Origin of the sequence: Streptomyces sp. GbtcB7 (assembly GCF_019091445.1) — a bacterium.
Taxonomy (GTDB): domain Bacteria; phylum Actinomycetota; class Actinomycetes; order Streptomycetales; family Streptomycetaceae; genus Streptomyces; species Streptomyces mirabilis.
Genome location: NZ_JAGXJM010000028.1, coordinates 112,656 through 153,876, shown reverse-complemented (window position 1 = coordinate 153,876; position 41,221 = coordinate 112,656). Strand labels below are relative to the sequence as shown.

At 70.5% G+C, this 41,221-nt stretch carries 36 protein-coding genes, 1 pseudogene and 1 riboswitch (1 of these 38 running past the window's edge); of the genes and pseudogenes, 9 read left to right on the top strand and 28 right to left on the bottom strand.

Annotated features, from left to right (window positions below):
- Positions 1-127: 127 nt before the first annotated feature.
- Positions 128-1,360, bottom strand: a complete 1,233-nt coding sequence (locus KVT44_RS37740) for an MBL fold metallo-hydrolase (protein WP_217572026.1) — start codon at positions 1,358-1,360, stop codon at positions 128-130.
- Between the two features lie 460 nt (positions 1,361-1,820).
- On the opposite strand from KVT44_RS37740, the gene KVT44_RS37735 reads away from it, so the two are divergent.
- The 4 genes from KVT44_RS37735 (at position 1,821) to KVT44_RS37720 (ending at position 5,917) form a co-directional block, all read left to right on the top strand.
- Positions 1,821-3,482: a 5-guanidino-2-oxopentanoate decarboxylase gene (locus tag KVT44_RS37735; RefSeq protein ID WP_217572024.1), complete on the top strand. Its 1,662-nt coding sequence runs from the start codon at positions 1,821-1,823 to the stop codon at positions 3,480-3,482.
- Positions 3,479-4,705: a Glu/Leu/Phe/Val dehydrogenase dimerization domain-containing protein gene (locus tag KVT44_RS37730; RefSeq protein WP_217572022.1), complete on the top strand. Its 1,227-nt coding sequence runs from the start codon at positions 3,479-3,481 to the stop codon at positions 4,703-4,705. Before KVT44_RS37735 ends, KVT44_RS37730 begins: the two co-directional genes overlap by 4 nt.
- A 146-nt stretch (positions 4,706-4,851) precedes the next feature.
- Positions 4,852-5,271 carry a hypothetical protein gene (locus KVT44_RS37725; protein WP_217572020.1) on the top strand — a complete coding sequence of 140 codons (420 nt, stop codon included), beginning with the start codon at positions 4,852-4,854 and terminating at the stop codon, positions 5,269-5,271.
- A gap of 46 nt (positions 5,272-5,317) precedes the next feature.
- Positions 5,318-5,917, top strand: coding sequence for a TetR/AcrR family transcriptional regulator (locus KVT44_RS37720; RefSeq protein ID WP_217572018.1), 600 nt, complete (start codon positions 5,318-5,320; stop codon positions 5,915-5,917).
- Positions 5,918-6,291: 374 nt separating this feature from the next.
- Here the strand turns inward: KVT44_RS37720 and KVT44_RS37715 are convergent, their stop codons facing one another.
- The 5 genes from KVT44_RS37715 to KVT44_RS37695 form a co-directional block, all read right to left on the bottom strand.
- Entirely contained in the window at positions 6,292-7,077 is a 786-nt protein-coding gene (locus KVT44_RS37715; protein ID WP_190168514.1) for an SGNH/GDSL hydrolase family protein, read from the bottom strand.
- Between the two features lie 143 nt (positions 7,078-7,220).
- The gene (locus tag KVT44_RS37710) at positions 7,221-7,937 is read right to left on the bottom strand and encodes a DUF6250 domain-containing protein (protein ID WP_217572016.1); all 717 of its coding nucleotides are present in this window, start codon (positions 7,935-7,937) and stop codon (positions 7,221-7,223) included.
- Positions 7,934-9,820, bottom strand: a complete 1,887-nt coding sequence (locus KVT44_RS37705) for a hypothetical protein (protein ID WP_308314210.1) — start codon at positions 9,818-9,820, stop codon at positions 7,934-7,936. Before KVT44_RS37705 ends, KVT44_RS37710 begins: the two co-directional genes overlap by 4 nt.
- Positions 9,821-10,063: 243 nt before the next feature.
- Entirely contained in the window at positions 10,064-11,041 is a 978-nt protein-coding gene (locus KVT44_RS37700; protein WP_217572014.1) for a M23 family metallopeptidase, read from the bottom strand.
- A gap of 2 nt (positions 11,042-11,043) precedes the next feature.
- A riboswitch (cyclic di-AMP (ydaO/yuaA leader) is annotated at positions 11,044-11,202 on the bottom strand.
- A 301-nt stretch (positions 11,203-11,503) separates the two neighbouring features.
- Complete coding sequence (locus KVT44_RS37695) at positions 11,504-13,573, bottom strand: alpha-galactosidase (protein WP_217572012.1); 2,070 nt, start codon at positions 13,571-13,573, stop codon at positions 11,504-11,506.
- A 182-nt stretch (positions 13,574-13,755) separates the two neighbouring features.
- Here KVT44_RS37695 and KVT44_RS37690 point away from each other — a divergent pair, with 182 nt between their 5' ends.
- Complete coding sequence (locus tag KVT44_RS37690) at positions 13,756-14,553, top strand: tyrosine-protein phosphatase (RefSeq protein ID WP_217572010.1); 798 nt, start codon at positions 13,756-13,758, stop codon at positions 14,551-14,553.
- Positions 14,554-14,576: 23 nt separating this feature from the next.
- On the opposite strand, the gene KVT44_RS37685 is transcribed toward KVT44_RS37690, so the two are convergent.
- The 20 genes from KVT44_RS37685 to KVT44_RS37595 all read right to left on the bottom strand — a co-directional run bounded on the left by KVT44_RS37685 (position 14,577) and on the right by KVT44_RS37595 (position 35,844).
- Positions 14,577-14,693, bottom strand: coding sequence for a DUF6126 family protein (locus KVT44_RS37685; RefSeq protein ID WP_217572042.1), 117 nt, complete (start codon positions 14,691-14,693; stop codon positions 14,577-14,579).
- A 59-nt stretch (positions 14,694-14,752) separates the two neighbouring features.
- On the bottom strand, positions 14,753-15,406 hold the full coding sequence (locus KVT44_RS37680; protein WP_095851334.1) for a helix-turn-helix domain-containing protein: 654 nt from the start codon (positions 15,404-15,406) through the stop codon (positions 14,753-14,755).
- A 153-nt stretch (positions 15,407-15,559) separates the two neighbouring features.
- Positions 15,560-16,960 (bottom strand): aspartate aminotransferase family protein, encoded by a 1,401-nt coding sequence (locus KVT44_RS37675; protein WP_099919493.1) that lies wholly within the window; start codon positions 16,958-16,960, stop codon positions 15,560-15,562.
- The gene (gene dxs, locus KVT44_RS37670) at positions 16,957-18,885 is read right to left on the bottom strand and encodes a 1-deoxy-D-xylulose-5-phosphate synthase (protein WP_190168316.1); all 1,929 of its coding nucleotides are present in this window, start codon (positions 18,883-18,885) and stop codon (positions 16,957-16,959) included. The genes KVT44_RS37675 and dxs overlap by 4 nt, the downstream gene beginning before the upstream one ends.
- Positions 18,886-18,913: 28 nt before the next feature.
- The gene (gene ispG, locus KVT44_RS37665; protein ID WP_054232726.1) at positions 18,914-20,071 is read right to left on the bottom strand and encodes a flavodoxin-dependent (E)-4-hydroxy-3-methylbut-2-enyl-diphosphate synthase; all 1,158 of its coding nucleotides are present in this window, start codon (positions 20,069-20,071) and stop codon (positions 18,914-18,916) included.
- A gap of 4 nt (positions 20,072-20,075) precedes the next feature.
- Positions 20,076-21,098, bottom strand: coding sequence for an adenosyl-hopene transferase HpnH (gene hpnH / locus KVT44_RS37660; RefSeq protein WP_099919495.1), 1,023 nt, complete (start codon positions 21,096-21,098; stop codon positions 20,076-20,078).
- A gap of 5 nt (positions 21,099-21,103) precedes the next feature.
- Positions 21,104-21,745, bottom strand: coding sequence for a 1-hydroxy-2-methyl-2-butenyl 4-diphosphate reductase (locus tag KVT44_RS37655; protein WP_054232728.1), 642 nt, complete (start codon positions 21,743-21,745; stop codon positions 21,104-21,106).
- Positions 21,745-23,769, bottom strand: coding sequence for a squalene--hopene cyclase (gene shc, locus KVT44_RS37650; protein WP_217572008.1), 2,025 nt, complete (start codon positions 23,767-23,769; stop codon positions 21,745-21,747). Before shc ends, KVT44_RS37655 begins: the two co-directional genes overlap by 1 nt.
- 140 nt (positions 23,770-23,909) lie before the next feature.
- Positions 23,910-25,037: a polyprenyl synthetase family protein gene (locus KVT44_RS37645; RefSeq protein ID WP_075030353.1), complete on the bottom strand. Its 1,128-nt coding sequence runs from the start codon at positions 25,035-25,037 to the stop codon at positions 23,910-23,912.
- A complete protein-coding gene (hpnE, locus tag KVT44_RS37640) occupies positions 25,037-26,452 on the bottom strand; it encodes a hydroxysqualene dehydroxylase HpnE (protein ID WP_217572006.1) in 1,416 nt (471 codons plus the stop codon). The genes KVT44_RS37645 and hpnE overlap by 1 nt, the downstream gene beginning before the upstream one ends.
- On the bottom strand, positions 26,449-26,580 hold the full coding sequence (locus KVT44_RS61155; RefSeq protein WP_352047760.1) for a DUF6380 family protein: 132 nt from the start codon (positions 26,578-26,580) through the stop codon (positions 26,449-26,451). The genes hpnE and KVT44_RS61155 overlap by 4 nt, the downstream gene beginning before the upstream one ends.
- A gap of 8 nt (positions 26,581-26,588) precedes the next feature.
- Positions 26,589-27,539 (bottom strand): presqualene diphosphate synthase HpnD, encoded by a 951-nt coding sequence (hpnD, locus tag KVT44_RS37635; protein WP_054232732.1) that lies wholly within the window; start codon positions 27,537-27,539, stop codon positions 26,589-26,591.
- Positions 27,536-28,438 carry a squalene synthase HpnC gene (gene hpnC, locus KVT44_RS37630; protein WP_217572004.1) on the bottom strand — a complete coding sequence of 301 codons (903 nt, stop codon included), beginning with the start codon at positions 28,436-28,438 and terminating at the stop codon, positions 27,536-27,538. The genes hpnD and hpnC overlap by 4 nt, the downstream gene beginning before the upstream one ends.
- Before the next feature lie 358 nt (positions 28,439-28,796).
- A complete protein-coding gene (locus KVT44_RS37625; protein WP_099919499.1) occupies positions 28,797-29,570 on the bottom strand; it encodes an ABC transporter ATP-binding protein in 774 nt (257 codons plus the stop codon).
- Positions 29,563-30,492, bottom strand: a complete 930-nt coding sequence (locus KVT44_RS37620; RefSeq protein ID WP_099919500.1) for an ABC transporter permease — start codon at positions 30,490-30,492, stop codon at positions 29,563-29,565. The genes KVT44_RS37625 and KVT44_RS37620 overlap by 8 nt, the downstream gene beginning before the upstream one ends.
- Positions 30,493-30,614: 122 nt before the next feature.
- Complete coding sequence (locus tag KVT44_RS37615) at positions 30,615-31,499, bottom strand: glycosyltransferase family 2 protein (protein WP_190168310.1); 885 nt, start codon at positions 31,497-31,499, stop codon at positions 30,615-30,617.
- Positions 31,496-32,275, bottom strand: a complete 780-nt coding sequence (locus KVT44_RS37610) for a CDP-alcohol phosphatidyltransferase family protein (RefSeq protein WP_075030359.1) — start codon at positions 32,273-32,275, stop codon at positions 31,496-31,498. The genes KVT44_RS37615 and KVT44_RS37610 overlap by 4 nt, the downstream gene beginning before the upstream one ends.
- On the bottom strand, positions 32,253-33,314 hold the full coding sequence (locus tag KVT44_RS37605) for an iron-containing alcohol dehydrogenase family protein (RefSeq protein ID WP_217572002.1): 1,062 nt from the start codon (positions 33,312-33,314) through the stop codon (positions 32,253-32,255). The genes KVT44_RS37610 and KVT44_RS37605 overlap by 23 nt, the downstream gene beginning before the upstream one ends.
- Positions 33,302-34,054, bottom strand: coding sequence for a sugar phosphate nucleotidyltransferase (locus KVT44_RS37600; protein ID WP_190168309.1), 753 nt, complete (start codon positions 34,052-34,054; stop codon positions 33,302-33,304). Before KVT44_RS37600 ends, KVT44_RS37605 begins: the two co-directional genes overlap by 13 nt.
- Positions 34,051-35,844, bottom strand: coding sequence for a DUF5941 domain-containing protein (locus KVT44_RS37595; protein WP_217572040.1), 1,794 nt, complete (start codon positions 35,842-35,844; stop codon positions 34,051-34,053). The genes KVT44_RS37600 and KVT44_RS37595 overlap by 4 nt, the downstream gene beginning before the upstream one ends.
- A gap of 360 nt (positions 35,845-36,204) precedes the next feature.
- Here KVT44_RS37595 and galE point away from each other — a divergent pair, with 360 nt between their 5' ends.
- From galE to idi, 4 genes and pseudogenes are all read left to right on the top strand, one after another.
- Entirely contained in the window at positions 36,205-37,191 is a 987-nt protein-coding gene (gene galE / locus KVT44_RS37590) for a UDP-glucose 4-epimerase GalE (protein WP_099919504.1), read from the top strand.
- A 128-nt stretch (positions 37,192-37,319) separates the two neighbouring features.
- Positions 37,320-38,258, top strand: coding sequence for a cation diffusion facilitator family transporter (locus KVT44_RS37585; protein ID WP_099919505.1), 939 nt, complete (start codon positions 37,320-37,322; stop codon positions 38,256-38,258).
- 256 nt (positions 38,259-38,514) lie between these two features.
- A pseudogene (locus KVT44_RS37580) lies at positions 38,515-39,267 on the top strand (class I SAM-dependent methyltransferase); the annotation flags it as partial.
- A gap of 375 nt (positions 39,268-39,642) precedes the next feature.
- Positions 39,643-40,236 (top strand): isopentenyl-diphosphate Delta-isomerase, encoded by a 594-nt coding sequence (gene idi / locus KVT44_RS37575; RefSeq protein ID WP_054232743.1) that lies wholly within the window; start codon positions 39,643-39,645, stop codon positions 40,234-40,236.
- Positions 40,237-40,276: 40 nt separating this feature from the next.
- On the opposite strand, the gene KVT44_RS37570 is transcribed toward idi, so the two are convergent.
- Together KVT44_RS37570 and KVT44_RS37565 are read right to left on the bottom strand one after the other, a co-directional pair.
- On the bottom strand, positions 40,277-40,783 hold the full coding sequence (locus tag KVT44_RS37570) for an ATP-binding protein (RefSeq protein ID WP_190168511.1): 507 nt from the start codon (positions 40,781-40,783) through the stop codon (positions 40,277-40,279).
- A 221-nt stretch (positions 40,784-41,004) separates the two neighbouring features.
- Positions 41,005-41,221 carry the end of an HdeD family acid-resistance protein gene (locus KVT44_RS37565; protein ID WP_099919507.1) on the bottom strand. Its footprint extends 368 nt past the window's final position, so 217 of the gene's 585 nt are visible here — the last part of the coding sequence; its start codon lies beyond the right edge, outside the window; its stop codon occupies positions 41,005-41,007.

Sequence of the window (41,221 nt, the reverse complement as noted above, 5' to 3'; positions counted from 1 at the left end):
CCCGCCCCCCCTCCCCTGCCCCCCCCCGCCGGGAGGGGGCGGGGCCCGACCGGGCCGGAAACAGGGGGGGGGGGGGGGGGCCCTCCCCCCCCCCCCCCCCCCCCCGTCGATCGGACATTCAGGATATTCAGCCCGCGGGCACCGTCTCCGGCTCTCCAGTGCCTTCGGAAGCTTGACCCACGACATCACCCGGAGTGTTGGAAACGGAGACATCCGCTCCGGACTTCTCGACGGCGGGCCAGCCACCCCTCGGCGGCACGGCCACACCGCGCCACCAGGGCTCGGCCGGGACGGTCTCGGCGGTGGGCTCGAAGGGCTGGCCGGGGCGGGGCAGCGCGACACGGGCGCCCACCGCGTGCGCGGCCGCCATCGTGCCCTCGCCGGGCTCCACCCACGGGTGGGTCGCCAGGTTGAACGTGGCCCAGTGGATGGGCAGCATCACGCCGGTGGGGCGCCCGCCCTGGAGGTCCAGGTGGGTGCGCATGCCCTCCTCGGGCGTCATGTGGATGTCGGGCCAGAACTCGCTGTACGCCCCGATCTGGATCATCGTGATGTCGAACGGGCCGTGCTCGGCGCCGATGTCCTTGAAGCCCTCGAAGTAGCCGGTGTCCCCGCTGTGGTAGATCCGGTGCTCGTCACCCGTCACCACCCAGGAGGCCCAGAGCGTGTGCTGGGTGTTGCGCAGGCCACGGCCGCAGAAGTGCCGGGCGGGTGTCGCGGTCAGGGAGATGCCGCCGACCTTGGTGCTCTCGTTCCAGTCCAGCTCGCGCACGCGGTCGGGCGAGACGCCCCAGTGCTCCAGGTGGGCGCCGACGCCGAGCGGCACCGCGAAGACCGTGTCCGTGTCGGCCAGGGCCTTGATGGTGGGCAGGTCGAGGTGGTCGTAGTGGTCGTGCGAGATGACGACGACGTCGACCGGGCCGAGCGCGGCCAGCGGCAGGGGCACCGGGTGCAGCCGCTTGGGCCCGACGAAGTTGAAGGGGGAACAGCGCTCGCCCCATACGGGGTCGAACAGCACCCGGTACCCGTCTATCTCGGCGAGCACACTGGAGTGCCCCATCCAGGTGATCCGCAACCCGCTCGCCGCGGGCTTGGCGAGGTCGGCGAGCGTCGTGGGATACACCGGCACCGTGCCCGCCGGGGCGCGGTGGGCGCGCTCCTCCTTGCGGAAGAAGACCTTCGCGAACTCGAGCATGGAGCCGTCGGGGCGGGTGCGGGCACTCACCGGGTTCTGGAAGACACCGTCCGCGAAATTCGGCGATCTGCGGATGCGCTCCATGCGCTCACCGCCGGGGTCCGCGCCGAAGGCGGCGGGCTGCAACGCGCGGAGCCCGGAGCTCAACGTACGGAAACCGGTCACGGTACCTCCAAGTGGAGTCGGTCAGGCCTCCCATTATGGTCGGCCCCTCTGACAGCGCCGGGTCGACGGTGTCACAGCGCGATGTCCCCGGTACACACCGCGAGGTCCGGGCCCTGGTGCGACACGCCCAGGGGTGACACGCCAGGGGCCCCGGACACAGAGGTGGCCCCCATGGCCCGCGTCTCCCTAACCCCGCGGCGCACGGTCTTCTTCCGCCTCATGGAGTAATGCTGGAAGCGCGCCTACGGAAAGGTCCTCGCCCCCGGCCGGGCACTCGCCCACAATCCACGCGCCCTGCGGTCCGGTCCGGCCTTCGCCGGGCGGTGCGCCTCAGGCCCACTACTGATGATCCGTTCAGTAAATTGACAGATTTCGGGGTCACTCCCGATACTGAATGGCGATTCAGTAAAGACACCGGTGGGTCTTCGGTCGCGCCGCTCGTCCCGCACCTGGAGGCACCATGGAGGCCGACCTGCGCACCCACCTGCGCACCGACTCGCGCACCGGTGTGCTCACCGGTGGCGAGGCGCTCGTCCGGGCGCTCGCCGCGCATGACGTGACGCAGGCGTTCGGCATTCCCGGCACGCACAACCTGGAGATCTACCGGCACCTGGCGGCGTACGGCGTCCGGCACGCGACCCCGCGCCACGAACAGGGCGCCGGGTACGCCGCCGACGGGTACGCGCGCGTGACGGGCCGCCCTGGTGTCGTGATCACGACCACCGGTCCCGCGCTCCTCAACGTCACGGCCGCCGTCGGGCAGGCCTACTCGGACAGCGTGCCCCTGCTGGTCGTCTCCCCGGGTATGCCGTTGCGCCACCCCCGGCTGTCGACCGGGCTGCTGCACGAGATGCGCAGCCAGACCGAGGCGCTGCGGGGCGTCGCCGCGTTCAGCCACCGGGTCTCCTCGGTGGCCGAGATCGGCGCCGCCGTGGCACGCGCGTTCACCCTCTTCCGTACGCGGCGACCGCGGCCGGTACACATCGAGGTGCCACTGGACCTGCTGACGGCGGCCGAGACCGCCGGGCCGGTGCGGCTCGCCCCGGCCACCGCGCCGACACTGCCGGACGCCGAGGCCGTACGACGGGCCGCGCGCGCCCTGCGGGAGGCGCGGCGGCCCGCACTGGTGCTCGGCGGTGGCGCGCGCGGCGCCGCGACCGCCTGTCTCACTCTCGCGGAGGCGTGCGGCGCGCCCGTCGTGACGACCGCCAACGGCAAGGGCGTCGTACCCGAGCGGCATCCGCTCTCGCTCGGCGTCTCGCTGCACACTGAGTCGGTGCAGAAGTGGCTGGCGGGTCGCGATGTCGTCCTCGCCGTGGGCACGGAGCTGGCCGAGTCCGATTTCTGGTCGCCGCCGACCGCCCTCGGGGGCACGCTCGTGCGGGCCGACCTCGACCCGGACCAGATGCACTCCGGGCTGCCCACGGACATCGCGCTCGTCGGCGACGCGCGGGCCTCCCTGGAGGGGCTGTTGTCGGAAATGGGCCTCCACGCGCGCGTGCGACACGACATCCCCGACCCACGAGGCGGCGTCGACGTCGACGAGGTCGCCGCGGTGCGGGACGCGCGGTACGCCGGGAGTGCCGCGCGCGACGCACGCTGGATCCCGTACCTGCGGGCGATCCGCGCCGTCCTGGCCGACGACGCGGTCATCACCTCGGACAGCGCCCAGTGCTGCTACTACGGCGCGCTCCCGCACCTCCCGCTGGGCCCGGCGGGACGCTATCTTCACCCGACCGGCTTCGGCACGCTCGGCTACGCGCTGCCCGCGGCGCTCGGCGCCAAGGTGGCGTGCCCGGAGCGCCAGGTGGTGGCGCTGAGCGGGGACGGCGGCCTCCAGTTCACGGTGCAGGAGCTGGCGACCGCCGCTCAGCTGCGACTCCCGCTGCCCGTCGTGGTGTTCGACAACGGTGGCTACGGAGAGATCCGCGACGATATGGCCGCCCGTGGCGACCACCCGACCGCTGTGGACCTCGCTCCGGTCGATCTGCCCGCCCTGGCCCGCGCCTACGGAGGACAGGGCACACGCGTGTGCCACCCCGACGAGCTGGCCCTCGCCCTCACCGAGGCGCTGCGCACGCCTGGTCCCACCCTGATCGCCGTCCCCGAGGAGACCCCATGACCACGCCCATGACCACGCCCCCGACCGTACCGTCGGCCGCGCCGCTCACCCCGCCTCTGATCACGCTCACCTGGACCGACCACGTCACGGGCAGACCGGGCTATCTCGTGGTCGACCGGCTCGTCCGGGGCGTCTCCAGCGGCGGTCTGCGGATGCGCGCGGGCTGCACCCTGGACGAGGTCGCCGGGCTCGCCCGCGGGATGACGATGAAGGAGGCCCTGCACTACAACCCCGAGGGCCGCTACATCCCGCTGGGCGGCGCCAAGGGCGGCATCGACTGCGATCCCCAGGACCCGGCGGCGTACGGCCTGCTGGTGCGTTACCTGCGCGCCATGCGCCCCTACATCGAGAGCTTCTGGACCACGGGTGAGGACCTCGGGCTCACCCAGGACCTGGTCGACCGGGCCGCCGAGGAGGCGGGGCTCGTCTCGTCCATCCAGGCCGTGTACCCGCTGCTCGACGACGAGACGACGGCCCGTCGGCGGCTCGCGGACGCCTTCGCGGTCGACGTGGACGGGATCGGGCTCGACGAACTGGTCGGCGGCTGCGGTGTCGCCGAGTCGGTGCTCGCGGCCCTGGACCGGGCCGGGGTGGCGCACGCGGGGACGCGTGTGGCCGTGCAGGGCCTGGGCACCATGGGCGGAGCCACGGCCCGCTTCCTCTCCCGCGCGGGCCTCGGCATCGTCGCCGTCGCGGACGTCAAGGGCACGATCGCGAACCCGGACGGGCTGGACATCGACGCGCTGCTCGCGGCGCGGGACGCCTACGGCACGGTCGACCGCGGCGCGCTGCGCCCGTCCGACCAGGAACTCCCGGGCGACGCGTGGCTGTCCGTGGACGCGGAGGTGCTGGTTCCCGCGGCGGTCTCGTACGCCATCGACACCGAGAACCAGCGGCAGATCGGCGCCCGCTGGATCGTCGAGGCGGCCAACATGCCCGTACTGCCCGAGGCGGAGGAGCTGCTCGCCGCGCGCGGGGTCGTCGTGCTGCCGGACGTCGTGGTCAACTCCGGGACGAACGCCTGGTGGTGGTGGACGCTGTTCGGCGACATCGGCGCGGACGCGGACGAGGCGTTCGCGTACACCCGGCGCTCCATGCGCGACCTGATCGACCGAATGCTGGCCCGCGCGGAAGCCGACGGGACGACACCACGGGCCGCGGCGCACGCCATCGTCGCCGACCGGCTGCCGGTGATCGCGGAGCGGTTCGGCTGGTACCGCTGACGGGCACCCGTCTCGCGGCCCTCCCGTCATTCCTCCTGGGGAATTGAGGCGCGGGGCCGGTGACAGCAGAGTCGGTGGAGCGAGGGCGCGCGAGCGCGAGTGACCGCCCCTCCCCACACGAAGTCCGACTCGTACCGGGAGTATCCATGCCCACCATCGACCCGCAGGACCTGATCGAGCGCTACATCGGCGTCTGGAACGAGCCCGATCCCGAGATCCGCCGCAAGACCGTGGACGAACTCTGGGCTCAGGACGGTCTGCACGTCCTCCGGCCGCCCCAGGAGATGCGGGACACCGCGGTGGGCCTCGGCTTCACCACCGCCGTCCTGGAGGCCCGTGGCCACGACGAACTGCACACGCGCGTGACCCGCGCCCACGACGAATTCGTCGCCCCGGGGACCTACGTCTTCCGGATCCAGGAACCCGCACAACAGCTGCGGGACGTCATCACGTTCCGCAGGGAGTCCTTCCACATCGGAGAGGGACGGGCCACGGGCGGTGGCCGGGAGTTCCTGGTCCTCGACGAGGACGGCCGCATCCGGTTTGACTACCAGTTCGTCGACTGACCCCGTCGAGCATTAGGGTTACCGCGTGGCGAGGGTGCGGTTGAGCGTGGCGGAACGGCGCGAGGAGTTGCTGCGCGCCGCCATCGAGCAGATCGAGGCGCGGGGCGTGGCGGCGGTGCGGATCGCCGACGTGGCCTCGGTGCTCGGGGTGAGCAACGCGTTGGTGCTGTACCACTTCTCCACCAAGGAGAAGCTGGTCGCCGCCGCGTTCACCTACGCGGCCGAGGACGACCTCGCCCATCTGCGCAAGCTGCTCGGCCGTCGTACGTCGGCGCTGCGCAGGCTGCGCGCCGCCGTGCGCTGGTACGCGCCGACCGGCCAGGCCAAGGGCTGGCGACTGTGGATCGAGGGCTGGGCGGTTGCCCTGCGCGAGCCCGCGCTTCAGGAGGTCACGCGTGATCTCGACAAGCAGTGGAAGGCCGCGATCACCGAGGTGATCGCGGAGGGAGTGGCGGCCGGCGAGTTCACGTGCCCGGATCCCACGGGCGCCGCCCTGCGACTGACGGCGCTGCTCGACGGGCTCGCCGTGCAGATGACCGCCTACACGGGAGCGGTGTCGCGGGCGCGGGCCCAGGAGTGGGTGGACGAAGCGCTCGCCCGGGAACTGGGGCTCGCGCGAGAGGCGTTGACGGCGGCGGTGCGCTGAGGCGCACGCCGGGGCACGCGCCCGGACGGCTCGGCCGTCGCCGCCCCACCGCCGAGCCACCGGGGAGGCGTGTACGAGGCACGGCCGACCCGGCCCGACCCGGCGACAGCCGCCGCGCCACAAGGGCCGCAGGCGCGGCGGCGAGTTCGGCCCGGGCCCGCCTGGCGGGCACGCCGTCGAGGCGGGTCGGTGACGGGCGGCACGTCCCGCGCCCGGGCCGTCGACTGCCGACGCACCGATGACAAAACGGACACCGCCTCCCCGCGCACGCACGGCGAAGCCGACACCGACAACGGCCCCGCGCCCCGCGCACCACGTCTCCGGCGCCCCGCACCCACTCCGTCCAAGCCACCGACACGTCGGAGACCCGTCGTTCAGGCCACCGACTCGATCCGCATCTTGATGTCGTCCGGCGAGAGGCTGCCCTTGGCGGCCACGTGGTCGCCGGAGGACTCCCCGCGCAGTCGGCGCCCGATCCACGGGACGAGGTACTCGCGTGCCCAGTGGATGTCGTCGCGCCGGACCTCGAGCGTGCCGCGGGGCGGCAGTGGAGGCCAGGGCTGGTCGGGGTCCGCGGGCACTTCGAGGCCGAGGACCTGGCCGGCGCGCAGCGCGACCCGGGTGTGGCCCTCGGGCGAGAGGTGCAGGCGGTCGCCGTCCCAGGCGCGGCGGTCCTGGATCGTCTTCAGGGACCACAGGTCGAGGACCGGACAGCCGTACCGGTCCGCGATGGCCCGTACGTGCCCGTTGTACGTGGCGATCTTGCCGCGCAGATGCTTCAGCACGGGGACGGTACGGGTGTCGAAGCCGGTCGTCACCATGACGGTACCGACGGCGGAGGTGAGGTCGGCGACCGCGCGCTCGAAGCGCTCGGCGACCTCGTCGGGGTCGGTGCCGGGCCGGATGATGTCGTTGCCGCCCGCGCAGAAGGAGACCAGGTCGGGGGCGAGTTCCTTGGCGCCCCGGAGCTGGTCCTCGACGATCTGGTCGAGCAGCTTTCCGCGTACGGCGAGATTGGTGTAGGTGAAGGAGCCTTCGGGCCGCCGGTCGGCGAGGAGCACCGCGAACCGGTCGGCCCACCCGACGAAGGCCCCGTCGGGGCCGGGGTCGCCGACGCCTTCGGTGAAGCTGTCCCCCACCGCCACGTACGACCCGATCACTGATCTGTTGTCACTCTTCGAATCGTCTGCCACATCGGCCCATGATTCACCTTTCGATGTGAGCTACGCGACCGTAGGAAGGGGTTGACGGGTGGTGAGATAAGCCACTCGTAAAGTGTGACCGAACCCGGAATAAGGCTCTGTCAGGAGTGGTTGAACAGCCGCCACACCTGGAAGCCCTCGATCCGGAAATGGCTCCATGTGGTCCGGAACGCGAAGTGCCCGCTCGTGTACGGCTCCGGGTCGTCGTAGTCGAAAACGAGCCGTCCGTTGTTCCACCAACGGACCGTGGAGCCGTCCGAGACGATCCGGACACGGTTCGGCTCGTTGGCCGTGAGCAGCGGCTCCGTGTAGTCGTAGACGAGCGGGCGGACGCCCGGCTCCCCCACGTACCGGCGCAGCCGCGTGGTCGTGTCGGTGTTGGCGCCGTATCCGACGTAGTACGTCTTCAAGTAGTCGTATTCGGCCAGGGCGCCGCCCCGGGGCGTGGCGAAGAGGTCGTCCGGGGAGCGGACGTCGACGGCGTTCCAGAAGTTGTTGAGGTCGGAGACCCGGTCGTTGACGCCGCCCTCGGAGACCGGTGTGGCGGTGTACTCGATGACGTAGGGCCCTTCGAGCCGCTGCTTGAACCAGACCGTCGCACCGCTCGGTACGTCGATCTCCAGGACGCCGTGCGAGGCGGTGACCGTGCCGCCGTCCTGTAGTTCGGTGACCCACTGGCCGAGGCCTCGGCGGAAGCCGTCGTGGGCGATGAGCCGGCCGCGACGGTGGCGCGGCGAGGCGCTCGCGGTGGTGGCCGGGACGAGCGTCGACAGCGCGGCACCGGCGGCGAGGGTCGCGAAGGCTCTGCGGGTGGTCATGAGGTTCCTTCCGTGCGAGCGGCGGTGGTGATGGCGGGCTTCGGCACCCGCCGGGTCTCGGTGCCCAGGTAGTAGTCCGTGTACGTCGACTGGAGATAGCCCCGCACGGTCCAGCCGAGGCGATAGCCGGGGTTCTGGGCGAGCGTGTAGATACGGGTCTTCGTCGGTTCGGTGGTGGTGTACAGGCGCAGCGCGGTGTGGTCGCCGGTCTCGGCGAGGATCTCCTCGCGCCAGTCACCGAGGAGGTCGCCGTAGAACGGGGTCGCGTTGCGGGCGCCGGAGACGACACCGGCCGGGTCGAAGAGGCGCGTGCTGGTCTCGGCCTTCGGATCCCACTTGTCGACATGCGTGTAGTCGAGGAGTTCGGCGCCCTTGTCGCCGTCCCACCAGATACGGAAGTTGACGCTGGGCGTGGTCGTGGAGACCTTTCCGTCCTGGACGTTAAAGACGCCCGCGCCGGGGCGGGTGACGTCGGCGGTGGAGGTCCAGTACTCGTAGCCGGGGTGGCCGGGGTCGATGTCGGCGGCGCTGCCCCGGCCGACGTCGAGGTCGGATTCGCTCGTCGGGTCGGCCGGGTGCTCGCCGGTCACCAGGCGCTGACCGGTGTCGGCGTCGTAGTAGTACCAGGGGAAGTTCGATACGACGCCCAGTTCGGACTGCTGGATCGCGAAGCCCTCCAGGCCGGGCCGGTCGGGGTCGAGGTCAGCGATGTCGAAACGGTCGCCGTGTCCGGCACCGTCGACGACATAGCGCAGCGTGCCGTCGCTGCCCACGACGTAGTTGCCGTCGGCGATCTCGTCCTTGCCGTCCTGGTCGACGTCGACGGTCCGGATCTGGTGGAAGCTGGTGGCGCCACTGCCGGCCGGGACGACGTACTTCCAACGCCGGTTCAGATCCGTGCCGTTGAAGTCCCAGGTCTGGAAGAGGATCCGAAACGCTCCGCGTTTGGCTCCGACCCGGGTGACCAACTTCGTGACGAGGCTGGGGTGTACGCCGTCGAGGTACGCGATGCCGAAGTGCCCGCCGGAGGGACCGTCGGCGACAAGGTCGTCGGGCACGGGCTGCCGGGTGCGCTCGGTGCCCGTCTCCCCGTCGATCACCGAAATGAACTGGTCGGCGGGCGAGTTGGCGGTCACCTTCGCGCCGTCCGCGAAGCCGGTCCCGTCGGCCGTGTGCACCAGCACCTCGGCCTTGCCGTCGCCGTCGAGGTCGTACACGGTGACGTTGTCGTCGTTGCGGTAGCCGCCGATCGCCGTCGAGCCGCTGATCGCGGCGGGCGCGGGGTCGTTGGCGCCGTTCCCGCCGACCTGGGTGTACGAGCCCGGGCCGAGGTCGACGCGCCACAGCCGCGCGCCGGTGAGCGTGTACCCCTCCAGGAGGTCGGGCTTGTCGCGGGTCTGCGCGAGCCGGCTGACGACGAGTTCATAGCGTCCGTCGCCGTCGAGGTCGCCGGGCCAGGCGTGTTGCACGGTGTATCCGTCGGCGGCGGCCAGCGGAATCTCGGCGTAGCCCCGCGCGAGGTCGAGCGCCGCCGAACTCGGCTTCCGCTCATGGCCGTTGACGAGGGCACGCACGGTGTAGGTGCCGGTGCCCCGGCTGTCGTCCTGATACGTGGTCGACCGGGTGACCGGCGCCTGGTTGAGCCGCCGTCCGCCCTTGTACACGTTGAACGCGATCGCGTCCCCGTACCTCGCGTACTCCGTGCCGAGTAACCGCCAGCTCAGGAGGGTGCCCTTGCCCGAGGAGACGGCGACCAGGCCGCGGTCCAGGTTCTCCACGATCCGGCGCGGCGGCGGATGCTGTTCGGCGGCGTGCGAGGGCGCGGCGACCGGACCGGCCAGCAGCGCGGCGGCGGTGACGACGCCGAGTCTTCGAGGTCTCACGATGGCGTGCTCCTTGCGGTGGCGACGACGGCCGCGATGCCGCCGCCGAAGGCATGGAAAGCGCTTACGGAGATCACTGTGGAGTCACTCTCGCACCGTGTCGAGACCTCGTGCGCCGGTGCCACAAGACCGCAATGTGCCGATCATGAAAGGACCACGCCGGGACGCGTGGAGAAAAAACCGAGGGCCGGACCCCGCGATCGCGGGGTCCGGCCCTCGAAGACGTGAGAGGCGCGGCGGGCGTCAGCCGACGGCGACACCGTGCGAGCGCAGGTACGCGACCGGGTCCACGTCCGAGCCGTAGTTCGGGGTGGTGCGGATCTCGAAGTGCAGGTGCGGACCGGTGACGTTGCCGGTCGCGCCGGAGAGGCCGATCTGCTGGCCCTCGGTCACGGTCTGGCCCGCCGAGACGGACAGGGCGGACAGGTGGGCGTACTGCGAGTACCGGCCGTCGGCGTGCTGGATGACGACCTGGTTGCCGTACGCGCCGCCCCAGCCGGCCGATACGACGGTGCCGGCGGCTACGGCCTTGACGGTGGTGCCGGTCGGGACCACGAAGTCCACGCCGGTGTGGTAGCCGCTGGACCACATACTGCCGGCGACCTTGTAGCCGGTGCCGATGGTGGCGCCCTCTACCGGCAGGGTGTAACCGGTGTTGGTGGCGGCGGTGGCCCGGGGCGCGGCGGCCTGGGTCTTGGGCGCGTCCGCCGCGCCGGACGACTCGGTGGCCGACTGCGCCGACGACCGCGTGGACGTCTTGGCGGACGACTGCGTGGACGGCTTGGTCGACGGCTTGGCGTCGTCGGTCGACGCGGCCCTCTCGCCGATCGTGAGCTTCAGGCCGGGGTGGATCAGCGAGGGGTCGCTGCCGATGGCCTGGCGATTGTCGGAGTAGAGCTTCTGCCAGCCGCCGCTGAGGTGCTGCCGCTCGGCGATCTTGGCGAGCCAGTCGCCGACCTTCACCGAATAGGTCTTCGTCGAGGCCGTGGAGGTCGTCGCGGTCTTTTCCGAAACCGTCGCGGACTTTTGAGAAACCGTCGCGCCGGAAATAGTCGCGGTCTTTTCCGGAGTGGACGAAACCGCGGCCGTAGGCGTCACGGCATGGGCACCGGCGGCCCCCATCAGCGGCAGCGCGAGCGCGGCCCCACCGGTTCCGGCCACGGCGATCGAGCGGGAGAAACGCTGGGACTTGGGTCGGCGGTGCTTACCCTTCGCGGGCATGAAGAATTCCTCTCCGGCGCCTGCGAGGTGAGCTGTCGGGTGCGGGCTGGAGATGCCCGGCCACGCTGCTGCGCGGCTATACCCCTAGCCGTTCCGGAGACCGGAACAGGCGTGGTACCTGTGGGTCCCCCGCTCCTGCCGGTTACCGGTGGGTGTGCGGATACCGGGCGGCGGCAGGATTGGGCGTCCGTCCGGATTGAGGGCGAACGTAAGCGAGATGGGGGCGCATCGCCAACCATGTGGCTTTTCCGTGCGCGTGCCTTTCTTGATCCATGCCGGAATTCCGGTCACCCTCCGTGGACAATGATCTCCCCCGCCTCTCAATCCGCCCGGAAATTCGGGCGGATCGAGAAAGCGGGCCCGCAACGCATCGTCACGAATATGACGCTGCTCACGCACGTCACACCACGGTCCCTCATTCCAGGGCCAGTTGGAATTAAGGCATCAATAAGGACAGAACGCTCACATGCGACGCAGTCGGATAACTGTCGCATCGAAGTCCCCGCGCAGCCCCGTCCGCAGCCCGTGATGCAACAGCACCGCACCTCGGTGCACTTCGCCCGTTTCACGGCATTCGTACGCCGCGCTCGGATCGAGCCCGCGCAACCGGAGCGGGGCGACCGGCTCGCCGTGACGCTGCGCCTGGAGCAGGGCGAGGACGACGGTCTCGTCGCCGTGGACGTACTGCACGGCGCTCAGCGCGCCCTCCGGAGGTCGCAGCCGGTAGAGGTCGCCGCGCTGCACGACCGGCCTGATCTCCTTGTAGAGGTCCACCCACTCCCGCGCCTCGACGAGCTCCGCCTCGCTCCAGTCGGCCAGGTCACCGCCGACCCCGAGTACCCCGGCCATGGCGCTCACGAACCGGAAGCGCAGCGAGCTGATCCGACCGTTGAGCTGCGCGTTCGGACTGTCCGTGACCCAGGCGGCCATGATCCGGGCCGGGTGGATCTGGCTGAAGCCGTGTTGGATGGCGAGCCGGTCGAGCGGGTCGGTGTTGTCGGAGGTCCACACCTGGTCCGTACGCGCCATGACGCCGAGGTCGATCCGGCCGCCGCCGCCCGAGCAGGACTCGAAGGCGACCCCGGGGTGCTCGGCGCGCAGCCGGTCCAGGAGCCCGTACAGGGCCTCCACGTGCTCGACCCACAGCTTCTGCGGGTACGGCTCACCAGGCCAACCGGCGTCCGTGAAGCAGCGGTTGAAGTCCCACTTCACATAGTCGATCGGGGCGCTCGAGAGCAGAGTGTCGAGCTGCTCCCACAGGTACTCCTGGACATCCGGACGGGCGAGGTTGAGTACGAGCTGGTTGCGGAACTCCGTCCTGGTCCGCCCCGGCTGGAACTGCACCCAGTCGGGGTGCGCGCGGTACAGCTCGCTGTCCGGATTGACCATCTCCGGCTCGACCCAGATCCCGAACTGCATGCCGAGCGCGTGCACGTCGTCGGCGAGCGGCTTCAGCCCCTGCGGGAAGCGGTCCGGGTTGGGGGTCCAGTCGCCGAGCCCGGCGCGGTCGCTCGTCCGTGCGCCGAACCAGCCGTCGTCGACGACGAACAGCTCGACGCCCATCTCCGCGGCCCGCCGGGCCAGCTCCCGCTGCCGTTCCTCGGAGATGTCGAAGTGGGTGGCCTCCCAGGAGTTGAAGAGCACCGGCCGGTCCTGGTCCGCGTCCGGGATCACGAACGCCCGCTGGTACGCGTGCCATGTCCGGCTCGCCGCGCCGAAGCCGCCGTCGCTCCACAGCCCCGCGAAGACGGGGGTGGTGAACGACTCCCCCGGCTCCAGACGCAACAGTCCGGAGTCGTCGTACCCCGCGCCCCCGGAGATCTGCACGCGCGCGTCGGGGAGTTGGGCCACGCAGATGCGCCACGAGCCCGACCAGCCGAGCGCGCACCCGTAGACCTCGCCGCTCTCCTCACTCGCCCCGCTGTCCAGCGCGACCCACGGCAGGTGCTGGTGCCCGGTGTGCCCGCGGCGGCTGCCGATGACCTTCTCACCGTAGGTGAGGGGGGAGCGCGCGAGCCGGGACTCGGCCGCCCACCGCCCGTGCAGCTGGGAGAGGCGCCAACCGTCGCGCTCGGGCAGCGTCCAGGTCGCGGAGTCCGCGCGCAGCAACTCCAGGGAAGGTCCTTCGTTGGCCAGGGTCACCCAGCGCTCGACGACGTGGCCGCGCATCCGGTAGTGCAGGGTGATGCCGAGCCCGTCGTCCGCGAAGCGCAGCCGCAGTTCGTCACCGCCGGCCTCGTACGCCTCGAAACGCCATTCGGTGCCGCGCCGCTCCCGCGTCCGCACGGACAGCGCCGGGCGTACGAAGCGGGGGCCGCCCTCGACGGGGTACTCCTCGCGCCCGTCGAGCCGGGACTCGAAGGGCCGGTACGGCGGGCCGGGCAGGGCGGCCAGCGACTCGGCGTCGGCGAGGGTGATCCGTGGCCCCCAGTGGAGATGGAGCAGTTCGTCGAGGTCGGTCAGCCGTAGTGCGTAGCTGCTCGTGGGACCCGAAAGAAGCCACGTACGACCATCTTCGCCGATTTCGATCATCAAACCCTCACAGATTCGAACAGCCGCACTCAATCACCAACATCATCAACGGCGTCTCACCCGGGAGGCAACGGCTGTGGACAACTTCATTGCCTGAGGAACCCATGTCGTATCGTCGAAAGCGCGATTCCCGTCGGCGAGCGTCGCCGAGCAGCGCCGGCGGTCCAATGGGAGGAGCCCCCGTGACGCAGCAGGTCCCGTCGACCGAGCCGGAGCTGGCCGGAGTGCGCAACTTCCGAGACGTGGGCGGCCTGCCCACCGTGGACGGCCGGCGGGTGCGCTACGGACGGCTGTTCCGCAGTGGTCATCTCGCGCACGCCACGGAGGAGGACGCCGCGTTCCTCTCCTCTCTCGGGCTGCACACGATCTTCGACTTCCGCAATGCCGCGGACCAGAAGCTGGAGGGGCCGGACGTCGAGCTGCCGGGTGTACGGAACGTGAACCTTCCGCTCACCGACCCCGCCGACGGCGGCGAGTTCTGGAAGATGGTCCGCGACGGCGACGTCGAACAGCTGCGCGGGCACCTCGGCGACGGCAAGGCGGCGAACCGGATGATCGGTTCCTACCGCACGATCGTCAAGGAGCGCACGGCCGAGCACTCGCACGTGCTGCACGCCCTGGCGGAGGACAGCGTGCCCGCGCTGATGCACTGCGCGGCGGGCAAGGACCGCGCGGGCCTCTCCATAGCCGTGACGCTCCTCGCCCTCGACGTCGAGCGCGACGCGATCGTGGCCGACTACCTGGAGTCGAACGCGACCCACCGCCGCTACAAGGTGCGCCGCAACGGCTCCTCGGAGACGGCCCGCTCCCCCGAGGTCATGGAGCTGCTCAGCCCTCTGTTCGACGCCCGCGCCGAGTACCTGACCGCGGCCTTCGAGACGATCGAGGAGACCTGGGGCGGCATCGACGCCTACCTGGAGCGGGGGCTGGGGGTCACGCCCGAGCAGCGGGAGCGGCTGCGCGAGCGCCTGCTGGACTGAACCCTGTCGGCCTGAACCCTGGGCTACTGGTTCTGCCCGCCCAGCTCGAACAGCAGATAGATGAAGGCCGCGAAAATGTGGCCGACGGCGATGTAGATGAAGAGGCGTACCCACAGGGCGCGGGGGAACTTCTCGACCATGCGCCGCCGAGTGGCGGGGTCGGCGGATTCCGTGGGCTCCGGGGGTTGCGTGGATTCCGTCATGACAGCTCTCCCATGGTCGGGTGTCCTGCCGCCGGGCCGAGGCACAGCGCGGCGGTGGGGCTCTGCAGCAGGGTGTGTACGAAGAGGAGTTCGGCCCCCGACTGATCGGCGGCCGCGATGCGGTGCGGGGTCAGCGAGTCGAAGTGCGCGCTGTCCCCGGGCGCGAGCACCTGGGCGGTGTCCCCGAGGCGCAGCCGCAGCCGCCCCTGGAGGACGTAGAGCCACTCCTCGCCGGGGTGGACGCGCACGATGTCGCCCTGCGAGCCGTAGGGGACGTGCACCCGCAGGGCCTGCATTCCGCGGCCCGGGGCACCGGCCTGCCAGTAGGTCCAGCCGCCCGCCTTCGTCGGCTCCATGTCGGCGGCCCGGACGATCGCGTCCCGTTCGGCGACCGTCTCGCCCAGCAGCTCCGAGACCGTCGTACCGTAGATACGAGCGAGTGCGAGCAGCATCGGCAGCGAGGGCTGGCGCTGTCCCGTCTCCAGTCGGGAGAGGTGAGCAGCCGAAAGGCCGGCGGCGCGGGCCGCGGCCTCCAGGGTCAGCGAGGCCCGGCGGCGCAGCGCACGCAGCTGCGGTGCGACGGCGGGCAGCGCCTCGGCTGCTGCGGACTCGGGCGGCGTGGCGGCCGCCCCCGACTCGACAGGGCTCATGCCCTCCATTGAGCCGCATCCTTGCCTCTCGGGCAAATTTCTTGCCTCAGAGGCAAAACCACCAGCCCTGGTCGAGGCGGGCCCGTACTTCGAACCCGCCCCGATCCGGGCGGGCCCTGCTTCGAGCCCGCCCCGCCTCTTCGTGCCGCAGGGCTAGCGGTTGGCGACCGCCTGCTTGACCAGGGTCTTTCCGAAGTCCCACATCAGGCCGCCGCCGCTGTGCGCGTCGTCCATCACGGCGGTGAAGGCCTCCACGAACCGGTCCACGTCCCGTTCGCCGATGATCAGCGGCGGGATCAGCTTGATCACCTCCAGGTGGTCGCCGGAGACCTGGGTGAGGATGCGGTGCCGCTGGAGCAGCGGGACGACGACCATCTGCGCGAACAGGCCCTTGCGCGCGGCCTGCAGCATGGTCCAACGACTGCGCAGCTTGAGCGACTTGGGCCGACCGAACTCGATGCCGATCATCAGGCCCCGGCCGCGTACGTCGCTCAGCAGCTCGTACTTGTCGATGAGCGCCGCGAGCCGGGATCTGAGTTGTTCTCCCGTGGCCCGGGCGTTCGCGACGATCTGTTCGTTCTCCATCACGGAGAGCACGGCGAGGCCCGCCGCCATGGCCTGCGCGTTCGAGCCGAAGCTCGCCGAGTGCACGAGGACCCGGTCCATGGACGAGTAGACCTTCTTGAAGATCCAGTCCCTGCCGAGCGTCGCGCCGACCGGCACATAGCCGCCGGACAGCGCCTTCGCCACGCACACCAGGTCCGGTTCGACGCCCTCCTCGTGCTGGTAGGCGTAGAAGTCCCCGGTCCGCCCGAGGCCCGTCTGCACCTCGTCCGCGATGAGCAGCGCCTTGTGCCGGTGCAGCAGCTCCTGCGCGGCACGCAGATATCCGGGTGGGGCCTCGTGCACGCCCTTGCCCTGGATGGGCTCGACGATCAGCCCGGCGACATCCCCCTTCTTCAGCTCCCGGGCCAGAGCGTCCAGGTCACCGAGGGGAACGGCGGTGTCGGGCAGCAGCGGGGCGAAGCCGTCGCGGAAGCCGTCCTCGCCGTTGACGGACAGCGAGCCGGTGGTCAGCCCGTGGAAGGCGTGGGAGCAGTAGAGGATCCTCGGCCTCCCGGTGGCGTACCGGGCGAACTTGAGCGCGGTCTCCACCGCCTCCGTACCGCTGTTGCCGAAGAACACCCGGTCCAGGTGGGGACTGTGGGCGAGCAGCCTCTCGGCGAGGAGCCCGGGCAGCGGCTGGCAGTCGAAGCGGGTGAGGTCGGCGAGCGAGGCGTCCAGGACGTCGTGCAGCGCCTTGCGGACGACGGGGTGGTGGCGGCCCAGGCCCATCACCCCGAACCCGGCGAGCATGTCCAGGTAGTCGTTGCCGTCCGCGTCCCAGAAGTGCGCGCCCTCGGCCCGCTCGTACACCTTGTCGAAGCCGATGGTGTGCAGCATGCGCGGGAGCTGGTGGTTCAGGTACTTGGTGTGCAGCTCGTAGCGCTCGGCTCCGCGCTCGGCGAGGAGCGCGCCGAGGTCGAACTCCCCCTTCTCCGCAGGGTCGGTCATTCCTGTTTCTCCTTGGACAACTCATCCTCGAACGGCACGTCCTTCGACAGCGCGTCCTTGACGGCCAGACCGGCGCTGATCCGCCCGGCGATCTCGACGGGCGTGAGACCTATGTCGGCCAGCACCTCCCCGCGCTTGGCGTGCGCGAGGAACTGCTCCGGGATGCCGAAGCGCCGTACGGGCACGTCGACCTCGGCGTCCCCGAGCGCCAGCGCGACCGCCGCGCCGACGCCGGCCGCCCGGCTGTTGTCCTCGACGACCGCGACGAGCCGGTGCTCGGCGGCGAGGCCGGGCAGCGCCGGGTCGACGGGTTTGACCCAGCGCGGGTCGACGACCGTGCAGCCGACCCCACGGGCCTCCAGCAGGTCGGCCGCCTGGAGGCAGACCGGCGCCATCACGCCGACGGCGACCAGGAGGACCTGCGGGGTGTCGTCGGAGCGGTGCAGGACGTCGAGTCCGCCCAGGTGGTCGACCGCCGGGATCGCGGGGCCCACCGACTCCTTCGGGAAGCGGATCAGCGTCGGCGCGTCGTCGACGGCGACCGCCTCCCGCAGCTGCGCCCGCAGCTGGTCGGCGTCGCGCGGCGCGGCGATCCTCAGGCCGGGCACGACCTGAAGGATCGACATGTCCCACATGCCGTTGTGCGAGGCCCCGTCGACACCGGTGACCCCCGCCCGGTCCAGCACGAAGGTCACTCCGCAGCGGTGCAGCGCGACGTCCATGAGGAGTTGGTCGAAGGCCCGGTTGAGGAAGGTCGCGTAGACGGCGACGACCGGGTGGAGACCGCCGGTGGCGAGCCCGGCCGCCGACACCGTGGCGTGCTGTTCGGCGATCCCGACGTCCCACACCCGGTCGGGGAACCGCTCAGCGAACTTCCCGAGCCCCACCGGGTGCAGCATGGCCGCCGTGATCGCCACGACGTCGTCCCGCTCCTCGCCGATCCGGAGGATCTCGTCCCCGAACACCGAGGTCCAGGACGGCCCGCCCGAGGGCGCGAGCGGCTCGCACGTCAGCGGATCCATCACACCGACCGTGTGGAAGTGGTCCTCCTCGTGCGCGAGCGCGGGCTCGTAACCGCGCCCCTTCTCGGTCAGGCAGTGCACCAGCACCGGCCCGTGGAACCGTTTGGCGCGGCGCAGCGCGGACTCCACGGCCCCGACGTCGTGCCCGTCGATCGGCCCGACGTACTTGAGCCCCAGGTCCTCGAACATGCCCTGCGGCGCGAAGGCGTCCTTGAACCCCTTCTTCGCGCCGTGCAGCGACTCGTAGAGGGTGTGTCCGACGACGGGGGTGCGCAGCAGTACGTCCTTGCCCCAGGCGAGGACCTTCTCGTAACTGTCGGTCGTCCGCAGGGTCGCGAGGTGGTTGGCGAGGCCACCTATGGTCGGCGCGTACGAGCGTTCGTTGTCGTTGACGACGATGATCAGCGGGCGGTCCTTGGCGGCGGCGATGTTGTTCAGCGCCTCCCACGCCATGCCGCCGGTCAGCGCGCCGTCGCCGATGACCGCGACGACATGGCCCTTCTCGCCCTGCACCTGACGGGCCTTGGCGAGCCCGTCCGCCCAGCCGAGCGCCGTGGAGGCGTGGCTGTTCTCGATGATGTCGTGCTCGGACTCCTCACGCGAGGGATAGCCGGACAGGCCACCCTTTCCGCGCAGCTTGGAGAAGTCCTGGCGTCCCGTCAGCAGCTTGTGTACGTAGCTCTGGTGGCCGGTGTCCCACAGGATGCGGTCGACGGGTGACTCGAAGACCCGGTGGAGCGCGATGGAGAGTTCCACCACCCCCAGATTGGGTCCGAGGTGACCGCCGGTCCTGGCCACCGCGTGCACCAGGAACTCCCTGATCTCATCCGCCAGTTCACCGACGTCCGCCTCGGACAGCGCCTTCAGGTCGCGTGGTCCCCGGATGCTCTCCAGAATCGTCACGCTCGGGCCCCCTCTCGGTCCGTGCTGATCAGCTCACGGTGACGGCGGGTTCGCCGGAGGCGACGCCGTCCTTCTCCATCTGCTCGGCGATCTTCATCGCTTCCTCGATGAGGGTCTCGACGATCTTCGACTCGGGCACGGTCTTGATGACCTCGCCCTTGACGAAGATCTGCCCCTTGCCGTTGCCGGAGGCGACCCCCAGGTCCGCCTCCCGCGCCTCGCCGGGGCCGTTGACGACGCAGCCCATGACCGCGACGCGCAACGGGACCTCCATCCCCTCCAGACCGGCCGTGACCTCGTCGGCCAGCTTGTAGACGTCGACCTGGGCGCGCCCGCAGGACGGACACGAGACGATCTCCAGGCGGCGCTGCTTCAGGTTCAGCGACTCCAGGATCTGGAGGCCGACCTTGACCTCCTCGGCGGGCGGGGCGCTCAGGGAGACCCGGATGGTGTCCCCGATGCCCTCGCTGAGCAGCGCCCCGAAGGCGACGGCGGACTTGATCGTGCCCTGGAACGCCGGACCTGCCTCCGTCACACCGAGGTGCAGCGGGTAGTCGCACTGGGCGGCGAGCTGCCGGTACGCGTTGACCATCACCACCGGGTCGTTGTGCTTCACCGAGATCTTGATGTCCCGGAACCCGTGCTCCTCGAAGAGGGACGCCTCCCACAGCGCCGACTCGACCAGCGCCTCGGGGGTCGCCTTGCCGTACTTCTGCAGCAGCCTCCGGTCGAGCGACCCGGCGTTGACCCCGATCCGGATCGGGGTCCCGGCGTCCGAGGCGGCCCGTGCGATCTCGCGGACCTTGTCGTCGAACTGCTTGATGTTGCCCGGGTTCACCCGCACCGCCGCACAGCCCGCGTCGATGGCCGCGAACACGTACTTGGGCTGGAAGTGGATGTCCGCGATCACCGGGATCTGGGACTTGCGGGCGATGGTCGCGAGGGCGTCCGCGTCGTCCTGCGTGGGGCAGGCGACGCGAACGATCTGACAGCCGGACGCGGTGAGTTCCGCGATCTGCTGCAGGGTGGCACCGATGTCCGACGTACGCGTCGTCGTCATCGACTGCACCGAAACGGGTGCTCCGCCCCCGACCGCCACCGCTCCGACCTGGATCCGCCGCGACACTCGGCGTTCGGCGATCGGTCGGACCGGCACCTCGGGGAGGCCCAAGGAAACGGCGGTCATGTCGTCACCCGCGGCTTTCCGTGAAGGTCTCGCGGGCGGCGCGCAGCGACTCCTTGAGGGAGCCCATCGTGGCGAGGACTGCGGTCGGCTCGTAGCCGCAGTGCGCCATGCAGTTCGCGCACCGCTCGTCCTTGCCGCGCCCGTAGGAGTCCCAGTCGGTTTCCTCCAGGAGTTGCTTGTACGTCTGCACGTACCCGTCGCTCATCAGGTAGCAGGGCCGCTGCCAGCCGAAGAGCGAGTAGCTGGGGATCGCCCACGCGGTGCACGGGAAGTCGACCTTGCCTTCCAGGAAGTCCAGGAAGAGCGGGCTCTGGTTGAGCCGCCAGCGGCGCCGGTTGCCGCCCGAGAAGGCCTTCTTGAACAGCTCCCGGGTCTGCTGGACGCCGAGGAAGTGCTCCTGGTCGGGCGCCTTCTCGTAGGCGTAGGCGGGCGAGAGCATCATCTCGTCCACCTTCAGGTCGTCATTGAGGAAGTTGAGGACCTCGATGACGGTCTGCGGGGTGTCGGTGTTGAAGAAGGTCGAGTTGGTGGTCACCCGGAAGCCGCGCCGCTTGGCCTCCTTGATGGCCGCGACCGCCTCGTCGAAGGTGCCCTCCTTGGCCACCGACTCGTCGTGCCGCTCGCGCAGCCCGTCGATGTGCACGGCCCAGGCGAAATACGGCGAGGGCTTGAACTTGTCCATCTTCTTGCGCATCAACAGCGCGTTCGTGCACAGGAAGACGAATTTCTTCTTGGCCACCAACTGCCGCACGATTTCGTCGATCTGCGGGTGCATCAGCGGCTCGCCGCCGGCGATGGAGACCATCGGCGCGCCGGATTCGAGGACCGCTCCCACGGCTTGGGCAACGGGCATGCGCTGCTTGAGCACCCCGGCCGGGTGCTGGATCTTGCCGCAGCCCTCGCATTTGAGGTTGCAGGCGAAGAGGGGTTCCAACTCGACCAGCAGCGCGAACTTGTCCCGCTTCCTGAGCTTCTGTTCAAACAGGTACGCAGCGACCTTCATGGACTGCCGAAGCGGCATGGCCATCTGGCTCACCTCCGGGGGAGCAACAAAGAACGGTGCCATTCAAAGAAAGCGGGAAGGACGGCACGAAGAACACGGAAAGCTGATATTCCACCGCGTACTGTGCCGATTCGGACGAGTTCATGTTCTGGAGCGTCCACGACCACCCGTACGGCCGCAACCGGGCGCACGCCCGCCCGCACGGCGCTGTGGAGCGTGGCCGCGGATTCCATGTCGACCGCGATCGCGCCGGTCGCGAGCAGCTCCGACCGCTCGTGACCTCGGACGACGTGATCGGAGCCGGTGAGTGGCCCGGTGTGGACGGTGCGCCCGGGCACGGTGCGCACGAGTTCCTTGACGAGCAGTTCGGTGCCCACGCACGGGGTGCTGCCGCGTGGGTCCCGGGTCTCCTCTGCCACCACCAGGTCACCGGGGTGCATGCCCGGGGCGAGCCCCGCGCAGAAACCCGTGGCCAGGACGGCGGCCTCGCTCAGCGCCGGGTCGGCCAGGATCCGGGTGAGCGAGCGTTCGGCGGCCTTGGGCCCCATGCCGGTGCGCAGCACGGTGACGGGCCCGTCGGCCCCGGTGCGGTCACCGCTGCGCAGGGCGAGGTGCTCGATGCCGAGCGCGCAGGCGATCAGCAGCGGGGCCGGATCGGGCTTTGTGCTCATCAACCCCCCTTGACCTCGGCGAACGACTCGCCGTGGACGAAGCTCGGTTCGCCGTGGACATAGCGGCCGAGCGCGGTGAGCGGGAAGACCTGCCGGTAGAGGTGGTAGTTGATCGAGAAGTCCCACGGGAACCCGGTGCCGGTGAAGTACGGCTCGTCCCAGGAGCCGTCCGCCAGCTGGGTCTCCGCGAGCCAGGCGATCCCGCGTTCCACCGCCTTGGAGTCCCGCTCCCCCGCGGCCAGCAGGGCGAGCAGCGCCCAGCCGGTCTGGGAGGCGGTCGAGGCGCCCCGTCCGCTCCACTCGGCGACCTCGTGGTAGGAGCGCAGGTCCTCGCCCCAGCCGCCGTCGTCGTTCTGGACGGTTTCCAGCCAGGCGACGGCCCGGCGGATCGCCGGATGCGAGGCGGGCAGTCCGGCGGCCACGAGCGCCGGGAGCACCGACCCCGTTCCGTAGACGTAGTTGACGCCCCAGCGCCCGAACCACGAGCCGTCCGGTTCCTGGTGGGCGAGCAGCCACTCGATGCCCCGGCGGGTGCGCGGGTCGTGCGAGAGCCCCTCGACCGCGAGCATCTCCACCACGTGGGCGGTGACGTCGGCGGACGGCGGGTCGATGACCTCCCCGAAGTCGCAGAACGGGAGCCGGTTGGGGAAGGCGCTGGTGTTGTCGACGTCGAAGGCGCCCCAGCCGCCGTCCTTGGACTGCATACCGAGGTTCCAGCGCACCCCGCGCCCGATGGCGTGCTCGACGCGCTCCGGGTCGTGGTGGCGGACGCGGCGCAGCGCGAGGGCGACCTCCGCGGTGTCGTCGATGTCGGGGTAGTTGTCGTTGTGGAACTCGAAGGCCCAACCCCCGGGCGGAAGGTGGGGCCGCTTCACCGCCCAGTCCCCGGGCCGCACGATCTCCTCGCCGAGCATCCAGTCCGCGGCCTTCACCAGCTGCGGATGGTCGGCGGGCAGGCCCGCGTCGGCGAGCGCGATGGTGGCGAGGCAGGTGTCCCAGACCGGTGACTGACAGGCCTCGATCATCCGGGCGCCGTCCTCGCGCCAGACGGCGAACCGGTCCAGCGACGCCAACCCCTCACGCATCACGGGGTGTTGGAGGTCGTAGCCGAGCAGATGGAGCGCGATGACCGAGTACACCGCGGGTGGCTGGATGCCGCCCCAGCAGCCGTCGTTCTCCTGCCGTTCGATGATCCAGCGCGCCGCCGTGTTCATCGCGGCCCGGCGCAGCCTGCGCGGGACGACCTTGCGGTACTGGTGCAGGGCCTTGTCGAGACGCTGGAAGACCCCGTCCCAACTCGCCGCGGGAGCGAGGGGTTTGACCGGGTTGGGGTCGTGGGCGTCGGTGTGCAGCTCGTCGAGCGGGAACGGCGCGGGCCGCACCGGGCGCTTCGCCGAGACGATGGTCAGCGGCACGATCGTCTGCCGCGCCCAGCAGCCGAAGTCGTAGATGTTGAGCGGCATCCACTTCGGGAAGTAGATGAGTTCCGGCGGGAGTTCGGGCAGGTCGTCCCACTTCCACCAGCCGAACAGGGCGAGCCAGATCCGGGTGAAGACGCGGGCCGAGGCGATGCCGCCCCGCTCGCGGATCCAGGCGGCCGCCCTCGCCATGTGCGGCTCGTCCGGGCCGTCCCCGGCCAGCCGCAGGGCGACGTACGCCTCGATGGTGGTGGAGAGTTCGCCTGGGCCGCCGTAGAAGGTGGCCCAGGTGCCGTCCTCGCGCTGCTCGCCGCGGATGAACAGTCCGGCGGCGCGTGTGGTCGTCTCGTCGCGGATTCCCAAGAACTGACGGAGGAGCAGGTCCTCGGCGTCCATCGTGACGTTCGTCTCGAGGTCGCCCTTCCACCAGCCCTCCGCGTCCTGCCGTGAGAGCAGGAAATCGGTGGCGCGCTGTATGGCGTGCGTGGCGACGTCTCGGGTCTCGACTGTCCCGGCCGCCACGGGAGTCGTCTCTGGGTGGATTTCGCTGGCCGCGGCAGCGCGGGGCGGCAGTGCCCCGGTGCTTCCGTCGGTCGTCGCTGTCATGGCTTCCCCTTCGTGCAGTGGTACGACTCTGCTGGGTCCGCCGTCGGCCGGTGCGTCTGTGTCATGGGGGTCCCACCCTGTTGAGAGCTTGGGGGAGGCACCGGCCGGCGACTACGCGAGGTTTATTCGACCGATAGTGATCATCTCTTCCGTACGACGACGAAGTCGGCGAGCGCCACGAGCTGGGCCCGCACCTGGTCGGGCATCTCCACGGCGCCCAGGGCTTCGATGGCGATGGTGTGCTGGCGGCGTGCCTCCTGGGCGGTCCACTCGCGGCCGCCCGCCTCCTCGATGAGCGCGGCGCGCACGGCGAACTCCTCCTCGGAGAAGTTCTCGAAGTCGCTGGCCTTGGCGTCCTCGGCGAGCAGTTCGCCGAGCCGCTCCGAGGCGGGCCCGCCCGCGGCGAGCGCCGCCACGACCGGCAGGGACTTCTTGCGCTGGCGCAGATCGCTCCAGGTCTGCTTGCCGGTGGCCTCCGGGTCGCCCCAGATGCCGAGGAGGTCGTCGACGGCCTGGAAGGCCAGGCCGAGGTGGTAGCCGTACTTCTCCAGCGTGTCCGCGGTGCGGTCGTCCGCGCCGCCGAGGACCGCGCCGATGGAGCAGGCACAGGCGAGCAGGGCGCCCGTCTTGTTGCCCTCCATCTCCAGGCACTCCTCGACGCTGACGCGGTCGCGGTGCTCGTAGGAGATGTCCTGGGCCTGGCCGTCGATGAGGGCGCGGGTGGCGCTGGTCAGCCGGCGGGTGGCGCGGCCGGCCTCGACGGTGCCGAGTTCGAGGAGGATCTCGTTGGCCAGCGCGAACAGCGCGTCGCCGACGAGGATCGCCTGGGCGGGGCCGTGCACCTTCCAGACGGTGTCGCGATGGCGGCGCTGTTCGTCGCCGTCCATCAGGTCGTCGTGCAGCAGGGAGAAGTTGTGCACCAGCTCGACCGCGACCGCGCCGGGCACGCCGACCTCGGGGGCGGCACCGGCGGCCTGCGCGGACAGCACGGCCAGCGCGGGGCGTACGGCCTTGCCGCCGTCGCCGTCCGCGGGGTTGCCCTGGGCGTCGATCCAGCCGAAGTGGTAGGCGGCGACGGTGTCCATGGGCGACGCCAGGCGGTCGACAGCCGCCTTCAGCACCGGTGTGGCCAGGGTCCGGCCGCGCTCCAGGAGCGCGGTCACGTCCACCGCGTCGGCAGCCTTGTCGGCCGGGGGCACAGTGGGCACAGTCTCTCCTCTTGTTGCGGTACCGGGGGTGCGGGGGTCTGCCGCGCGCTCGTCGAGCATCAGGCCGCCTCCTCGAACGCGAGGAGGTGGTCGCGGGGCCGGCCCAGGGCGCTCAGCGCGGCTCCCGCCGCACCCACGCCGCTGCGGACCGCACTCTCCATGGTCGCGGGCCACCCTGTGGCGGTCCACGCGCCGGCCAGATACAGGCCGGGGGCTCTGGTGCGAGCGCCGGGCCGCAGCCGCCCGACGCCTGGGGTGGGGGCGAACGTCGCGGTGCGCTCCCTGGTCACGAAGAAGTCCTTGACCTCCGCGCCGCGCGCGGTGGGCAGCAGCCGCTCCAGCTCCGGCAGATAGCGCTCGCGCAGGACGGCGACGGGTTCGTCGATCTCGTCCTGGGCGGCCGACTGCGACAGGGCGAGGTACTGCCCTTCCCGCAGTCCGGACGCGTCCGTACGGTCGAAGACCCACTGCATCGGGGAGCCGAGGGCGGCGAAGAACGGTCGCGCGAGCACCTTCCGGTCGTAGACGACATGGACGTTGAGGATCGGCGCGGTGCCGATCTCCAGCAGCCGTTCGGGGGCTTCGAGCGCTCCCTCGGGCAGCAGATCGTGGGCCTCGCGCTGGGGTACGGCGAGGACGACGGTGTCCGCGTCGAGCGTCTCGCCGGGAACCTGAACGCTCCAACGCCCGTTCTCGTTAAGGGAGATGGAGGTGACGCGTGTACGGACTTCGGTACGCACGCCCGCGGAGTCGAGCGCCTTGCGGGCCAGGGTGTCGTGCAGTTCGCCCAGCGGGACGCGTGCCCAGCCGATGTCGGCCGCGCCCGGGTCGGACAGCAGACCGGTCTTGAACACCATCGCGGCGAGCCCGAGCGAGGAGTCGCCGGCCACCGCGTTGAGGGTGGCGACCCCCACCAGGTCCCACAGTGCCTCGACGGCACGCTCCGACTGACCGTGTTCGGCGAGCCATTGGCCGAAGTTCTGGTCGTCGAGGGCCGGATCGTCGAGATCGAGCGCTTTGAGCGCCAGTGCGGCACGGCCGACCTTGGCGCGCTCGGCGAGCGACAGATGCTGATAGGTCGCCAGGCTGCGCGCGAGATGCAGAGGTACGGGCAGCGCGCTGCGGCCGATTCTGCCGAGCCGCCGCCCGGGTTTCGCCTCGGCGTCGAGAACGGGCACGTCGAGACGATCCTGCAGGGGCGCGAGCGAGGCCCCGTCGATGCGGTCGAGGAACCAGCGGTAGGCGGTGCAGCAGCGCAGATACACATGCTGTCCGTTGTCCACGGTGAGTTCGCCGCGCTGGAAGGAGAAGGCGAGCCCGCCGAGCCGCGGCCGGCCTTCGAGCAGGGTGACACGCACCCCGGCGTCGGCCAGTGCGAGCGCGGCGGTGATTCCGGCCAGCCCGCCGCCGACCACTACGGCGGCAGCCCCTTCCGGGCGGCCCGAAGCCCCCGTGGGCTGCGTGTCCTCGCTCATCGTGCACCCTCCCCAGCGGCCGTGCCGCGGTGATTGAACGGTGCACGGCAGGCCATCGCAGTCAGGGACGCCACCCGGTGCCGGAGGGTTGCGTGCCGCTTTTCGCCGATGGAATCACCTTGGCCCATATTGTCCATCAGGTACGCCTCCTGACGGTACGCCGGGAGACATGCCGGGCGTCCAGACCGGAGAGGCCGCGCACGGCGACGTACGCCTTCTCACGCCCCGGCAGCGAGACGCGGCCGCGCAGCACGGCCTCCGGCTCGCGCTCGATGCGGTCGAGGAGCCGCCGGTAGATGCCGGCCATGGCCGCGACACAGGCGCCGCTGCGCCGGTCGAGCATGGGCAGCAGCCGGTAGCCCTCGGCGAAAAGGGTGCGGGCCCGTCGCACTTCGAAGTGGACGAGGCCCGCGAAGTCGGAGCCCTCGGGCGGGGTCGGGCCGTTGAACCCGGCCGAGCAGCCGAACTTCGCGAGGTCGTCGGCGGGCAGATAGGTACGCCCGCCCGCGGCGTCCTCCCGTACGTCCCGCAGGATGTTGGTGAGCTGGAGCGCGAGCCCGAGCGTGTCCGCATACTCCGGCGCGCGCTCGGCGCCGCGCGCCCCCGGTTCCGTACCGAACACGCCGAGCGAGAGCCGCCCGATCGCACCGGCCACGCACCGGCAGTACACCTTCAGGTCGTCCCAGGTCTCGTACGTCTCACCGCGTACGTCCATCAGGACGCCGTCGATGAGTTCGTCGAGGCCGCCCAGCGGCACCGGGAAGTACGCGGCGGTGTGGCTGAGGGCGACCGCGACCGGGTCGGTGTCGTCCTCGTCGACCCGGCCCTCGCGGATCCGGGCGAGTAGAGCCCGGGTGTCCTCGAGCCGCGCCGCCTTCACATCCGTTGCCAGCGCGCCGTCGCCGATGTCGTCGACACGCCGTGAGAACGCGTAGAGCGCCGACATCGCACGACGCTTGGGCGTCGGCAGAAGTCTGATGCCATAGGCGAAATTACGAGCCTGCTGACCGGTCACTGCCTCGCAGTAGCTGTAAGCGGCGAGTACCGGTGCGGACACGTGTTGTTCCGACTCCACGGTCCGGATCACCCCTCTCCTCGCAGAGTCACTCCCACCTCGCGCAGCAACTGGAGCTTGCCGGGCTTGGGCGGGCCGGGAAGTACGTCGTATTCGGCGGCGGCGATCGCGCGGATCGCCGCCCTTCCCCCTGCCACGAACCCCGCGAGCAGCAGCTTCAACCTGCCGTGGACGCTACCCACGAGGGGGGTGCCTTCATTCAGGAGGTGGAGCGCGCGTTCTGCTTCGTATGCAACCAGCGCGCGCACCGATGCGCCCGCTGTGGCCGTGGCGAGATCCGCCTCCTGGACATGGAAGCGCTTCATGTCCTCGGCCGGCAGGTAGATGCGGTCGCGGCCGAGGTCCTCGGCGACGTCCTGGAGGTGCTCGACGATCTGCAGCGCCGTGCACACCGCGTCCGAGCGGCGGATCCGCTCGGGCGTGGAGGTGCCGGTGACGGACAGCACCAGGCGGCCGACGGGGTTGGCGGACAGCTCGCAGTAGGCCACGAGGTCGTCATAGGTCTCGTAGCGCTTGATCAGCTGGTCCTGACGGTTGGCCGCGATCAGCCCGAGGAAGGGTTCGGGGGTGAGGTCCGCGCGGCGGACCGTGGGCTGCAGGCGGCGCAGCAGCGGGTGGTGCGGCGTCGAGTCGAACACGCGGTGCAGGTCGGCCTCGAAGGCGTCCAGGAGTACGAGACGGTCCTCGGCCTCTTCGGGCGACACGCCGAGCAGCCTGGCGTCCGCGCCGCCCGGGGCGAGGTCGCCGTCGCCGATGTCGTCGACGAGGCGGGCGAAGCCGTAGACAGCCATCAGGTCGTCGCGCCAGGCCTGGGGCAGGAAGAAGGGTGCCACGGGGAAGTTCTCGCCCGCGGCCTTGTCGAGCGTTCCGCGCTCCGTCTCACCAGTGCGCGCCGTACCGGCTTGGGTCACCGCTCGCCGCCCGGCGCGGGGACGGCACACGCGTCGCGGAGCTGGAGAGTTTCCGTAGCCATTGCCGTCACATCTCCCGTTCTACACTGCCGACCCAATAGTGCCCTTTTCGGACACGCCGCCCGGGACTCCGCGCGGCGCGCCGGTGCCGGGTGTCGCGCAGTATCGCCCCACTTGCCGCGATTCAGCACCGGTACAGCTTACGTTGTACAACGCGGCAAGGTTCGTCGGGGTGTCCTGCACATCACAACAACACACCGATTGGTGTCAAGATTCCTAAGGCCAGCAGGAGTTGGCGTTTCCTTTGCAGACGCAGGGCCCCGCCGAATCGTTGCGGCGGGGCCCTGGGCGTTACGGACTACTTGCCCGTGAACTTCTCGTACTCCTTGAGGACCTCTTCGGTCGGACCGTCCATCCGCAGCTCACCGCGCTCCAGCCAGAGCACGCGGTCGCAGGTGTCGCGGATCGACTTGTTGTTGTGGCTGACCAGAAACACCGTGCCCGCGCTCTTGCGCAGCTCGCGGATCCGCTGCTCGGAGCGCTTCTGGAAGGAGCGGTCTCCGGTGGCGAGGGCCTCGTCGATCATGAGGACGTCGTGGTCCTTGGCGGCCGCGATGGAGAACCGCAGCCGCGCCGCCATGCCGGAGGAGTAGGTGCGCATCGGCAGGGTGATGAAGTCGCCCTTCTCGTTGATGCCCGAGAAGTCGACGATCTCCTGGTAGCGCTCCCTGATCTGCTCGCGGGACATGCCCATCGCGAGCCCGCCCAATATGACGTTGCGTTCGCCCGTGAGGTCGTTCATCAGGGCGGCGTTCACGCCGAGCAGCGAGGGCTGGCCGTCGGTGTAGACCTTGCCCTTCTCGGCGGGCAGCAGACCGGCGATGGCACGCAGGAGCGTGGACTTGCCGGAGCCGTTGGAGCCGATCAGGCCGATGGCCTCGCCGCGGTAGGCCGTGAAGGAGACGCCCTTGACGGCGTGCACCTTGCGTACGCCCCGCTCCTCGCCGCGCTTGATGATGCGGCTGAGGGCGGCGGTGGCGCTGCCCTTGCCGGTCTTGGCGCCGTTCACGCGGTAGACGATGTGCAGCTCGTCCGCGATCACGGTCGGGATGTGGGAAGTCTGCTCAGCCACGGCCGTACCTCTCTTCCGCCTTCCAGAAGTACACGAACCCGCCGGCGGCGACGACCACGGCCCAGAAGGTGGCGATGACCCAGACATGGGGCGGCAGGTTCGAAGCGCCGTAGCCGTCGATGAGGGCGAAGCGCATCAGGTCCATGTAGATCGCGGCCGGGTTCACCTGGAGCGCGCGGATGAACCACTCGGGCCGTCCGACGAGCATGTTGCTGATGGAGAACATGACGCCCGAGGTGTACATCCAGGTGCGCAGGATGAACGGCATCAGCTGGGCGAGGTCCGGAGTCTTGGCGCCCATGCGCGCCACGATCAGCGCGAGGCCGGTGTTGAAGAGGAACTGCAGCACCAGCACCGGGACGATCAGCAGCCAGGACAGACCCGGCGCGCTGCCGAAACCGATCACCACGACGAACAGCACGATCATCGAGAACAGCAGCTGCTGGAGCTGCTGGAGCGCGAAGGAGATGGGCAGCGAGGCGCGCGGGAAGTGCAGCGCGCGCACCAGCCCCAGGTTGCCCGAGATCGCTCGGACGCCCGCCATGATCGAGCTCTGGGTGAACGTGAAGACGAACACACCGGTCACGAGGAACGGGATGTAGGTGTCGTGCGACATGCCCCGGCTGGCCTTGAGGATCACGCCGAAGATGAAGTAGTACACGGCCGCGTTCAGCAGCGGCGTCGCCACCTGCCACAGCTGGCCGAGCTTGGCCTGGCTGTACTGCGCGGTGAGTTTCGCCTGCGAGAAGGCGAGGATGAAGTGACGCCGCCCCCACAGCTGACGCACGTACTCGACGAGTCCGGGCCGGGCGCCGCTCACCGCGAGCCCGTACTTGGCGGCGATATCGGCCGCGGAGAGCCCGTCATCGGGGGACGGACGGTCGCTCACCGCGACAGCTCCGTCATGCGTTGTCTCACTCACAAATGGAAACTTTCGTCTTCATGATGCGCACGGCCTGGTCGGGCAGGGGCTGAGAGCACGGGACACCGGAGTACGGCGAACGTGCTCCCGGGAACGAGCTTGTCAGATGGCGTAGCCGCTTGTCAGATGACAGGAGGACGACCGAGGCGGGTCAGCCGCCACACCGTACGCCACTTCATGGGACGCCGGGGCCCGCAGGAACTGGTCCAGCCCTCCTTGAAACCGCCGAACCACGCCTTCAGGGCAGGTCCCGAGGGGCGGCGGGCCAGGGTCAGGAGCATCCAGACGCCGAGGTAGACGGGGACGAGCGGCGCGGGAAGGTTTCGGCGCGCGAGCCAGACGCGGTTGCGGGCCACCATGCGGTGGTAGACCGCGTGCCGCGAAGGGGCGGTCGTGGGGTGGTACAGCACCATGTCGGACCGGTAGTCGATCATCCAGCCCGCGTCGAGGGCCCGCCATGCCAGGTCGGTTTCCTCGTGGGCGTAGAAGAACTCGTCCGGAAGTCCGCCGACCTCGGCGAAGACCTTCGTACGGACCGCGTTGGCGCCGCCGAGGAAGGTGGTCACGCGCGAGGAGCGCATCGGGTCGGAGGCGCGCAGCCGCGGTACGTGGCGGCGCTGGGTCTCCTTGGTCTCGGGGTCCGCGATCCGGAAGCTGATGATGCCGAGCTCGCGGTCGGCGGCGAAGGCCCGGCGGCACAGCTCGGCGGTGTCGTGGGTGGCGAGGAGGCCGTCGTCGTCGAGGAAGAGCAGGATGTCGACGTCCGTGCCACCGGGGCCGAAGGCCTCGATGCCCACGTTGCGGCCGCCGGGTATGCCGAGGTTCTCGGGCAGCTCGACCGTGCGTACGCCGTCGGGGACGTCCGGGACGGGCGAGCCGTTGCCGACCACGACCACCTCGACCCGGTCGCCGTCCTGCTTGGCGACGGAGTCCAGCAGGGCTCGGAGTTCGTCGGGGCGGTTGCCCATGGTGATGATGACCGCGCCGACCTTCATCGCCGTACTCACTTCAGCCTGCTGGAGGCGAGGATGGACACGAGGTGCAGCACGGTCTGGAGGATGGCGATGCCGGCCAGGACCGCGACGCCGAGGCGGGTGAAGAACAGGTCTCCGCGCACCGAGTCCACGATGGCCAGCACCAGGATCAGCAGCGACGCCTCGATGCCGAGGACCAGCCGGTGGAACTTCAGCGCGGCGGCGGCCCTGCGGGCCAGCGCCATGCCGGACGAGCGCGGCTCGGACGCCGACTCCTTGACCGGTGGCAGGCCGCCCTGGTGGCGGGCGACGCCGACGAGGTCGGTCTCGGCCTTGATCAGGATCGCGCCGAGGGCCGCCAGGGTGCCGAGGAAGGCCCAGAGCCAGTCGATCCGCCCGGAACCCCAGGGATCGGCGGCGCGCAGGCCGAAGCCCACGAGCACCGCGGCGTCGGTCAGATAGGCACCGACCCGGTCCAGGTAGACCCCGCCGAGCGAGAACTGCTTCTTCCAGCGCGCTATCTCACCGTCGACACAGTCGAGCAGCAGATAGAGCTGGACCATGAGCACGCCGAGCACGGCGCCGGGGATCCCCGGCACCAGCAGGGCCGGGGCGGCGAGCACGCCGAAGACAGTCATCAGGTACGTGAGCTGGTTGGGCGTGATCCTGGTGTTCACCAGGTAGCGGTCGCAGCGCAGCGAGATCTCTCGCATGTACAGGCGTCCCGCCCAATGCTCACCGCTGCGCCGGTCCTTCACCCCTGCGGGATGAACGACGGGGCGGAGTTCAGCTACTGATGGCCTTGGCATAGTCGGAGTAGATGTCCTTGATCTGGTTGGGTTTCAGGTCGAGGTGTTCGAGGATCGTGTACCGGCCCGGCCGGGTCTGCGGAGCGAACTCCACGACCTGTACGAACTCGTCCACGGTGAACCCGATCTCCTCGGGCAGCACCGGCAGCCCGTGCCGGCGCAGCACCTCGGCCGTGTACGCCGACTCCTCGTGCGCCCCCCGCAGGTACATCGCGAAGGCCGCGCCCAGGCCGCACTGCTCGCCGTGGCTGGCCGCGCGCTTGGGGAAGAGGAGGTCGAAGGCGTGGTTGATCTCGTGGCAGGAGCCCGAGGCGGGCCGTGAGTCGCCCGAGATCGACATCGCGATGCCGGTGAGGACCAGCGCCTCGGCCAGCACCTGGAGGAAGCCGTTGTCCCCGATGCCGCCCGGGTGCCGGAGCACCGCCTCGCCGGCCTGGCGGGCCATCGCGGAGGCGAGGCCGTCGATCTTCTCGCCGTTGACGCGGTTGGAGAGTTCCCAGTCCGCGATCGAGTTGATGTTGGAGATCGCGTCGCCGATGCCGGCCCGCACGAAGCGCGCCGGTGCCTCGCGGATCACATCGAGGTCGATGACGACCGCGATCGGGTTCGGCACACCGTAGGAGCCGCGGCCCGCGTCGTTGTCGAGGGTCGCGACGGGCGAGCACAGGCCGTCGTGCGCGAGGTTGGTGGGCACGGCGACCAGCGGGAGGCCGACGCGCGCCGCGGCGAACTTCGCGCAGTCGATGATCTTGCCGCCGCCCAGGCCCACGACCGCGTCGTAGTGGCCGGCCTTGATGGCACCGGCCAGCCGGATCGCGTCGTCGAGGGTGCCGCCGCCGACCTCGTACCAGGTGGCGCCGGGCAGGGCCGGGGCGATCCGCTCGCGCAGCTTCGCGCCGGAGCCGTTGCTCACGGCGACGGCCAGCTTCCCGGAGTGCGAGATCCGCTGGTCGGAGAGCACGCTCGCCAGGTCGTCCAGGGCACCCGGGCGGATGTCGACGACGACCGGGGAGGGGATGAGCCTCGTCAGTACTGGCACGCGATCTCCCGTCCCTTGGCGAGGTCGTCGTGGTTGTCGATCTCGACCCACTTGACGTCACCGATCGGTGCCACGTCGATCTTGAAGCCGCGGTTGACGAGCTCCTGGTAGCCGTGCTCGTAGAACTGCTGCGGGTCCGTCTCCCACACCGTCTTCAGGGCGTCGGTCAGGTCGGCGGCGGCGTCGCCCTCGATGAGGGTGACGCCGATGTACTCGCCGGTGGCCTCGGCGGGCTCCATCAGCTTGGTGATCTTCCGGACGCCCTTGTCGGGGTCGACGACGACCTTCATCTCCTCGTCGGCGAGCTTCTTCACCGTGTCGAGGGCGAGGATGATCCGCTTGCCGTCGCCGCGGGCGGCCAGCAGCGTCTTCTCGACGGAGACCGGGTGCACGGTGTCGCCGTTGGCGAGGATCACACCGTCCTTGAGGGCGTCACGGCCGCACCACAGGGAGTAGGCGTTGTTCCACTCCTCGGCCTTGTCGTTGTCGATGAGGGTGATCTTGAGGCCGTACTTGGCCTCCAGGGCGTCCTTGCGGTCGTACACGGCTTCCTTGCGGTAGCCGACGATGATCCCGACCTCGGTCAGACCGATCTCGGCGAAGTTGCCGAGGGTCAGGTCCAGGACCGTGATGCTGTCCTCTATGCCCGCGGGGCCCACCGGCACGAGAGCCTTTGGGAGGCTGTCGGTGTAGGGACGCAGACGCCGTCCGGCGCCGGCCGCCAGCACGAGGCCGATCATGCGGGTTCTCCTTCATCGTGTACGGCGGGGGCCCCGGAGGACACCCAGAAGCGGATGCTCTCCACGAGCACCAGCAGCGCCACGGCCACGGCGAGCGCCGTGAGCGCGACCTTGAACTGTGCGGCGGTGAGCAGCGCGGCCAGGACGGTGACCAGCAGCGTCCTGCCTTCGTGCCCGCCGATCGCCCGCACCAGCCAGTGCGGGGGGGCTCCGGCGTTGCCGCGGATGCGGTACACCGTGTCGTAGTGATGGTAGGCGACGGCGGCCACCAGGCCGAAAGCCGCGGGTAGTGCTCCGTTCACATCGGCTTTGGCCGCCAGTACCAGAACGGTGAGGTATTCGGCGGCGCGGAAGAAGGGGGGCACCAGCCAGTCGAGGGCGCCCTTGAGGGGGCGGACGACGGCGAGGGCGGACAGGAGCACATAGCCGACGGCGCACAGGACGCTCTGCCACCCCGCGCCCCAGAGCAGGGCCGAGGCCACCACGAGGACGCCGCCGAGGGCGGCACTGACGGGCGCCGCGACACGGACCGTGCCGCGCGCGAGGCGCGCCAGCAGTTCGACGAGCGGTCCGCTGTCCGCGAGGTCCGCCAGCGCCTGCGCCGCCCGGTCCGTGCGCCGGGCCTTGCGGGTGAGCGAGCGCAGTACGCGGCCCGCGGTGGTGTACGTCGCGGCGAACGCGCAGCCGACGAGCAGCGCGTAGAAGGTGATGCGGGGGGTCGTCAGCGCCGTGAGGACGGCGATCATCGCCCATCGTTCGCCGATGGGCAGGACTATCATCCGGCGCACCCAGACCGTCCAGCCGACGCTGTCGAGCTTGTCCGAGAGGGCGGCGGTGGGGCTGGTGTTGGCGGTGGCGTCGTGGTTCGCCTCGTTGAAGGAGAAGTCCACGACGTGCCGACAGGTCTGGAGGATCATCGCGCCGAGCGCCAGGGCCCATACGTCGTCGCCGCCGCGGGCGGCTCCGAGGGCGAGGCCCGCGTAGTAGGCGTACTCCTTGGCGCGGTCGAAGGTCGCGTCCAGCCAGGCGCCGAGCGTCGAGTACTGGAGCGAGTAGCGGGCGAGCTGCCCGTCCGTGCAGTCCAGGACGAAGGAGAACAGGAGCAGCAGCCCGGCCGCGACGAATCCGGCGCGGGTGCCGGTGGCGGCGCAGCCCGCGGCGATCAGCGCGGTGAGCAGGGAGGCGGTGGTGACCTGGTTCGGGGTCAGGCCGCGACGGGCGCACCAGCGGGCGATGTAGCGCGAGTACGGGCTGATGCAGTACGTGGTGAAGAAGCCGTCGCGGGCCTTGACCGCGCTGCGCAGGCGTACGGCCTCGTCGTCCACGGCGGACACGGCCTGCCGGGCCTCGTTGCGCTCCTGCGGGTCGGTGGGGACCGCGGCGACGAGCGTGCCGAGTTCGGGGCGGAACACGGCGACGCCGTCCGCGTCGAGGGCCGCGGTGAGCCGCTCGGCGAGGTTGTCGGTGGCGACGGCGAGGCCGCCGGAGGCGGAGCTCTCACGGGCCACGGCACGGATCAGGGCCCGGCGGGCCTCGGGCTGTACCGATACGGCGCCGGGCAGCGCGGAGGCCGCGAACCGTGGGTCCGTGAGGCCGAGGCGCAGTGCGTGCAGGTGCCCCACGAAGCGGGCGTCGACGACGGCGACCCGCTGGTCCGCCGGTACGGCGGCCAGCAGTGTCTCGGCGTCACCGGCTTCGTCGGCGAGCCGCACGTCGAAGCCGAGCGACCGCAGATCGCTCTCGAGCGACGATCCGGGGACCGGCTGGCCGGTGAGGATGGCGGTCGACAGCGAACTCACTCCCTGGGTGCCGACGCGGCCTCGCGCCGGGCGTGTACGTGGTGGGAAGGCCCCGGCCCCAGGCCCGAGGGGGCTCAGGCCGCTGGGCGGCATGTCGGCAGAGGCTATCGGATGATGAGAAGCGGGCGTTCACCGCCCGTTCACTGCGCGATCAAGCACATCTGCGTACCGCCTCCGCCGCGATCATCATCCGTGATCCGGGGGCCCTGCCACAAACCCGCACTCGCAGAACGCATGATTCACGTCATTGATCACGACATCCCTCCAGACCTTCCCGTAGCGGGGCAGGGCGGTCGGATCGGCGGCCGGCAGCGGCGCCACCTGCGGCGGACCGACATAGGGTGGTCGTCCATGACATGGCTGATCACTGGCGGGGCCGGATACATCGGGGCACACGTGGCGCGGGCGATGGCGGAGGCCGGGGAGCGCGTCGTCGCCCTCGACGACCTCTCGGCCGGGGTTCCGAACCGGCTCCCGGAGAGCATTCCACTGGTGCAGGGCTCGTCGCTGGACGGGGACCTGCTCAAGCGGGTCCTCGCGGAGCACGCGGTGACGGGTGTGGTGCATCTCGCCGCGCGCAAGCAGGTCGGCGAGTCCGTGGCCCAGCCGACGCGCTACTACCAGGAGAACGTGGGCGGGCTCGCGACGCTCCTGGAGGCGGTCGCCGGGGCCGGCGTCGAGCGCTTCGTCTTCTCCTCGTCCGCCGCCGTCTACGGCAACCCGGATGTGGACCTCATCACGGAGGACACCCCCTGCGCGCCGATGAGCCCGTACGGCGAGACGAAGCTCGCCGGGGAGTGGCTGGTCCGCGCGGCGGGCCGGGCCCACGGCATCGCGACCGTGTGCCTGCGCTACTTCAACGTGGCGGGTGCGGCCACGCCCGAGCTGGCCGACACCGGCGTGTTCAACGTGATCCCGATGGTCTTCGACCGCCTCACCCGCGACGAGGCCCCGCGGATCTTCGGCGACGACTACCCGACGCCGGACGGGACCTGCGTCCGTGACTACATCCACGTCGCCGACCTCGCCGAGGCGCACCTCGCGGCGGCCCGGCGGCTGGCCGGTGGCGCGACGGGCGACCTCACGGCGAACATCGGCCGCGGCGAAGGGGTCTCGGTACGAGAACTGCTCACGCTGATCGGCGAGGTCAGCGGGGACACCCGGCGACCGGTCGTCGAGCCGCGCCGACCAGGGGACGCGCCGCGCGCGGTCGCCTCGGCCGACCTGGCCGCGCGGGAACTCGACTGGAACGCGCGGCGCGGGGTCCGGGAGATGGTGGAGTCGGCGTGGCAGGGGTGGGTGCTGCACCACCCCGGGGCACTGGATCAACGATCTTGACCATGCTCTGACCTGCGGATCGTTTCCGCAGGTCAGAGCATATGACAACGGTGTTCAGTGCCGCGTTGCCCGATACCCCCCACCCGTAGTTCACTGTGATCCCGGGCAGAGCACAGGAGGCGGCTTCCATGGGGGCTGGACACGATCACGGGCACGCCCACGGCGCGCCCACCACCGGCACGGCGGCAGCCGCGTACCGCGGGAGACTGCGGGTCGCGCTGTCGATCACGCTCACCGTGATGGTGGTCGAGCTCGTCGGCGGACTCATGGCCGATTCCCTCGCGCTCGTCGCCGACGCGGCGCACATGGCGACGGACGCGGTGGGGCTGGGCATGGCGCTCCTCGCGATCCACTTCGCCAACCGGCCGCCCAGCGGCAACCGCACGTTCGGCTACGCGCGGGCCGAGATCCTCGCCGCGCTCGCCAACTGTCTGCTGCTGCTCGGTGTCGGCGGCTACGTCCTGTACGAGGCGATCCACCGCTTCGTGACACCCGCGGACACCGAGGGCGGTCTGACCATCGTCTTCGGTCTGATCGGTCTGGTCGCGAACACGATCTCGCTCACGCTGCTGATGCGCGGCCAGAAGGACAGCCTGAACGTGCGCGGCGCCTTCCTGGAGGTGGTCGCGGACGCACTGGGTTCGGTGGCGGTGATCATCTCCGCCGTGGTGATCATGACCACCGGCTGGCAGGCGGCCGACCCGATCGCCTCGATCCTCATCAGCATCATGATCGTCCCGCGCACCTGGAAGCTGCTCCACGAGACGCTCGACGTGCTCCTGGAGGCGGCGCCCAAGAACGTCGACATGGCGGAGGTGCGCGCCCACGTCCTGGCCCTGCCCGGCGTCGAGGACGTGCACGACCTGCACGCCTGGACCATCACGTCGGGCATGCCGGTCCTCTCCGCCCATGTGGTCGTCAGCTCCGAGGTCCTGAACGCCATCGGCCACGAGAAGATGCTCCACGAGCTCCAGGGCTGTCTGGGCCACCACTTCGACGTGGAGCACTGCACCTTCCAGCTGGAACCGAGCGGGCACGCGGAGCACGAGGCGAAGCTCTGCCACTGAGAGGCTCCATCGGGAGGCTCTTGATCCAGCGGGCCCTCAAGAGGGTCTGGATCCAGCGGGCTCTTAATTCGCGGGTGCGGTCGGCGGCTCCGGTGCTAGCGTGGCCGCCGATCCGAGGAAGAGGTGGGTTGATGACTGTCGCGTTCGGTGCCGCTGCGTGCGGCGACAGGTGCGTCCCCATCCTCCGGGTCCACGGCTGACCCACGCCGAGCGGCGTGCGCGGCGGCCCGGCCCCCGCAACCAAAGGTTTCCCACGTTGTCCGAGCATCACGACTCGTCCGACCGCGACGCCCGCCACGAGGCCTTCTTCACCCTGCGTCACCGACTGCCCCGGCAGGGCCCCGGCTCCGACGCCACCACCCGTCACCTCCTCTCACTCGCGGGCCCGCTGCCCGCCCGTCCCCGCGTGCTCGACCTGGGCTGCGGCCCCGGCCGCTCGGCGCTGCTCCTGGCCGCCGAGGCCGCGGCCGAGGTGACGGCCGTCGACCTGCACGAACCGTTCCTCGACGAACTGCGGACGGCCGCCGAGGCCCGAGGTCTCACCGCCTCGATCGACACCGTCAACGGGGACATGGGAGATCTCACCCACCCCGACGGCTCGTTCGACCTGGTCTGGGCCGAGGGCTCGGCCTATCTGATCGGTTTCGACACCGCCCTGCGCCACTGGCGGCGGCTGCTCGCCCCCGGCGGCACGCTGGTCCTCACCCAGTGCGTGTGGACCACCGACACGCCGTCCGACCAGGCCCGCGCGTTCTGGGAGGACGACTCGTTGCGCACGACCGACCAGGACACCCGGGTCGCGCGCGACGCCGGGTACTCCGTACTGGGGGTGTACCTCCAGCCGGAGTCCGACTGGGACGAGTACTACGACGCGCTCGGCGTCCACGCCGACGTGGCCGATGTCACCAGGCCCGGCATGGCCGCGGCGGTGGCGGGCGCCCGGGCGGAGATCGCCATGCGCCGCGAGCACGGGAGGGAGTACGGCTACGTGGGCTATGTCCTGCGTCCGGTCACCGTCGGCGCCTGACGCGTCCCGTCCCGCCCGGTGCCCGCGTCGGCGCCTGCGTCCGTCGCCGTACGGCGGGTGCGCCGCGCACCGGGGTGGACCGGCCGCGGACTACGCCATCCGGCCCGGGTTCGGCGGGCCGGACGAGCACCGGCTCCGGGGGTCCGGGCGAACACCTGATGGCCCCTGTCCTGGACGGTTCCCCGTCCGTGGCACCGGGCACGATCAAGTGTCCGGCCGCTTTCGGTGACCGACGGACGTCGGCCGCGTGTCCCGCTCCGGGCTCCCGGAGCGGGACATGCGGGGAGCCGCGAAGTGCCGGGAGTGCCGGTTTCGTACGGCAGACTTGGGGCTCGAAGACCGATGCGAAGGATGGGTATGCCGATCACACCTGCCACCGCGACGCACAGTTCGTCGAACGGCACCGTTGAAGCGATCTTGCTCGAGCTGGTCGACGAGGACGGCAACACGATCGGCACGGCGGAGAAGCTCGCCGCCCATCAGCCACCGGGACAGCTGCACCGGGCCTTCTCCGTGTTCCTCTTCGACGAGCACGGCAGGCTGCTGCTCCAGCAGCGCGCCCTGGGCAAGTACCACTCCCCCGGTGTCTGGTCCAACACCTGCTGCGGCCACCCCTACCCCGCCGAGGCGCCCTTCGCGGCGGCGGCCCGGCGGACGTACGAGGAGCTCGGCGTCTCGCCCTCGCTGCTCGCGGAGGCGGGCACGGTCCGCTACAACCACCCGGACCCGGAGTCGGGCCTGGTGGAGCAGGAGTACAACCACCTCTTCGTCGGCATGGTGCAGTCGTCGCTGCACCCCGATCCGGAGGAGGTCGGGGACACCGCGTTCGTGACCGCCGCCGAGCTCATGGAGCGGCACGCGAAGGACCCCTTCTCGGCATGGTTCATGACGGTCCTGGACGCGGCCCGTCCGGCGATCAGGGAGCTGACGGGCCCGTCCGCCGGCTGGTGACGAGCCCGTCCTCGCGAAAACTCCCCGAGAGCGCCAAGCCCTAGACGATGCTCACAGTGAGCGGCAGGGCAGCCCAGATCACCTTGCCGCCACTCGCCGTGTGCTCGACGTCGCACACCCCGCCCGACTCCCTGGCGACCTCCCGTACCAGCAGCAGCCCACGGCCGCCGGTCTGGCCGTGGTCGGCCTCCAGGGCGGTGGGACGGTAAGGGTGGTTGTCCTCCACCGAGACCCGCACCCACTCGGCTCCCACGGCCACCTCCACGGCGAGCATCGGGGACAGTAGTGCCGCGTGCCGTACGGCGTTCGTGACCAGTTCGGAGACGATCAGCAAAAGCCCGTGGACGAGGTCGTCCGAGACGGGCACTTGTTGACGGAAGAGCAGGTCACGAACGGCGTGTCGTGCCTGCGGAACCGAGGCGTCGATGGCGGGAGCGGTGAACCGCCACACCCCCTCGTACGGCAGCGGACCCGGCGGTCTCCGATCGGGAGGCACATCCCCGGCGCCTTCAGGGCGGGAGTCGAACCCCCGCCCGTGGTTCTCCATCGTCCGGTCGCCACCCTTGCGCTCGATTGTCACCACACGTCGAGTGTTGGTAACGCGCTGGTCCGGACCGCATCCCTGAACAGAATTCAGCGACTATCGACGACTTCTGACCGTTGACGCATGGCGCGGTCGACCGCGCGACCACTCCTGTCCGTGTGGTGTCTGCTTCGAGAACTATTCGGGTTGTACGGGTTGGGCGCCGGGCTCGCCCGTTTCGTCCGTCACCGGCCGCGCCCCGAGACCAGATGTACGATGCGCCGCCCGCCGAAGCCGGTGGCGATCAGGCCCAGCCCGTCGAAGAGCAGCGCGAGCGAGAAGAAGCAGCCGATGACGTACTTGCTGCTGCTCGGCCAGTTGTCCAGCACCAGGATGCCGAGGAGCAGGTCGAAGGCGCCCTGCAGGAGGGTCCAGCCGAACTGCGCACCGCGCACCACGAGG

Excerpts from the sequence above, each read along its gene's own strand:
- KVT44_RS37655 (WP_054232728.1), bottom strand. The coding sequence starts at position 21,745 with ATGAGCACAAAGCCCGATCCGGCCCCGCTGCTGATCGCCTGCGCGCTC.
- KVT44_RS37700 (WP_217572014.1), bottom strand. The coding sequence starts at position 11,041 with ATGCCCGCGAAGGGTAAGCACCGCCGACCCAAGTCCCAGCGTTTCTCC.
- KVT44_RS37600 (WP_190168309.1), bottom strand. The coding sequence starts at position 34,054 with ATGATCGGCCTCGTGCTGGCGGCCGGCGCCGGACGGCGTCTGCGTCCC.
- shc (WP_217572008.1), bottom strand. The coding sequence starts at position 23,769 with ATGACAGCGACGACCGACGGAAGCACCGGGGCACTGCCGCCCCGCGCT.
- hpnE (WP_217572006.1), bottom strand. The coding sequence starts at position 26,452 with ATGAGCGAGGACACGCAGCCCACGGGGGCTTCGGGCCGCCCGGAAGGG.
- KVT44_RS37685 (WP_217572042.1), bottom strand. The coding sequence starts at position 14,693 with ATGGTCGAGAAGTTCCCCCGCGCCCTGTGGGTACGCCTCTTCATCTAC.
- hpnH (WP_099919495.1), bottom strand. The coding sequence starts at position 21,098 with ATGGCCATGCCGCTTCGGCAGTCCATGAAGGTCGCTGCGTACCTGTTT.
- idi (WP_054232743.1), top strand. The coding sequence starts at position 39,643 with ATGCCGATCACACCTGCCACCGCGACGCACAGTTCGTCGAACGGCACC.
- KVT44_RS37675 (WP_099919493.1), bottom strand. The coding sequence starts at position 16,960 with ATGACCGACCCTGCGGAGAAGGGGGAGTTCGACCTCGGCGCGCTCCTC.
- KVT44_RS37735 (WP_217572024.1), top strand. The coding sequence starts at position 1,821 with ATGGAGGCCGACCTGCGCACCCACCTGCGCACCGACTCGCGCACCGGT.
- KVT44_RS37730 (WP_217572022.1), top strand. The coding sequence starts at position 3,479 with ATGACCACGCCCATGACCACGCCCCCGACCGTACCGTCGGCCGCGCCG.
- KVT44_RS37710 (WP_217572016.1), bottom strand. The coding sequence starts at position 7,937 with ATGACCACCCGCAGAGCCTTCGCGACCCTCGCCGCCGGTGCCGCGCTG.
- KVT44_RS37585 (WP_099919505.1), top strand. The coding sequence starts at position 37,320 with ATGGGGGCTGGACACGATCACGGGCACGCCCACGGCGCGCCCACCACC.
- KVT44_RS37645 (WP_075030353.1), bottom strand. The coding sequence starts at position 25,037 with ATGCTCGACGAGCGCGCGGCAGACCCCCGCACCCCCGGTACCGCAACA.
- KVT44_RS37680 (WP_095851334.1), bottom strand. The coding sequence starts at position 15,406 with ATGAGCCCTGTCGAGTCGGGGGCGGCCGCCACGCCGCCCGAGTCCGCA.
- ispG (WP_054232726.1), bottom strand. The coding sequence starts at position 20,071 with ATGACCGCCGTTTCCTTGGGCCTCCCCGAGGTGCCGGTCCGACCGATC.
- KVT44_RS37725 (WP_217572020.1), top strand. The coding sequence starts at position 4,852 with ATGCCCACCATCGACCCGCAGGACCTGATCGAGCGCTACATCGGCGTC.
- galE (WP_099919504.1), top strand. The coding sequence starts at position 36,205 with ATGACATGGCTGATCACTGGCGGGGCCGGATACATCGGGGCACACGTG.
- KVT44_RS37570 (WP_190168511.1), bottom strand. The coding sequence starts at position 40,783 with ATGGAGAACCACGGGCGGGGGTTCGACTCCCGCCCTGAAGGCGCCGGG.
- KVT44_RS37695 (WP_217572012.1), bottom strand. The coding sequence starts at position 13,573 with ATGATCGAAATCGGCGAAGATGGTCGTACGTGGCTTCTTTCGGGTCCC.
- KVT44_RS61155 (WP_352047760.1), bottom strand. The coding sequence starts at position 26,580 with ATGGGCCAAGGTGATTCCATCGGCGAAAAGCGGCACGCAACCCTCCGG.
- KVT44_RS37610 (WP_075030359.1), bottom strand. The coding sequence starts at position 32,275 with ATGCCAAGGCCATCAGTAGCTGAACTCCGCCCCGTCGTTCATCCCGCA.